Below are 57,671 nucleotides of genomic sequence, written 5' to 3'. Positions count from 1 at the left end.
GAATCTGGACACAAAGCTGGAACCAAATATTGTGAATCTTCCACTCTTAGGATATAGTCATCTTTAAGATGATTGATGAGCAGGAAAGGAAGGGATGGATATGAAGAAAAGGCTAAACAAGTTATAACGCTTATGTAAGGCATATCGGCCCGGTTATCATTCCCGAGCGCCTCCTGATTGGGCTGCATGTATGTTTGAAAACTATAATTGGGAGGTTGTTACGAAATGAGAACCGAAAAAGAAATGATGGATTTGATACTAACCACCGCCACACAAGATGAGCGAATCCGCGCTGTCATTATGAACGGATCACGAACCAATCCAAATGTAAAGAAAGACTGTTTTCAAGATTATGATATCGTATATGTCGTCGAAGCCATCGAATCATTTACATCGGATCATAGCTGGGTTAATCGGTTTGGCGACAGAATGATCATGCAAATGCCCGAGGATATTTCTCTTGTTCCAGCGGAAGAGAATGGATGTTTCCCTTATCTTATGCAGTTCACAGACGGCAATCGGATAGACCTTACTCTAGTGCCTATAGAGATGTCGGATGAACTCGTAGGGCGTGACAGCTTGAGTATCCTCCTTCTGGATAAAGATCAAATAATCGAACCGTTTCCTCAGGCGAGTGATGAAGACTACCTTATCGGGCAACCGACTGCGAAGCTATTCTCGGATTGCTGCAATGAGTTTTGGTGGTGCAGCGCAAATGTCGCAAAAGGGCTGTGGCGAGAAGAGCTGCCATATGCAAAGGCGATGCTTGAAGATCCTGTGAGAAGCATGCTCAACAGCATGCTTGAATGGCATATTGGCATAGCCACAAATTTCACTGTGAGCGCAGGTAAGTTCGGCAAATACTTCGAAAAATATCTTGAGGATCATCTCTGGAATGAGTTGGTAAATACTTATTCTGACGCTGATTACGAGAATATATGGCAATCGCTTTTTGCGATGTGCAACTTGTTCAGAAGCGTCGCTGTAAAAGTCGCAGACCATTTTGGTTATCAATATCCTCATTGTGACGACGAAAGAGTTACCGCACATATTCATCATGTTAAATCCTTGCCTAGAGACGCTGCCGAGATGTACTGAATTAGATGGGCATAACCCCCATCGTGGGTCCTGCCGCTATGAGGGAACTGTGCCATTTTGACTGCATGAAATCCAACGGGGAATGAGTATTAACTCTAATAAAGAGTGCAAGAACCATTAAGCCACGGCTTAATGGTTCTTTTTATAACCGCTTTACTTCTGTTTCTCTGCTGGCTGTTGGTCTGAAAACGAGGACGGCACATCTCAGTACCTCAGCCGCGTCGAGCCTAGCGCATAAGCTGCCTCGGGATATCGATTCGCACCATGGAGAGCGCTTCATCGCTCACTCTGGCTCTCCTTTGTAAATTTTACTAGACAGAGAAAAAACACCCCTTCTTATCAGACATTGAGGTTAGCGCTCAATAGCAGTGATTAGAAAGGGTGCCGTTACAGCATGATACCGTATTCAGTTACTTGATTGACTTGCAGCCAATCCATATGAATGATGTCATGCCACTGTTCATTATTTACTGTAAAGTCCGCTTTCGTCTCTTGCTGTTCTTTGTCCTTGATAGAGCAAATGGAGAGCACATTGCCCCGGATTCAAAAGACTCGAACAGCGCTGCTATGTCCTCCATTCTCTAGCTGTTCCCGACGTATTATACCTTTTTCATATCTGGCGGCTTCTTGTTTTTTATGATTTCAAGCATTACAGCTTGCCCGCCTTGTTATTAGATGCATTAGAGATGAAAAAGGTTTGTTTTTTTTAGAATTTTTTTAAGCGAATGTTCGCAAGGGTAACGTTCCAGCATTGGCGCCCCCATTTGTCTCAGGCCTCCATTGAATATGGTGCAATGGAAACAACATATATCCCGTCGGCAAGCAATCATTAATCATTGCACTTGCTTGGCAAGCGTTCGCTTGGCCTTGGCTACGATTCTTCTCGTCTCTTTCGTGTCCGATGCCCGCAGCCAATCATCACATACTTGCAGGACCCAGTCCGGCTTCGCCTTGCTCGCATCGTTCAGCCAATTGCCTGCTGAATCTTGAACATACTTAGCCGGGTCGGAGTTGACACATTCTAATAGCGGCAGCGCCAATTCCGGTTCGAGCTTTAACTGTTCAATATGCTTGCACCAGACTCCCCTCGGTCTTGTCGATTCAATGGCGAATCTTCGGACATTGGCATCCGAATCCGTCACCCAGCTCCGATAGAGGGAGATCGCTGCCGGAAGCTCACGAATAATCGATTCGCGGACGGCCATCCAACCGATTTCTCTTACACCGAAGTGCTTGTCGGCTGCAAATGGCTTCATCTGCACCAGCTTCTCCTCTAAGGAAAGCTCCTCGTTCAAGCCGATCATATAAGTTGCCCAGCAACGTACGCTATCGGACCGATGAGCGGACAGAAAATTAATAGCAGCAGTGAAATCCTGAGGATTGCGCTCCTGCAGTTCCACTCGTATTGCTTCGGCAATGAACGGGATGATCTTCATCGTGCTATTCTGTTTCAGTTGGTTAATCTTCAGCTCTAACGGCTGCACTAACTTATAAAGCCCAACTTCAGGCAGGACATGCCGCAGCAGAATCACATGATCGACAGCCAACCATTCCGTCAAATTGACGCTTTCAAGCGCACCCTGATGCAATAACTCAAGCACCTCTTCCGGGATATCCGCAGCCTTGCTTGCCCCCTTACGGGCCAGCACCTTGTCCGAAACATGCCATGGCTGATGCTGTTGCTCCATACCTAAGCCCCTCCTCGCCCATATTGTCACAGCCATTCCGGCAAAAAAACAAACATATGTTCTCAATTAATTCCAGTATACACCATATCTCGTCCGTTATACAACAGATTGTTCGGGCATCACTCTTTTTTTGTCACAATATAATAGGAACGTATTGAACATGAAGCATATTAACTGCTTTTAATAGTTGTTACTTATTGTAAATACCATCGCTGTTCAGTACAATATGATACACAGCAAGAGCATTATAACGTACGACAGCAGTAAGCCAGGCGAGGAAGGGAGGTACTATTCGGGGAACTATGCGGCTCCCGCATTCGCTGCTGTTCATCATTTCTCACAGAGCAATCCCCCTCTCATCCCAGCAAGCGCCATTACAGGGAGAGAACACACATCCCCATGCAGCAGGCGTATACTCCATGACAATGAATATGGATACAAAGGAGTGTATCATTGGCATGAAAACGAATACGAAAATGGTTATGATCTCCACAATCTGCTCCATGGCACTGGCAATTTCCTTGTTCTCGACTTCTATATTTGCAGGGCCGGCAGTTGCACCATCATCCGAGAAATCCGAGCCGTCGCCCAACCCCAAAATTGTAACCGCTTCCTTTACGCAGCGCGACCTGAATCTGTTAAGCCGGGATACGACAGGCATACCGCTTAACGGCGATTCCTATAACGGCGGCGTCGCAGCCATAGGCCAGAATGCCTTCGCCGTGGCGGCCAGCCCGAAATCGACGCCCATCATGGCAGCGGCACGTTACGGACAAGGCCGGGTTGTCACGGTCGGAAGCGAATCGTATTTCAAATTGAGCGAACCCGCTCAATCGAACAGCAAAGCGACGATTGCGCGCAATATTCTATTGTGGGCGACAGAAGATTTGGCGACGAGTTATGAGGACGCACTTGCCGGCAAAGGACGCATCGCCATCCTCACGAAGACAGAAGACTTCAAGGCGCGTTCCGATCTGCCAGTCGATATTACGCTTATCGATAGTTGGCAAGCGGCCGATAAGAGCGGCAAGCCAATGCTCGATCCTAGCAAGTTCCCTGTCGCCTTCATCGACTATAAGTTCGTCAGTAAAGACGAAGTGCCGGCGCTGCTTGATTACATACACAAAGGAGGGAGGCTGGTCGTCGCGCTCAAAGGATGGGTATTGGAGCAATTCCCTTATGTATCCTTGGACACCAATCAGTCTTCGGCATCCCTCGGAACGGATTATCCGCTTCAGCTGCTGCTCAACTCGGTCGGCTTGAGCTTGATGAACAATCAGGCAACGACGTGGGATGGTACGGCGCCGTTTCTGAATGTCAATCAAGCGGCCACCTACGAAATCGGGAATTTGATGACCGAAGCCAAATCAGTGGAAGCCGGCAGCAAAACCATCGATGAAGTTCAAATCGGCTTCCCAGACTCGAATGCTGAACAGAAAACGGCCATATTAACTTCTGCGTTAAGCTCAACACTCGGCGCCCTTACTCCGTCCAGTTCGATTTATAATCAAGTCCAATCCGATTCCGATCAATTAACCCATGTGGCGATCCCGGTCGATCCGAAAAAGAAGCCTTATAGCGCTTCCCTGCTTCCGGTCGTTATGGACCGCATTTACCAGAATCCGTCCGGAACGAAGTCGCCGTTCGCCGACGCCTTCCCGGGCAAGGTGCCCGCTGAAGCCCCTATCATCAACGACAAAGTTGTCGAAGTCGATTTCAATTACTCCACTTATGATTACCTGCGCCAAGGAACCGTTCCGAAAAATTGGATCAGCACCGGATTGTACGCGGAAGCGGGCAAGACGATTACCATCACTGTGCCAGAGGGAACGGCCGACCTGGATGTGCAGATCGGCGCTCATACCGATAATCTGAGCGGCCTGCCGATCGACAAGTGGTCACGCGCACCGCTCGTAACGACACGGATGACGTTGAAGCCGGGCGCCAATACGGTAACGAGCCCATACGGCGGATTGGTCTATTTGATTCCGACGAAGCCGTATTCAGGCAAGAAGGCTGCGGTTCATCTGAGCGGAGCCGTCAATGCTCCGTACTATGTGATGGGAACGACTGACAAGGAGGTATGGAAGAACTCCGTACGCAACTATGCGGCTCCTTGGGCAGAGCTGCAATCAACACGCGTCATTATCACCGTTCCATCCGAATTGGTGCGCAATCTGGATAACCCGGATGAGTTCCTGAAATTATGGGATGTCATGCTCGATCAGTACGATAAACTGGTGGGCGTCGCGCCGAACAAGCCAGAGCCGCACCGCAGTATTACACTTCCGTACCGTTATGTCGGTGATACCCAGATTAGCGCCGGCTTCATGCATGCCGGTTATCCGATCATGTTCTTCAACGATCCGTCGGCTATCGATGCGGTCACCGTGAACGGCATCAAGACGCTCGACGGCTGGGGCTGGTGGCATGAGACAGGCCACGAATACCAGCAGTACGCTTGGACATGGGGCGCGGTCGGTGAGGCGACGGTCAATATATACTCCCTGTTCATTCAAGATCATTTTGGCAACCATTCCCGTCTTCTTACCAAGAAGACTGCAGACGGCAAAACATATTATGACGTCGCCTTCGAATATTTGAACAGCAACCATCCGAATAAAAACTTCAACGACGACGAGCAGAACGACGTCTGGACGCGTCTGATCATGTTCCGCCAGCTGCAGCTCGCTTACGGCTGGAATCTGTATACGAAGTTGCACTCTTCTGTCCGCGACATGCCGCAAGCGCAGCTGCCGCAGAACGATCAGGCTCGAATCGATCTGTTCGTGGTGAAGGCATCGGAGTTAAGCGGCAACAATCTGCTTGAGTTTTTTGATAGATGGGGCTTGAAATATTCGGATGCGGCCAAAGCCAAGGTGCTCAACTTGAAGCTGCCGAAGCCGGCCACCGCTATTTGGATGTTGAAGGACAGTACGGTTCCGTACGAAGGAGGACAGGATTAGCTGGAGCTTCACCTGCTGCTGAGGCTGGCCACAACCGCGTTTAAAAGCAGGTCTTCGTTTCTAAAGTCGGCATGTTCCGTTCGTCCAGTCGCATCTCATGTTCAGACTGACGGTGATTCGCTTCTGCCGCCTCTTTGCTTCATTCTCCCCTTCCATCAGGAGGACGCACGATCCATGCTCCACGCTTTCGCTTGAAAGAGAAGGGGGAACCGTCATTCTCACTTTATCGCTTCAACGAAATCCTTAAGGCGAGAAAGAGGAGAAGTCTCCCCTCTTTCTCGTTTTGTTCATCGTTGCTCTCGTCCAACCCTTCATCGCTGTGCTGGCGGATCGCCTCAAGATCGGTCATAATGATGGATATACGGAATGTTGATCAACCTTACATGGGAGGGCGGATACGATGATTCGAGCGGTTCTGTTTGACTTTGACGGGACGTTGGCGGATACGCTGCCGCTATCTTTGCATGCGTTTACATCGGTATTCAAACGATACGATAACCGTATCGTCACGAACAAAGAGATTGTCGCCATGTTCGGACCGACAGAGGAAGGCATCCTCACAGCCAACCTTCGGCATGCCGGATTGTTGCCACAGGCAATCGAAGAATACTTCGAGCTGTACCGCAACTGGCATCCGAGCTTCGTGCGCTCGTCGGCTGACATTCGCAGCTTGCTGCAAGCCTTGAAAGAGAGAGGCATAGCGGTCGGCGTCGTAACCGGCAAAGGCCGTAGAGCCTACGATATTTCAGTCGGCATGCTCGGTCTGGCCCCATTCATTGACGTGGCCATTACGGGAGACGACGTGAAGCGATCGAAGCCTGACCCGGAAGGAATTGCAGCAGCGCTTCACGCCCTGCAAGCAGTTCCCGCTGAAGCCGTATGGATCGGGGATAGCGAAGCTGACATTGCCGCGGGTATTGCTGCCGGAGTCTATACCGCAGGAGCAAAGTGGTTCGACACCGTGCAGTCCGATCATTTCGCAACGGCACCAAATGCAATTTTCACGCGAACAAAGGAACTGTTGGATCTAATCGACTGCCACGATACGGGGAGTACGAACGACCTTAAGTGGCTTCAATGGGCAAAGCGGCTGCAAGCGCTGGCCCAAACCGGACTCACTTACACGAAGGATGTATATGACCGGGAACGGTATGAGGAATTGCGGGAAATGAGCGTAGACATGATGGCCAACTATTCCAAAGTGAACAAGGAACAGATCGAGCTCGCTTTTGCGGCCGAGGATGGTTATGCGACACCTAAGGTCGATGTTCGCGGCGTAGTATTCAAGGACAATCGAATTTTGCTCGTCCGGGAAAAAGCCGACGGCGCATGGTCATTGCCCGGTGGATGGGCGGATATCGGATACTCACCTGCAGAAATAGCCGTAAAGGAAATTAATGAGGAGTCAGGCTATGAGGCGGAAGCGGTCAGACTGCTGGCGGTCATGGATAAGCGGCTTCACCATCATCCTCCGGAGCCGTACCATGTGTATAAGCTGTTCATTCAATGCAGGGTGGTTGGCGGAGAAGCGTTAAGCGGCGTAGAAACGAGCGCCGTCCGTTTCTTTCGCGAAGATGAGCTTCCCGAGCTTTCTGTCGAGCGTAATACGGAACGGCAAATTCGGACGATGTTCGAATTTTTGAAGCAGCCTGACAAACCGGTCATTCTCGATTAATTCATTCGGGTGTGCTATTATAAACTTCGTTATTTCAGCAAAGAACGGAGTTGCATAAGTTTGGCACAGTTATACTTTCGATATGGAGCGATGAACAGCGGAAAATCCATCGAAATCTTAAAGGTCGCACACAACTATCAGGAGCAGAACAAGTCTGTCCTTATCTTCACTTCTGCGGTGGATGACCGGGACGAAGTTGGCTATGTGTCTTCCCGCATCGGATTAAGACGTGAGGCGATACCGATTCATCCGCATACAGATGTATTCGAGATTGTGCGCCGCCATACCGGGTCGATTTCTTGCGTGCTTGTGGATGAGGTGCAGTTCCTGAAAAAGGAGCAGATTATGCAGCTCACCTCCATCGTGGATGAGCTCAATATTCCGGTAATGGGGTTCGGACTTAAAAATGATTTCCGCAACGAATTGTTCGAAGGAAGCCGATATATGCTGCTGTATGCAGACAAGCTGGAGGAAATGAAGACGATCTGCTGGTTCTGCGAGCGGAAAGCGACGATGAACCTGCGGGTAGACGGCAACGGAAATCCTATATATACGGGCGATCAAATTGTGATTGGCGGCAACGACCGCTACTATCCGGTATGCCGGAAGTGTCATAAGAATCCGCCGCTATAACGACAAGACAAAGGTGCTCAGCTTATCCGAAAGTAAAATCGGGGCCAAGCACCTTTGTCGTATTTACAGATTACGTTCCCCATTACTCCATGTTCTTCAAGTACAAATCCAACAGATATGTGCATTCATCGATATCATCGTTCAGTCTATTCTTTACTTCCTCCTTCACCCCAACGTCATCCTTAACAGATTCCCTTATGTTTTCGAGTATGCTCCTCACGGAACTGGCGGCATTGTCATCGCGTCTGTCGCTGGAATGACCAGTATCTCTATTTTAGCTAGAATAAATAACGCAGTATCATCATTGAAATGATGCCTACCGCCACCGTCCCCATCAGACTTCGGGTCAGGATGGCAATGAGCACCGTTGGCAATGCGGCCCATAATCGAATGTAGCCCGAATCGGCCGACGTCAACAGCAATTCCTGAGACAGCAATGCAGCCATAATCGCGATCGGAATATAATGAAGCCAGCGCATCGCCCATTCAGGCAGCTTCATCTTGCTTAACACCACAAGTGGAAATACTCGCGGTATCATCGTCACGACCGCGCCTCCTACTATAATGAGCATGATCTCCCATCTTACTTCCACTTCTCTATCACCATCCCTATCGCAGCCGCTAGCATCGTCGCGGCAATGACATCAATTCCAGACGGCAGCACCGTGTTCAAGGCAATGGTCAGCAGCACGGCACAAGCTACCACCGTCAGATCGGTTCGCCGTCCAGGGCGATCCGCCATTTGCAGAGCGAGAAGACCAATGAACATAGCCGGCAAGGCATAATCGAGGCCGAACGCTTCTGGCTGGCCGATCCATTGCCCGAAAATTCCGCCGGCTACATTAGCGAGCAGCCAATTCAAATAGGCCGTTATATTTAAGCCGAGCATCCATCCGTTATCGGCATAACCTACTCGCGAGAGCCGATTCGTCGCAACTGCAAACGTCTCATCGGTCAACAGAAAGCCGTGAATCGTATTCTTCCAAGCAGGCAAATGCCGAAAATAAGGTGCCAGCGCTGCGCTCAGCAGCAAATAACGCAAATTGGCGATAAATATGGTTGCGATAATGGACGTTATCGGGGCCCCCACCGCAAACATGCCCACCGCGATAAATTGCGCAGAACCAGCATAAAGCACCACGGACATGAGCGCAATTTCCGCAATGCTCAATCCCGCCGTCCGTTCCACGACACCGGCAGCAAAGCCGATGCTTAAATATCCGAGCACCGTCGGCAGGCAATCTTTCACGCCTAGCCAAAAAAGGCGTTCCTGTGTCGCCGCATTCTCCTTCATCCCCAAGCCCCTTCTTCTTAGATGTTATTACTCTAACGACTATGATTTGTCCAAAAAAAATGGCTCAATCTGCATTATTCCGCATTGAACCGAAGTCCTGTAACGACATGTACCAGATCAGGCTTCGTGCGCCAGAGCCGATCCAATCGTTCCGGACCGTATTCTCTTGTCACCTCTTCGACCATGATGTCGTGACGTATGTACTCAGTGGCGACCAGTACCAAGGCAGGATCACATGTCTTGACCGCCCAAGCCGGAGCGTGATCGGAGAAGCTGGCGATGAGAACTTCCTCCCCGTCGCGCGATACGATCGTCAAATGTCCTCCCATCCGTTGTTCCACAACATCGGGAGTCATGTAATTATGATGATAGGTATTGCCAAGTTCGATCTCCGGGGCACCGAATACAATCGAGAACACGCTCACCCCTGCCTGAACGCGCTGCTGAATGGCCGATTGAATCGGCGGAACTTGCGGTTCCCATACCGAAAGCCACAACTCCTCCTTCGCGTTCTCAATCATGTCAATCATCTCGTCAATCACGCGCTGATCGCTGCGGACATGCCAGATGACATCCACTTCGCGCTCGCTTTCCATACCTGATAGCGCATGCTCCAAATAATCGAATGACTGTTCATACGACTTGCGCAAACGATTCATTAATTCCGCAGCAGGCACCGGCGCATACTTCACCGGTTCGGACGGCACCGTATAGATCGCCCCTTTATCCAACAGCTTGCCAAGCACTTCATAGATCATTGACCTTGGCACGCCAGATCGCTTGCTTATCTCGTATCCGGTAATTGGAGAGGTCTTCAAGAGGCCGACATAGGCCTTAGCTTCGTATTGAGAGAATCCCAGCTTATGCAGTTCCGCAACAATCTCATCCATAAATGGCACGCTTCCTTTAGTAGTTATAGTAATACTTACTATAATCAAATATTTTTATTTGTCAAACCATTCACATGAATGTATACGAACATTAAAATAGCTGTCGAGAAATTCTCGACAGCTAGAGCTAGATTAGCGATCCTAATTATCTTTTTTGTGGCATTTACAGCGGTCTTTGTCGTGGTCTTTACCGCGATCTTTGTCTTTGCAGCGGTCTTTGTCGTGGTCTTTGTCTTTGCAGCGGTCTTTGTCGTGGTCTTTGTCGTGGTCTTTGTCGTGGTCTTTGTCTTTGCAGCGGTCTTTGTCATGGTCTTTGTCGTGGTCTTTGCAATCATCGTCGTCTTTATGTCCCCATGGCAATGGAACTTGCTGCTTTTGCAGTACTTTTACAGTTACATGCATAACGATTTTTTCACGCAATTTGCGGAACGTCTTCTCTTTGCGAGGCAGATCATCATCGAAGTCGAAGTCTTCGCCCATATCGAGCTCATGGAATCTGACTTTGACCAGTTCGCAGAAAGGCTGTTCGTTAAAGAATACTTCGTGGCTGAACAATGTTTTTTCAAGTTGAGGAGACATTTCGTCTTGACCCAAGAACTCGAACTCTTCTACTTTTTCGGAAGAAAGCTCTGGCTTCACTTTACCGAATCTGATTTCTGTGACGCATTGGAAAGGCACGTGTGCTGTCGTATGAAGAATTCTTCCGCAAACGGCGGAGTTCGTTGGGGATGTGTCGGCTGTAGCATATTCAATATTTTTGCGGATAAACCCTCTGAGGTACAATTTTGCTTTCTTTACCCATTTACCATGGAAATCGACTGGAACCAATTTGCACTGCTCCAAAAATACTTTCTTCTTGATTCGTTTAATTTCCAACGCAGGTTCATCTAAACTAATCAGAGCCTCAACATTTACTTGTACTTCACGCTCTGCTAATACTAACGGAACTTTAATTGTTGGCCAATGTGGATCGTGTTTCTCGTTCTCGCATTCACCCAGTGTCGTTGACTCGACAACGCGGCAATCCCCATCATGACAAGACATCTCTTCATCCTCCTCGTGATAGCTGCTCAATCTTGTTGTGCAATACTATACTATTACGGAGAGGAAGAATTGCTTCGGCGCTTGTCTTGGAGAATCTGCCCCTTTTCATCCATTTTTACTTACGCCAAGGGATAAGCTGCTTCCGGAACCACCACACCCGACCCGATACGTGAATCATCCCTTCAGACACTCGGGCGTCAGCTTGATCCGGCTCCAACACGACTTTTACATGCCAATCGCCAGCCTCCGCCCGAATGCTTGCATGATATGGAGGGAGTTCATCGCAGTGCTCTGGAGTTGAAAGCCGTGTCTCGGATAGAGGACGAAGCACCGTACTGGAAAAGGGTATATATGTCATTTGATGCCGCAAAGCAGGACTATTATGTGTTGTCCCTATAGCGGTTATCCTGATGTGGCCTGTAACCCAAAGGAATGCAGACTCAGCCTCGTCGATACGGACGTCCTGAATCATAAGCTTTGTCTCATAGCGCACGTCTGTCCATTCATGCTCCCATCGCACTTGAACGAGTTGGTCCCAGCCAACGTCCCAAATAGCTTCCAATAAGGATACTTCCGTGAAGGAGGCCTCCTGATCTTCATTGCGGAATAAAATGCAGGCTTGGGTCACAATCGGCTCCATTTTACTATCCTGACCGTGCTCTTCCATACCAGTTGACTGCTTAGGCTGTGGAGTATCCATTTCTTCCAGCGGCTCTGTATCTGACTGTATAGGAATTGGCTCGTCAATCGAGATGTTCTGCTCGGGCACCGGCTGTGCTTCCATTGCTGTCGAAGGCGCTTGCGCAATCGGTTCCTCAACCGTCGGCATTACCTTCTCGATCGATTCCGTTCCTGCGGGCGGATCAATGTGGTGGAAGAACAACTCTGGAGCGGCAGTCGTTTGCTTCGCGGGACGCTTCTCATATGCATAGTAGATTCTCTTGCGCCGCCGAGTAGGCCGCTTCGCTGGAGATTTCCGCTTCGTATAACGCTTCGGCGGCTCAATGGATACAGCCTTGAGACGGATATGCTGTGGAGTACGTATCGCAGCACTGGAGGAAATCTTCTTCTTCCTGCGCGTTGCCCGTTGGCCTAACCGCTTATGTTGTTGGAGTGACAACTTCCATACAATTCGTTGCGCAGAGTGATGTGGTCTCCGATGGGAACCTCTATGTTTGCGGGCACGTATCACTGTTTGGACCGTGACAGACCGGTAGCAGGCCAGCTTATAACATTGAAGAACGGCCAGATTCTGATTAATCCAGGGGCCAAGCAGTTTACGAACACGTCTATTACTTACGATGATTCTCTTCATGATTAGCGGCACCTCGCCAATGTTCCTTCCAACCCTTTTACATATACTAAGCTACAATACTAAAGTATGTCATCGCCTGTAGACGAGTGTTAAGGCAGCCGCCCCTTTTTTCATTGAGCCGTTACTAGGGTAATTTCCCGAGGGCTCTCGATAGCCTGCTGCCTATTTATTGATATAATAGTCACCTGTCTATCTCGGCTTGGTCATCCGTCCAACCTGTTTTTGTGCAGACGCCGTAGTATATAGTAAATTATGGGGAGGTGTCTCTGACTTGGGCCGCATTACTAAAATAAGAAGAAGACGCTGCCATAAGAAAACGATTATCGTCTGCCGGTGGAGAAGAAAACGGAGCAAATGCTTGCGAAAAAAAACAGGAAAAGACCGATGTTCTTGCAAAAAAACCAAGTTGATTCGCCGCACCAAGCCCCGCGTGTGTCACTGTGCTTCCGGGCCTCCAGGGCCGCAAGGTGCCAGGGGACCCGCAGGACGAAAAGGACCGATAGGACCGCAAGGGATTCCAGGCGTGCAAGGTATTCCGGGGCCGGCAGGGCCGGCAGGACCTCCAGGACCCGCAGGACCTCTTGGATGGCAGTGTGAACAGGGACCGCAAGGACCGATGGGAACGATAGGACCACAAGGTATTTCAGGCGTGCAGGGGATTACGGGGCTGCAAGGGCCGGCAGGACCTTCAGGACAGCAGGGAGAACAAGGACCTCAAGGCGATATGGGGCCGCAAGGACCTTCAGGACAGCAGGGAGAACAGGGACCTCAAGGGCAACAAGGACTGCCGGGATCGTCTTCAGATTGCTGTATCCCGCCGATGCAGTACGTCCTATCTCAACTGGAAGGCGTCCAGGTTACATTGGGAACGACAAGCAACCCGCCCGGCAATTTTATTAACTCAACCATTGTCAGTGTAAGCAATTCTTTAGTGACCGTGCAAAGAGATACGAGAATGTTCGTCATTCCGATCAGTGAAGTGGTTGGCGTCGCGTCTCCTCAAGTTGCAGACGTTGCGCTGTTGGAGCCGCCGTCACCTCCAAGCGACTGCATTGAAGCTCCGCTGCGTGAATTCCTTGACGCCAACATCGACAGGGCAGTCGATATGACCACCGTCGGCTTCGGATTGTTCGCCAATATTCAGAACGCCATCGTATCCAGAACTGGCGAGGGGATCGTCATCTTGGATGTTACGAAAGCAGTCGATTTCGCAGCGGTATCTCTCTGCAAAATCACTTCCCTCTTATCATGCTAAAGTCGCTTAGACGCTTGATGCGCATCGTGTGAGCGAGTCAATTCAATTAAATAAACCGAGAGAATAACGGGAATTCATCCCGCTCCTCCCGGTTTTTTTCCATTCATCAAGGCAGCCGCTGTGATGGATGAATCGTGTCGATGAACAGCAAGCCGTCATACTGGATCGCTTCACTTCTGTTCACCTTCCCGGCTTGTCTTGTTGTATGCTATCGATACCATCGTATCAGGTGAACGTTAAGATTAGGGGCCTCCCAGTTTAATATTAGGTTAGGTTTCGTTTAAGAATCGGACCAGGGCGGGGGAAGTCGCCCCGCCCTATCGGCTATAGCGGGCTCAAATGCTCGTGCACGAGCTTCCACTCACCGTCTGCCCGCTTGAATACATTCGTGGCGCGGCCGCAGCCTTCTCTGTGCTCGCCTTTGTAGTACCCTTCCCATTTATACGTATATGTGCATACGGCAACGTCTTCTTCAGCTGCGATCCATGTTACGTCCACTGCGCTGTAGACTTCCTCCTGGATCGTCTGCCATGCCTGTTCGAAATAGTTTTTTATCTCTTCCAGCGACGTGCAGGTCTTGTCTGTAAACCAATACACGGCAGCGGGATCGAGCAGTTGTTGGATATTGGAAAAATCATGCGTGTTCGTCGCATTGATGTACTGGGCAAGTGCATCTCTATAATCCAAAATGAATTCCTCCTAGTGTATCATCCGTTTCCAAATATTATAGCAAAATCAGCCCGCCGCACGCACTCTTTCATGCCCCGTCACCAGCACGATCAATCCGCACAGGAGCGTGAGCGACGCGAACACAAGCGCACCATCGTAGCTGCCCGTGTTCACCATCAATACACCAGTCACGATCGGCCCGATGATCTGTCCGGCCCCGTATACTGCCGTTGCATAGCCGATAATGGTGCTGCTCTCCTGCGGAAACATGCCCCGGGCCAACGACATGGTCAGCATCGTAATCCCCATGAACGTCGCTCCGAATAAAAACGCGCCTGTCAACACACCAATTGCATTCGGAAAAAGGACAGGAAGAATGACTCCGAAAATTTGAGTGCAAAAGGCCGCGTACAGTGCCGACATGCTGCCTTTCTTTTTCTCTATCCAGCTCCATATCCAACAGGAGGGAGCCGCCGCCACACCGACGAATACCCAGCTCAAAGCGGAAAATTCGCGAACCTCCGGCATTTGCTCCACGATGGCAACTAAAAATGTGGCGCTAACAATATAGCCCATGCCTTCGCAGCCGTATGCGACAATAAGCCGCATCAGCATGCCCCGGTTGCCTGTGCTGTCCTGATGATCCCGCTCGATCGGCGCATTTTTGCTGGACGCAGTCTGTGGTTCCTTAAGAAACAGCAACGGGAATGCCCCCAGTAGTATCGATACGCTGCCCAGCCCGCCCCACGCCCATTTCCATCCTCCGAAATCGTTCAACGCCGGTACGAGCCATCCGCTCAAAACAATGCCCAGCCCGACGCCGCTGTAGAGCCAACCAGACCAGGACGAGCGCCCGCGCAGGGCCAACCCATCCAATACGATGCCCGTAGCGAATACGAACACAAGCCCACTGCTGAAGCCTGACACGAAGCGCAGGACAGACCATAACGCGAACCCGCTCACTGCGCCCATCAGCGCCGTCGTCAGCACGTTGACAAGTAAATTCAGCTTTAAGTAAAACACCTTGCCTCTGCGCCACGGCAGCATGCCCGCAGCTAAGGATCCGAACAGATAGCCAATATAATTATACGATGACAGATAACCAGCCGCCGCCTCGGACAGTCCCGCGCTATGTGTCATCAGAGGCAGGATCGGAGTATAGGCGAATCTGCCGATGCCCATCACAATAACAAGAGAAAGCATACCCCCTGCAAGAAGATAGGCTGGATAATTTCTGTCAAGCCGATTCCCCATCGTTAAACATCACCTTCATCTAAAATTTCTCCTATCTCCTCATCATAAGGATGGTAAAATAGTTAGTAAAATGATATATTTTCATATTTCATATCAATATTTTTGATACCACAGTTGTGAGGAGAACGCGATGAACATTGAGGATTTATATACGTTTCACGTCGTCGCCTAGGAACAAAGCATTTCCAAAGCGGCGGAAACACTCAACTTCGTGCAATCGAATATTACCGCCAGAATCAAGCGGCTCGAGCACGAGTACGAGACGCAGCTCTTTTACCGCCACCGGCACGGTGTCACGCTGACATCAACTGGAAAAGCGCTTATGGCCTATACGGAACAAATTCTTCAGCTCATCGAAGAATCCAAAAAAGCAATTATCCACTCGAAATCCCCGACCGGACCGCTAGCTATCGGTGCGATGGAAACGGCGGCTGCTGTGCGACTGCCTCCGCTGCTCGCCGCTTACGGCAAAAGATATCCCGAGGTGGAGCTGCTCCTGCATACGGACAGTACGAGTGAGCTTGTCAAGATGGTATTGAACCGCGAGATCGAGGGCGCATTTATTGCCGGGGAAGCGAATCACCCCTACTTATGTGAATTTCCCGTTTTTGAAGAGAAATTGGTGTTCGTCGTGCAAAGGAACCTGACATCCCGCCTCGTCAAGGACGATTTGGAGCAATATAACATGATCGTATTCAAGTCCGGCTGCTTCTACCGCACAACGATGGAGGATTGGCTGCGTGCCGGGGGCATCGTTCCGAAAAGAACGATGGAGTTGAACACGCTCGAAGGAATTATCGGCTGTGTCAAAGCCGGGTTGGGCATGTCCATGCTGACCGAATCCGTAGTCGATCAGCTTGATCGGAACCATGACCTGGCCCGGTACCCGCTGCCCGGAACAGCCGGGAGCGTCTCGACCCGATTCATCTATCATAAAGACATCGTAAAGACCGCTGCATTCAACATGTTCGTCACGATGTGCCAAGATGAGCAGCCATGAGCCAGCCTTTGCCGTTGGCCATCAAAGCTGAACGTCCGCGCTATAGCAATATTTTGCGTTCGCTTGACTGCAAACGTTTTGTGCCATGCTATACTTAAATGGATTGGATTGCTCGGGCTATGAACACGAACAATTCTTCACGACAACGGAATAAGGAGTGCACAATAATGAATTGGATGGCTGAAGTTACTGCAAGACAAGACGAGCTGTTGAATGATTTGAAAGGGCTGCTCCGCTTTGAAAGCGTTAAGGACAACAGCACCAGCGGACCAGGACAGCCGATGGGCCAGGAGATCGCCCGGGCGCTCGATTATATGCTCGAACTGTCCCGCCGCGAGCAGTTCCGCGTCAACAATCTGGACGGCTACATCGGGTATGCTGAATACGGGGATTCCGACAGCGACGAGTATATCGGCGTGCTGTGCCATTTGGACGTCGTTCCGGCAACTGGCCAATGGACTACGCCGCCTTTCCAGCCAGATGTCCGTAACGGCAAGCTGTACGCACGCGGTGCGATCGATGACAAGGGCCCTACGCTCGCAGCCTTTTATGGTCTGAAAATCGTAAAAGAGCTTGGACTGCCGTTAAAGCATAACGTGCGGATTATATTCGGCACCGACGAAGAGAGCGGCATGGAATGCATGAAGACGTATACGAAGCGCGAGAAGATGCCGATGGCTGGCTTCGCGCCAGATGCCGACTTCCCGATTACCCATGCGGAGAAGGGGCAAATTAACAACAAATTTTTCCTTAAACGGAATGGTGGTTCTTCTAAAGAAGCAGCACCAGTGGATGGGGCTCGATTCGAACTGAAGGCCTTCCATGGCGGCGGCATTGCGAACATGGTTCCAGAGTCGGCAACAGCGACCATAACCGGGGAAGCGTCTGCAATTGCGGACATGGCGGAACAGTTCCAGGCCTATTGCGCCGAACAGCAGTTGAACGGCACCGCCGAGGTTAAGGCAGGCCAGCTAGAGCTCGGGATGAAAGGCAAGTCTGCGCACGGTATGGAACCACATGTAGGCGTCAATGCCGCATTGAAGCTCATCCGTTTCCTGCGGGAATACCGCTTCCAGCCAGATGCCGATCGGTACATAAGCTTCATCGGCAAGCATCTGGTCGACGACCATCTGGGTACGGCGCTTGGCATCCAATACGAGGATGACATTACCGGTCCGCTCACTGTGAATGCAGGCATTTTCGAATTCTCGGAGCAGGCAGACTCGTTCTTCCACTTGAACATCCGCTTCCCGGTTACGCAGCAATGTGATGACATCCTCGCAACGCTGCAAGCGAAAATGGCGCCCTACGATATCGTGATCGATGACGAACTCGATTTGAAGCAGCCCCATCATGTGGATCAGAACCATCCCATGATCAAGATTTTGCAAAATATATACGCAGAAGAGACGAAGCTGGAACCGACCCTGCTCACGACTGGCGGCGGCACGTACGCGGCCTTCATGGATAATGGTGTTGCATTCGGCGCCCTCTTCCCAGGCAGAGAAGAGACGGCGCATCAAGTGGATGAGCACATTGAGATCGACGATTTGTTGAAAGCGACCGCCATCTATGCCAGAGCGATCTACGAATTGGCCAACTTAGATTCATAATGCATTCTGTAACATAAGACAAGCTTGCGAGGCTGCTCCTTGCGTCAGCGTATGACGAGGGGCAGCCTCGCCGTCTTTACTGAGTGGAACATATGTTCAGGCAAAACATACCTCAATCATTACGAAGCATCCTTTTTATAATTCTCTTGTGGAAGCGAGAGAAGAATCGGGATCTCGTTATTTAAGAACTTTATGATATTACTTATGAAATTAGTGATTTGTATATAAATAACAGAAGGTGGGGGCAATCGTGGTTTTTAAGCTGAATTTTATCCTGATGGCAATTATCGCTGTTGCGATTTGGCTCCTTTGCCGATATAGAGCCCGCAGCAGACAGTCCAGTACAAGGTATCGCGAATGGTTGTTGTACGTATTGTTTATTTACCTGCTGGGTGTTTCTTACTTTACACTCAAGCCATTTCATTTCATCATTCCTATCCCGGGACTGTACCCGAGACAGTTCTCGGTTGACTTTTATTTGTTTGCAGAGCTTAGACGGATGACGGACATCAAACTGCAACTGTACTACTCGGTGGCCAACATAGCGATGACAGTCCCATTCGGTTTGCTAATTCCGATGTTATACCCATTCGCGCGGAAAATATACATAACCGGACTGTTGGGATTGAGCTTCTCCCTGATCATCGAACTGGCACAAGTTCTGTTTACAACGACACGCACGGCTACAGTAGATGACCTGTTTTTCAATACGGTAGGCGCGATTATGGGATACTGCTGTTTCTATTTAGGGAATAGGAGCATCCGCAACCACCTTAGCAATAAAAAATGAACTTGAGCCGAGAAAAAATTTTTCTTCCGTTAGCATGTGTTCAACTCAACAATCTCAAAAAACCGAAATATTGGAAAGATCCACGGGTATACTACAAATATAAGTTGACTGTAATGTATCCAGCGGACCTGGCTGTGTTGCAGCGCTTGCTGCGGAAATGAGCGCCAAAGCATTCATTCCAATGAAGCCTGCCGTAAAGAGAAATACGCGCTCGGTTCGTTGCATAGAATCCAATGCAGGATGAGACTAGGAGGGATAACGCATGAGTGACTTGTTGAAAAAAGCCGTCTCGCTCGGATGGGGCCTGACAATGGCCAGCAAAGAAAAGGTGGAGAACCTCGTGGATGAACTGGTGAAGCGGGGAGAGCTCGCGCCTGCGGAATCCAAAGAATGGATCAACCGGCTCATCGAAAAAGGCGAGAAAGAACAAGCTGAATTCAAAACGATGATTCAAGAGCAAGTCAAACGCAAGCTACAAGAAATGGACGTTCCGGTGAAGTCCGAACTGGCCGCATTGGAAGCGCGCATCGCCGCATTGGAGGCGCGTCTCGCTCGATCGGAAGCAGAGCCGGAGCAGGAACGTGTGGATTAGACATACCCGCCGCTACCGGGAAATCGCCATGGCGCTCATGCGTCATGGCTTTGGCTATATGGTCGAGGAGATCGGGCTGTTCCACGTGCTGTCGCTCCCCCGCCGTATGATTACGCGTAAAGCACCGGAGACGAAGACGGTGGGAGAGCGGATTCGGTTGGTATTGGAAGAGCTCGGTCCGGCCTTCATCAAGCTGGGCCAGCTGCTCAGCACTCGCTCCGACTTGTTCCCAGACTCCGTTATCCGGGAACTGATCAAGCTGCAGGATCAGGTGCCCCCTTTCCCGGCACACGAGGCACGCCGCATTATTGAAGCGGAGCTCAGTATGTCCATTGGAGACATCTTCAGCTCCTTCGAAGATGTACCCGTAGCGGCGGCTTCAATCGGTCAGGTTCATCTGGCCAAGCTCCACAGCGGGGAAGCGGTAGCGATCAAAGTTCAGCGGCCGGGCATCCATCCTGTCATCGAACGCGATATGGAGATTGTTAAAGGCTTGATCGCCATCGCCGAAAAACGCTGGACATGGGTGGCAGAGTATCAGATTCCGCAAATGATTGAGGAGTTCTCAAAATCGATGAAAGCGGAGCTCGACTACAGTCACGAAGGCCGCAATACTGAGAAGATCGCGCGGCAGTTCCTGCATTCGGCTGACATACATATCCCCCGGATTTATTGGCAGCACACCTCCTCCCACGTGTTAACGATGGAATATGTGCAAGGCGTGAAATTAAACCGGCACGAGGACATCGTTGCACATGGGCATGATTTGAAGGCGATAGCCGAACGGTTCGTTCATGCGATGCTCCACCAAATGTTCATCGAGGGCTTGTTCCATGCCGATCCGCATCCCGGCAATTTGCTTGTATTGGATGACGGCAGACTGGCTTTCCTCGACTTCGGCATGGTCGGCCGCTTGAGCAGTGATATGAAGGAGCATCTATCAGATCTCATCATCTCATTGATGCGACAGCGGACGGATGGGATCATCCGGGCGATTGCAGGGCTCGGCGTCGTCCCCGACCGTACCGATATGACGCGGCTAAAGCGGGATCTGGATCGGCTGCGCGCGCAGTATTACGACATTCCTTTTACCGACATCAGTCTGGGGCAGTCGCTGCACGATCTGTTTGCTGTCGCCCAGCGGCACCGGATTACGCTCCCTCCCGATCTTATTATGCTGGCGAAGGCGCTCATTACAATGGAAGGCGTCGTAGAGGAGTTGGATCCGACTCTAAGCATTTTGGATATGGCGGAGCCATTCGGGCGCAAATTGCTGTTGGAAAAATACAGTCCCCGTCGTGTCCGGAAAAAGCTGCTCGGCGGAGCTTCCGATTTTCTGCAGGCGCTGACCGATCTGCCGAAGCAGGCCAATCAGCTTGCCCGCATCCTGAGCAGCGGCAAAGTTAAGGTCGAGGTCGAATTGCCGGATCTGGAATATACGCTGCACAAGTTCGATCAGATCAGCAACCGGCTCTCCTTCAGCATCGTGCTGCTCGCCTTCAGCATCATTATGGTCGGGCTTATTGTCGGTTCCTCGCTCAGCAGAAAGCCGACGTTGCTGTGGGATGTTCCAGCGATCGAGATCGGGTTCATCGTCGCTGCCTTTATGTTTCTATGGCTGCTGTACGCGATCTTCAAATCCGGCAGATTTTAAGCGGTGCTAGTATGGAAAAGATCCATTACAATCGGATTGAGGGTGGCTTCCACTAACGAAGACGCCCTTTTTTTATTTTGCTGTTGACTCTCACGTTACGTGATGGATTACGATAAAGACAAGGAGGTGAGCGGATGGCTTACAGAGTGAAGGAAGTGGCCAATTTAGTCGGAATTAGCGTGCGCTCGCTCCACCACTATGATGAGATTGGGCTTCTGAAGCCGGACACCGTCACCCCGGCAGGATACAGGCTGTATTCGGACGACAATTTAGCGACGCTGCAGCAAGTTTTGTTCTTCAAAGAAATCGGCTTCTCGTTGGAAGATATTAAACAAATTTTGGGCCAGCCGAATTTTGATCGGAAGCATGCCCTGCAGGTGCACCGGGAATTGCTGCTCAAGAAGAAGGAGCGGATCGAAGACATTATTCGCACGGTTGACCGTACGATTACATCCCTAGAAGGAGGCATAGTTATGAAAAAGAAAGAGATGTTCGAAGGCTTCGATATGGCGGAAATCGAGGCGCACCAGAGGAAATATGCCGAGGAAGCGCGCGAGAAATATGGTCGGGATGTCGTCGATTGCACGATGGAACGGACGTCCAAATATGCGAATGACGATTGGGCTGCAATTATGGCAAGCCAAGCAGCCATTTATAACAAGCTCATCGCTGCGATGGAACAAGGGCCCGCGGATCCGCAGGTCCAGGCGGCAGTCGGCGAATGGAGACGGCATATTACGAATAACTTCTACGATTGCACGCTCGACATCTTCCGCGGTCTCGGCGATTTGTATATCGCTGACGACCGCTTCACGAAGAGCATCGATCAATATCAGTCGGGCTTAGCCCAATTCATGCGGGAAGCGATGCACATTTATTGTGATAACGAAGAGAAGTCAAATTGTGCCGATAAATCAAATCTATAAACCTAGAGCACACGAGCCTTAGAATCGATTCTAAAGCTCGTGTGCGAGTCCGCTCACTAGATTCCCCTAGTTAACTAAAATGTGAAGTGGCCCAAATCACTTCTCTGGATTTTTTTTAGCCTTCATGCGTTTAAACACGACATCGTACATATCATTTCCGTGATGCAGGGATCGCTTCACACGAGAGATCGTTGCTGTGCTTGCGCAGGCCACCTCTTCAATCTCACTGTAAGTATTATGATTATATAACATTTTGGCTACTTGAAATCTTTGAAACATGGTCTTGATTTCATTTACAGTACATAAGTCATCAAAAAAAGAATAACACTCTTCGACTGTTTCTAGTGTCAAAATCCCTTGAAAAAATTCATCTAAAGCTTGTCCTTGCAGTTCATCTATTAGCATGTGTCTACCTCCTAGAGTGATTGCTGCATCATACCATTCTCACTTCATCTTGAGATATATGATCTGAAGGCCGTTAACAACAGCATTTATTCTGTCACCTAAAGATATTATCTCCTTAGAAAGCCATTTATTAGAGCAACCAGTACACAATCAGCAAACTATGTGATTAATTTCACCGATATATACAACATTATTTAACTATCAATATTAAAATTAGGCAAAACTATTATATCATTATTTTTCCGAGCGTAATTCATCCATATATTACAAAAACCATGAGTTTGGATATATTATCAAATCATTTCCCGCTGTAATCGTTAACAAAAAAATGGATTTACTAGTTCGTGGACGCTTCAGCCAATGAAGCCCGTTCCGTCCAAAAATCCATTTATTACAAGTTTCTTTCACAACGGAATCGTTGCTGCTGTTGCTCTATCTTGCATCGGTTTAGACTTTCACAGAAAAAAGCCGGATATATAAGTGGAACTAATTTTTTTTTACTTGGCGGTTGAAGTAAGCTACATTGGAATATATACAGTAAAATGTACGGTTTGGCGGCTAAACGGCATGTCACTGTACATAGTCCAATGTAAGATGAGACAAGGGGATACGATCAAGCTGCTCTAGATGATTTTTTTTCTGTTCTTCTAATAAAACCCCACAAAATATTTAACACGGGAGCGACAATACAAAATATTGCGAATGGAAAATATTCCAATGTAGAAACACCTAAGGTACCCGTAATGAATACGCCACTAACTCCCCAGGGAATAAGCGCATTGAAGGCTGCACCGGCATTGGCCAATATTGCCGAAAGCTGCTTTGGATGCAGATTGATTTCTTCGAATTGAAATTTGAAAGCTTCACCCGGCAAAATAATGGATAAATATTGTTCACCGAGAAGAATGTTAATTCCCATGGCACACAACGCAGTCATTAAAATTAATTTTCCTTTTGTACTTACGAATGCCGAAATACTTGATATTAAGGTTTTGATGATCTTGAGCTCTACTAACAGTCCTCCCAGAGATAACGCAAGCAGGATAAGAGAAACAGACCACATCATACTTTGAATTCCACCGCGAGTAAGCAGGACATCTACACTCTCCACTCCTGTATGCGAAACAAATCCATCTTGCATCAGATTGGAAATTTCAACAAAGCTAGTGTGTGGATGATAGATATAGCTGATACAGATCGTAAAAGCAATGCTCAATAGCAAAGTCGGAATGGCAGGTATCTTTCTCCAAGCACAAATGAATAATACCAATACTGGAATTAATGTAACAACCGATATGGGGAAAGAGGAATACAATGTATTAACTAATTCATCAATTTGAGCCCCTGTTGACAAGACTTTTGAGTGACCCACTATCGCGAAGAAGATGAGTGAAATAACGAACGACGGAATCATTGTCCGCATCATGTTTCGTATATGATCGAATAAGTCCACCTCTGCTATAGCAGATGCTAAGTTAGTTGTATCAGATAAAGGGGATATATTATTACCTAAGAAGGCTCCTGAAATGATGGCTCCTGTGGTTAGTGCCGAATGGTATCCCATGATTTGCCCCATCCCAAAGAAGGCGATACCAACTGTCGAAATCGTTGTGAATGAGCTTCCTACGGTTACCCCCACAAGCGCACAAATAACAAAGACGGAAGGTAAAAAGAATTTTGCCGATAAAATTCCGAATCCATAAACCATAATCGTAGGAATTGTTCCTGCAGCAATCCAGACGCTTATCAAAGCGCCAATAAGCATAAATATAAGGATGGGAATCAAGCCCGGCATAATGCCGTGTTGAATGCCCTTGTGGATGACATCCCAAGAAACGCCTTTCATCTTCGCGAATAAGATAACAGCACCTAACGAAATCAAAATAGGAACTTGAGGAGATAAGCCTAAGCCTATAATACAAGTTCCTATGATCGCCAATAGAACAACTAAAAGAAACATACTTTCTTTTAGCGTAACATCTTTTTTCATATGATAGACTCCTTATCATTTAATGACCATCTATTTAATCATGCAGTCATCAAAAATTGGGATATAGATAGGACATAAACAATAATTTGAGCTTATTGATGCAAGCGCTGATCCGCCTTATTGTATGCTCCGTGCCATACGGGTCCAACGAAACGATTAAAAGCAAAGCCAGACCTGATGCCTTCGGCAGTGAATGCTTTTGCTTTCGCTACTGCCTCTTTCACAGATAGCCCCTTGGCAAGTCCTGCTGTTATAGCCGCGGCAAAGGTGCATCCTGCGCCGTGATTGTGATTCGTATGAATCTTCTCTGAGTCATACAATGTAAATTCCGAGCCATCATACAGCAAGTCAATCGCTTTATTATCCTCTAGCGATTTCCCCCCTTTAATTACGACATGTTTCGTGCCAAGCTCTATAATTTTTTGCGCGGCTTCCTTCATGTCAGCTACCGTGCTTACCTTGGCCATGCCGGATAATTGACCTGCTTCGAATAAATTAGGCGTTACAATCGTTGCTCTTGGCAAAAGATACTCGCGTATAGCCTGTCCATTTTCTGGCTGTACCAGTTCATTTTCCCCTTTGCATACCATCACCGGATCAATTACTACACTTTTCACATCGTATTTGTCAATGACGTTGCTCACGAGCTTAATGGTGTCGACCGATCCGAGCATTCCCGTTTTCATGGCATCCAATGAACCGCCGGAGAATATCGTTGTCAATTGCTCATGCACAAGCTCTGAGTCCATTGGATGTACATGATGATGCCAATGATTGTCAGCATCCATGGTGACGATAGCCGTGATGGCAGTCAAACCAAAAGTTCCATATTCTTCGAACGTTTTGAGATCCGCCTGCAGTCCTGCTCCCCCGCTTGAATCAGAACCGGCAACGGTTAAGACTTTTTTGATAGTCATTTCAAGCACTCCCTGTCTTGTAAGAGATTGTATAAAGGGTGAATGCGTAACAACATTCCTATCGTTACGCATTCATGTTTCATTATTACGAATTCATTTCGTTGTTGTAAATCGATTCAAGTTTGTCTTGCATAGCTTTTTCAATCTTGGCAGCATATTCATCGAAGACCGCTTTATCATGAGCATATGGAGATAATCCACAAGCACGCAGTACGGTAACTTTGCCCTCGCGATCCCACTCTTTCTCGCTGAATCCAAGACTTTCAACAAATGGAAGCGGGCTATTGCCGTAGTCAGGAATAGCAAAATCTGTATGGGAAGTAATGAATTCGTTGTTGTATAATCCACCTTTAACGTAAGAAGCATAGTCGAAGAAATCATGGTTCAATTTATTCATTTTTTCCAAGTCCGTATTGCCTGCTTCGTTGAATACATAGTCCACCATGTTGAAGTCAGGTTTTGTTAGCGGATAAACGTTGATTGTTTTATCGCCAACTTTAAATTCTTTATTTTTCAAGAAATCGTAGAACCGATAAGATCCCTCGATACTTGCACCGATTAATTTCCCATAACCAGTTACGTTTAATGGCAATACTTTATGAGCTGTCCAGACTGCTGCTGCAGTTGCGCCTGCTTTTGATCCTTCAAGAATATAAGCGCCCAGCAATGCAGGAATGTCCGCACCTTTTTCGAATACATAGGTTGCGAAGTAGGAGATGGCGTCACGCATTCTGCTATCTTTAATAACAATTGCACCAGCGGAATAAGGAATATATCCCATTTTGTGCGGATCAATTGTAATGGTTTCAGCTTGATTCATGGCTTTGAAGGAACTGTAAATATCTTTGGTGAGCCATTCATTTTTCTCTGTGAAAATGTTGTATTTTTCATAAACTTCATCAATTTTGTCGTAATCGATAAATTCATTGTTTTCGTCCAAGAAGATAGCACGAGCATACCCGCCATAAGCAGCATCCACATGAATGTAGAAATAAATTCCTTCTTTCGCCAATTTCTCGCGAAGCTCTACCATTTTGTCGATCCGATCCACTTGACCTTCTTCAGTTGTGCCAATTACACCAACTACACCGAGAACCGGAATTTCTTGTGCAGCTAATTCACGAATTTTAGCTTCTAATTTGTCAATGTCCATGCGGTATTGATTATCAACATCGATAGCTTCTACACAATCCAACCCAGTTCCGATAATGTCAGCAGCTTTCAACCAAGAATAATGTTTCGTTTGTGGAATCAGCCATTTGCCTAATTTATTGAGGTTTTTACCACTACGAGCAGAGCGAGCTTTCACTTCATCAAGTTTGTCAGGAATTTGATCCATGATGTCGAGAATTTCCTCTGTAGACATATTTAATAATTCCCACTCTGATTTCCCTTCCACATATTCAGGCGCTACTTCTTTAATAGCAAGCGGAAGTGACTTCATGTTTCTTGCGTACCATAGACCTTCTAAGTTCGCGATTGAACCGTCGGCACAAATATGTCCCCAGCCTTTGTCTTTTTGGTAGCTCATAAGTGTAGCGAATTCATGTCCGACTTCTTCTTCCATTTGAGAAGTGCCCGGTGAAGATTCATAAGCTACGTTATTGCCGTTCCATAACATAGCAGCTGTATAAGCAATAATAGAAGGCATCAACGTTTCAGAATTCATATGTCCCCAGAAACGGCCTGCTGTGTGCCAAGGCAACGATTCTGTCCGAAGCTTGGAAGATAACTCATTAAATACACTACGTACATGGTCAGCAGTTTCTTGGAAGCTCTTCGAACTTCTATCATGCGGCGTAATAACCGGTAAATCTTGAGGTTGATAGTTTTGACGCCAGCCCACATGCTCATCCACGACTTTAAGTAACAATTCTTTGAATAAGTCAACATTTTCACCTTTGTCACCTAGGAATAGTGCTTTTAAATTGATATCTGGCATTTGGTAATTCATTGTTTGTTCCTCCAATATGTTCAATTAGTATGTTAACGGAATATATGAAACTTGATATTCAGTAGCTCGCTAGTGATTACTCACTTTTTTTCCACTCCGGTTTTTTACATTTGTAAATAATCAGAGCGATACCAACCATAACGATAGTAGCTCCCACTTGATAGATAATGTATCCTGTGTATTGGCTAGGCTTCAGAATCGATGGTGGAATGATACTGACTGTAATCGTGATAGCAACACTTAACATGGATAGGATGGAGACAAACCACATTAATCCGTTACCCTTGCTGCCTAATCTAAAAGGTCTTTCAACCTCAGGCATTTTGTATCGTAAGCGAATAGCTGAGATAGCAATTAATGCATATACAACGCAATACAGAATGGTCGTTGTTATCGTGATAATCAGAAACGCGCTGTTGACATCCGGTACGACCACGTACAAGACAGCTACTAATGAAATAACAATCGCTTGTATCATAACAAAGGTGATTGGAATATCCCTTTTCGTTCTTTTTTGGAAGAACTTAGGCAAGTTCCCTTCATCCGCAACTTTAATCATGGATTTACTTGGTCCCAATACCCATGCGCTTAATTGAACTAATACCCCAATTAAAATCATGGCTGAGATCATATTTACAACGATTGATGGTATGCCTAAATTTTCACAAAATATAAGATAAGGTTGCGTAATATTGGCAAGTTCTAATTGCCCTCTTGGTACTGCGTTGGATACCGTTAAACCAGCAACAAGGTTAAAAATAACCAATAAAATAACGGAAGCAATAACGGCTATCGGATAGTTGCGTTTCGGATTCTCGATATTGTTCGCATGCACGGACGATATTTCAACACCTGCGAAGATAAAGATAATCCCCGACAAATAAGATAAGCTCCCCAATTCTGAAAAGTTCGGCACTAAATCTTTAACTTCAAAATTCCCCAAATAGCTGTTCGGCTGGATTCCGTTTTTGAACAAGTACATTACACCTAAAATGACAAGAATCACAAATGGAATGTAGACCCCTATAACCGATCCCAAATTACCGCAAATTTTAACCATATCAAATTTAAGATTTAATAACGTTACCCCCCAGTAAGAAATGAGGATAACCGCAAAAATAAAGTAATTGTTTGAAGATAGTTCTGGTACGTTAATGACATATCCGAACAACACGCCTACTGTGGAAGATACCATTACCATACCGAAAAACATTTGAACCCATAATAACCAAGAGGTTACGAACCCCCATTTTTCACCCAAAGCTTTCTTCACCCAAACTTGAGGCCCTCCCTCTTCAGGGAATCCGGTAGAAAGCTCAGCTGACATCAATGCGATAGGCAGTGCAAATAACACCGCTGCAACAAGCATGTAGAAGATTTGGGTCCAGCCTGTTATGGAGAGCGTCGGTACACTGCGTACAGTACCAAAGAACGCCATCGTAATACCGATTAACCCGAAAAGTGTTAATCTTTTTGATTTGCCCATAAATCTGTCCTTCTTTCTGCTATTCAATTCTTTATTTCAAACTCTCTTAAAAATTTAGAGAAATAATTCACATACATAAAAAGATGTATAACGAATGTGGTGGTTTATTTCTCATCTTCACCTCTCGTTATGAAAATGTTTGTCTATAATTGTTAATCGATTAACTGGAACAACGCCAGTTTACGCCTCATTTTTTGTTATGTCAATAACCTATAACTCTCTGTTGTATAAGGCTTTTTGTTGTTTTTCCAAAATCTAATTACTTGTGCCTTTAAAGCTTTTACTACTTTATTGATAAAGGCTTTAAACGATGCGCGCTTTTAAGGGTAAAAGCGGCTATGAACTGAATTTCAGATTTATAATTCATATTTATGCATAATTATTCTATGTGTTCTTTTTGTAAGGAAGGAATCATTGAGATATGAAGTATGGGAAGTAACCTTATACGGAATCACTGCAGATCACTTTGGCTCGGAAGGCATACTTATGCAGAATGAAGAAATGTCTCATTTGGCAGTCTGGGGCTAAGATAATAGTGGAATTACCCTTTTTTTCTTTAATTTATCAATCAAATTTTAATGGTTTAAAATTGTTCAAATCTTAAGGGAAGGGATTATTATCCAAAATTTTTTTTGCGATAAACAAGATTCTTCAGGGGGATTGTACTGACACTGACTCTTATCGGGAACGAAATGTTCCGTTAATGGAATGGCACATTCAGACTGACGGGGATCTGCTTCATCCGCCCCTTTGCTTCATTCTCCCCATCCTTCAGAAAACAGTATGACCAAGGGAGTCTCTGGGTCTCTGGGGAAATGACTGAGCGAATAATTGGAAAGGGACTATTCCGCAGCCACTTCCATGGCTTTTGGGACAGTCCCTCTTTAGAAAGATCATAAATGATAGATACCCTGTTTTTTTAAATGTTACTAGAAGAGAAAAAAGGGTTGTTTTGTTCTTCCCTTAAACCTGGATGCCACTCTAACATACTTTCAAATGCACAATTTGCAATTGAATCTTCTGTATATAATGTATCCATGTCTAGATCAAAGCTGTTATCGATTTCGAATTGGTCCATCACATCTTTTAATAGTCTGCTATATCCTATTAGTCTTCGTGATGCAATATGGGTATTTTTTTCAGCTGAAAGCTTACTCTCCGCAGCTTCATCGAACAATGATAACCCTTTTTTCATTTTCATAATAATAGCACGGTCATCACCCTTGGAATTAACGGCTTTCACCTTCACAAATAAGTTGTTTTCAATATCCAATGCCTTACTCCACAGGGATGCCCAGTTATCATATTTAATATAATATCTGCCTTGAAAATAACTTTTTATTGTTGGGAGCAAGATATGGATTCTGGGATAATAACTATCCCCTGATTTCACAATATCCAGCATTCGAAAATAACCAAGAGTAGCTTCCTTTATGCTCTTATACTTAAACAAACGATTAAATCCAATTAACATATTATTTAGCTCTTGATTGATATGTTCTTCTGTCACATTATCTAAACCTAACTCCACTATCAACCAATTGACTTGTTTCTCTTTGTTAACTTTTGTTATCATGTAGTGATTAAAATATGCTAATTGTAACGAGCGTTTCCACGATACAAGCATGATTAATCCCCGCTTTTACTCCATGATGATAGCTGAATTAAGGTAAATTACCCCAATTTTACTAGACTGTAGTTCTTTTTGCCTTTGCGAATAATAATAAATCTGCCATCGAATGAGTTTTCCATGGTTACATCCATGCTTACATCAGTTACTCGTTCACCATTCATGGAAATTGCTCCGTTCGTGATATCTTCTCGAGCCTGACGCTTAGACGGTTCAATGCCTAGATCGACTAACCACTCCACAATATTTTTTGTTTCTTTTGAAGCATGGAAGGTAGGCATATCTTTAAATCCTTGCTCAATTTCATCTGCGGTTAATGATTTAATATCTCCGCTGAATAATGCTTCTGTTATTTTTTTCGCTTGATTCAACAATTCATCACTGTGCACAAATCTTGTCATTTCTTCCGCCAATACTTTTTGTGCTTCACGTTTATGCGGTTCTGTTTTCACCTTGACTTCTAATGCGTCGATCGCCTCTTTATCTAAGAAGGTGAAGAATTTCAAGTATCTAATGACATCACGGTCATCTGTGTTAGCCCAGAACTGGTAGAATTCAAATGGCGTTGTTTTGTTAGCATCTAACCATATTGCCCCGCCAGCTGTTTTACCGAACTTGGTGCCGTCCGCTTTTAACATTAATGGAATCGTTAATCCGAATACTTTGGCGCTTGAACCTTCTTTTTTACGAATCAAGTCCAGACCACTTGTGATGTTCCCCCATTGGTCGGCACCACCAATTTGCAATTGAACATCTTCTTCTTTGAATAGATGATGGAAGTCCATTGACTGAAGAATCTGGTATGAGAATTCCGTGAATGAAATACCACTATCTAGACGACTTGCTACAATGTCTTTTGCCAGCATCGTATTGACACTGAAATTTTTCCCGTAGTCACGCAAGAAGTCTATTATGTTTATTTTATGTGTCCAGTCATAGTTGTTTACCATTTTCAGTTCATTGCTGCCGCCTGTATCAAAGAGCTTTTTCATTTGTGCAGTCAGAGCTTCAACATTCTCTTGCACTTGCTCTAATGTTTGCAATTGACGTTCTGTTTGACGTCCGCTTGGGTCACCAATTGTTCCGGTCGCTCCACCAATTAAGATAACAGGACGGTGTCCAGCTAACTGGAAGCGTTTCATCATCATAAATGGAATTAAATGTCCAATGTGCATACTATCACCCGTTGGATCGACACCACAGTACAGGGAAATCTTCTTTTCATTTACCAATTCGCGTAATCCTTCTGCATCTGTCTGTTGGTTGATCGCATCGCGCCATTCGAGTTCTTCGATAATATTCATGGTTGTCCAACTCCTTTTATTTTTAAATCTCCTATACGTATGACAAACGCTGATATAAAAAAAATCGCCCTTATGTCTATAGTAGACATAGGGACGATTTATTAACCGTGTTACCACCCAAATTGTATTAATAGCGCTGCAGTCACTATTAATACCACTCTCAGCAATAGTATCGATTGCTAATCCGCTTAGCATTACCTAAGATACTCCAGAGTGTAATTCACAGGTTTGTTTGTACTAGGTTGCATCAACCCCTAGCTTTCTGGAAACAGTGACAAACATGCTACTAGGCTCTTTCAACGTATATCATATATAAGATTACAGAACAGTATAGTGAATAAAAGAATACTTGTCAATAAACTTTTAGACTAATATCGATTATCTCACCCACCTTAAGACGGAGAAGCCTTTCACTAGGCCGTAAATTGATGCACAATGAAGGAGGATAACAGCTTTCGCGTTGATCCTGCCCCCACTTTGTTCCTGATCTTTTCAATGTGGTTTTTTACCGTTTTCTCACTAATCATGCAATGACTAGCAAGTTCTTTGTTACTGTATCCGTACACAACCATGAGATTCATAATCTCACTCTCCCGCTTGGTCAAATGATAATGATCGGCGAAGGAGTGAATCACTTGATCCATGGTCGTCATCGGAACGGGTTGCTCGTCGTATTCTGTATTCATGCTCTGTACCTCTTGTGAACGTTAAATTTCCGCTTTCAGCAGCTCTAATTCATGTGCAACTTCTTCGATCATCGTAACCGTAGACGCGATCTGCCCCGCTGTTGCCCCTTGTTCATCGGAGTAAACCGTCATACTTTGCGACCCTTTTTGAACGCTTTCAAGAACTCTGAAAATCACTTTTAGCTTTCCTTCGATTTTGTTCAGCGCTCCCTTGGAATTGCCCGCCAATTTCCGGACTTCATCTGCCACGATACTAAATCCTCTGCCATGCTTTCCTGCTCTCGCCGCTTCAATAGCCGCGTTCAAGCCAAGGAGATGACTTTGTTCCGAAATGCCCCTCATGACATTACCCATATTATGAATGTCGGAAACCTCCTTGTTCAATTCCATCACTTTGCAGTGGGTCTGCTGCTGTTTCTTTTAATCGTTCGCTCGTACTATGTTTAGTAATGAGCTCAAGACGTTCGGGCTGAGATACAAACTGTTGGTACAATTCATCTACAAGCTGATTGGTCACACTGGCAAACTCCGCTTTCTTACTTTTTAAGAGGGATAAATCTCTGTCTGTAATCCCAATAAATTCAAGCTGGATTCTTCGTTCCGCCTGCAAAGTAATCATCGATTACTTCTCCTTATTAACCATAAATAATGTGAAGTCGAGCCTAACTATTATACAACCGAAATTGGGGATGTCCAACAATTATCAGTATGAAGCATGACAGCAATATTTAAAATATTAATGAATATTGGGATGAAATCGGATGGGAGGGAACGTCATGGACTTCAAAATTGTTGTGGCTGACGATGAGCAAGCGATTGCTAGTGCGATCGCCTATGCATTGAGACGGGAAGGATATACGGTTGAGACGGCCGCAGATGGCGAAGAAGCGCTGAGCAAGACGGAATCGTTCCAACCTCATGTGTTGGTGTTGGACGTCATGATGCCGAAGATGAGCGGCTTCGACGTATGCCTCAAGCTGAAGCATCCGGACACGAAGACGGCCCAACTCGTCACCGCGTACTTGGATATTCTCAAACAGAACGGAGATGTCATCTAAAATCCAGGTACAGATAGTATCTTTGGGGCACCGAAGGAGAACGTTCTTCCGTTCTGGGATGGCATAGATGGACAGGTCAAGCGCATGTTCGACGGTGAATCAGGTAAATAGACGCACAAAAAAAGTGCATGGAAGCAGGCCCGTTATACGCCTGTTTTCATGCACTTTGATAGTTAAGTCTTACTTCGTGCCTGCCTCTATTTCCTTCACCATTTCTGCAACGGAGAGCAGTCCGCCACCGGACAGATACCAGAAGCTCGGATCCAGATAGACGATATTGCCGTCTTTAAATGCTTTTGTATTTTTGACCAGCTCATTCTCCACTACTTGCTTCGCAGACGATTCGCCGCCTATTGCCGCGCTTCTGTCAACGACGAACAGGTAGTCCGGGTCTTTTTCCACAATATATTCAAAGGAAATGCCTTTACCGTGCGTGGAAACCTCAATATCTTTATCTACTGGAGTGTAGCCGAATACGTCATGGATTATGCCGAATCGGGAACCTGCTCCGTATGCGCTGATTTTACCGTCGTTCGCCAAAATGATGAGCGCGTTTTTGTTGTTTGCCGTCACTTTTTCATTTAACTTTTTAATCGATTCATCGATGTTGGCCAGTTCTGTTTTCACTTCGTCTTCTTTGCCGAAAATTTGCCCGATAGTCGTTGCATTCTCTTTGAAGGAATCCATGTAACGCGCCGTATCGACACCCAAGTAAATCGTTGGGGCAATTTTCGTAAATTCTTCATACATGTCAGATTGTCTGCCGGAAATGATAATTAAATCCGGAGCAAGCTCATTGATTTTCTCGAAATCCGGCTCTTTCAAGCTGCCGACATTCGTATATTTGTCGTCTTCGAATTTGGAAAGATACGGCGGCAAGTTGCCTTTCGGCATCGCAGCTACTTCGATCCCTAATTTATCCAATGAATCCAATGCGCCAAAGTCAAACACGACGATCTTCGAAGGATTTTTCTTTACCTTCGTTTCCCCTAATTTATGCTTGATCGTAAGCTCTTCAGCCGGTTGGTTTGTTGCCGCTGCGTTGGACGCATCGCCTTTTGATTCCTTTTGCCCGCAAGCCGCTACTACCGTGACCAACATGGCAATTATGAGAAGCATAACTGTCTTTTTCATTTTTCCACCTCGATAATTTTTTATTGATGCTGTTCGCACCGTGACCCTTTTGAAAATGCATGTATATCATTTCAATGAAACCAGACGGAATCATTGAAAGCTGTAACCCGCGTTAAGCGAAATAGACACAAATCTTGTTGTCATTGATATCTTCGATCTGAATGTCCATATCATATATTTCCTGCAATACGGACGGGACGATAATCTCCTTGGTGGTGCCTTCTCTGACGACTCTGCCGTTCTTGAGCGCGACGATATAATCCGAATAACAGGAAGCGAAATTAATATCATGGATGACGATAACGATCGTCTTGCCAAGCTCATCCACCAGTCTCCGTAAAATTTTCATAATTTGCACGGAATGCTTCATATCCAAATTGTTAAGAGGCTCATCCAGAAGGATATACTCCGTATTTTGGGCGATGACCATGGCGATGTAGGCCCGCTGCTTCTGGCCTCCGCTTAGTTGGTCCAAATATTTATGCTCTATATCCTTGAGATCCATATATTCAATCGCTTCATCGACATATTTCCAATCCTCTGTCGTCAGCCTGCCTTGCGAATAGGGAAAGCGTCCGAAGGATACGAGCTCCCGAATCGTCAACCGGAGATTGATATGATTGGACTGCTTCAGAATCGATATTTTTTTCGCCAAATCATTGCTCTTGCATTGACTGATATCTTGCTCGTCGATGTAAATGTCTCCTGCGTCTTTCGAAATCAGACGGCTGATCATTGACAGCAGCGTGCTCTTCCCTGCCCCGTTCGGACCGATAAAGGAGGTGATCTTGCCCTTCTCTATCGTAACGGACACCTGTTCCACCACGTTTTTGTTCCCATATTGCTTTGAGACATTTTTTACTTCTACCACGATTTATTCTCCTTTAATAGAAGATAGATGAAGTAACCCCCGCCGACGAAATTGATAATGACGCTTAAGGTAGTGGAGAACGTAAATACTCTTTCCACAATCAACTGTCCCCCGACTAACGCGATGATGCTGATGAGGACGGAGCCTAAAATCAAAAACTTATGCTGGTACGTCTTCAAGAACTCATACGTCACGTTCACGACGAGCAGCCCCAGGAACGTGATAGGGCCAACCAGCGCCGTTGAGATGGAAATGAGTATCGCGACGACGATCAGCAGCCGCTTGACCACATAATCATAATCGACGCCCAGGTTAATGGCCTGCTCTCTTCCCAACGACAGCACATCCAAGTACTTGGTGAATCGCATGAAATACAACGACACGAGCAGCACCGAGATGCTGGCGATAATAAGCAGATCGGTTTTGATATTGTTGAAGCTCGCGAACATCTTATCCTGCACGATGGCGAACTCATTCGGATCGATGAGCACCTGCATGAACGTGGACAGACTTCCGAACAAGGTGCCGAATATCAATCCGATTAACAATAAAAAATAAATATTTTGATCTTCGCGCTTGAAAATGACTTTGTATAAAATACTTGAAAACAGAACCATAAGGCCAACGGAAATAATAAAGTTGATATTGCTGTTCGTTATCGTCGCGTTCATCGAGCCGAATACGAAGATGACGAACGTCTGGATTAACATATATAGCGAATCCAAGCCTAAAATGCTCGGCGTCAATATGCGGTTGTTCGTTATCGTCTGGAATACGGTCGTCGCAAAGGCGATACAGCCCCCAGTCAATATAATTGCAAATACCTTCATGCCTCTTCGTGGAAGGACATAGCCCCAGTTGTTTCCGATTTTGATAAATACAAATACGGCAATCAACGCGACGGCAATGGTGGCGAGAACTCCTAGTTTTCCTTTATAGCCCATGTGCCCTTCTCCTCATCAGTAAGTAAACGAAAATAGCACTTCCTATGACACCGACGGTCAAGCTAATCGAAATCTCATACGGATAAATAATGATTCGACCGAGTATGTCACAGAACAAGACGAATACGGCCCCAAGCAGAGCGGTATGAGAAAGGCTGTTCTTCAAATGATCGCCTTGGTATATGGACACGATGTTCGGCACAATCAAGCCCAGAAACGGTATCGTCCCTACCGTTAGCACGACCGAGGAAGTCACCAGAGCCACAATTACTAAGCCGATATTAACGACCCGTTTGTAATTCAACCCTAAGTTCTTGGAGAAATCCTCGCCCATTCCGGCAACCGTAAATTTATTGGCATACAGGTAAGCAATGACGATGAGCGGAATGCTGATATACATCAGCTCGTACCGCCCCTTAAGAATCATGGAGAAATCGCCCTGCAGCCATGAGGACATATTCTGAATCAAATCATACTTATATGCGAAAAAGGTAGAAATCGAACTGATAATGTTGCCGAACATCAACCCGACAAGCGGAATGAAGATCGCATCTTTGAATTTGATCTTGTCTAGAATCTTCATAAATACAAAAGTTCCGAGCAAGGCAAAGACAAAGGCGACAATCATCTTAAGCAGCGGACTGGCGCTAGTAAACAACATCAAAGATACGAGAATGCCGAGCCGGGCTGAGTCCAACGTCCCCGCCGTCGTCGGCGACACGAACTTATTGCGGCTTAACTGCTGCATAATCAAGCCGCAGATGCTCATGCTGACGCCTGCAATAATAATGCTGATAAGGCGCGGCAGCCTGCTGACGAGCAAAATTTGTGCTTGGTCATCCGACAAATGAAATAAATCCAGCGGCGTTATATCCTTGACCCCGATAAAAACCGAGGCAAATGAAAAAATAATGAGGGCGATAACCAAGTATCTTTTCTTCATGACTCTTCCTTTTTGCAGAGTGTGATTTTTTATTTATGTATAAAACGAAATGATGGATAAATATAGGCAGTAATGATATTCATTATCAATAAACTCAAGGAGTATTGTAGCCTACCTTAAAATGAGTGTCAAGATTAATGATAATAATTATCATTGGAAAATGATAAAATCATCACTGACGTGTTGTCAATGGTCGTTAGCTTACCTTTATTTATCTGATAGTGAGAGCTTCACAATTAATGACCACTTGGCTTTCTTTAATTGCCCGGGGGTAAAATCTATCGTCTTGATCTAGTTTTCAATCCGCAGCATTGATCCCCTATACAGCCGCCTGCTCCAGCGCGGCCTGATAGCTTCATCATATCATTGCTCGATTGTGTGCGGTCCGCTTAGCTCTCCTTTTTTTCATAGTGAATTCCAATTCCATTTTCTGCTATAATACACGTAATCGTTTTCAGTTAATCGACATCAACCCATATTATTCGACCACCACGATTTTCTGGACAAGCTTGCCGGCAAGCTTGACATGCAGCAAGGTCTAGGCGAATGCACACAGCCACGATGGGAATCAGATATGAATTCATAAGCTACCTATATTATGGGAGGCGGTATTTATGCAAAATAAGGCGGCAGGCAGCAAACCGAATATCGTGTTAGTGTTAACGGACGATCAAGGGGCATGGGCCATGGGATGCGCCGGAAATCATGAAATTCACACGCCCAACCTCGACCAGCTTGCGGCACAGGGAATCCGGTTCGCCAACTTCTTCTGCACCTCTCCCGTCTGTTCGCCGGCGCGGGCATCCCTGTTCACCGGGCGCATTCCATCGCAGCATGGCGTTCACGACTGGATCCGGGAAGGAAACATAGGACCAGACGCGATTCCGTATTTGGCTGGTCAGACTGCCTTCACCGAAATTTTGGCGGAGAACGGTTATGTGTGCGGCATCAGCGGGAAGTGGCATCTTGGTGACAGCATGACACCGCAAAAAGGCTTCACCCACTGGTTCGTTCATCAGACCGGAGGGAGTCCCTATTACAATGCGCCGATGGTGCGGGAAGGCGAACTCGTCTGTGAAAAAGGCTACATTACCGATGTCATTACGGATGATGCACTGCAGTTCCTGGAATGGCAGGACAGTTCACGACCTTTTTATTTGAGTGTTCACTATACGGCGCCGCACAGTCCTTGGATTGGGAACCATCCGCAAGCCTTCACCGACCTGTACGCTGACTGTCCATTCGAGACGTGTCCGCAAGAACCCGCACACCCTTGGCGCATTCCTACCGCTCCCGGACCAGAAAATCCGCGGGACAATGCAATCGGCTATTACGCCGCCATTACGGCGCTGGATGCCAACGTTGGCCGGATTCTCCACAAGCTGGATAAGAAGGGCTTGCGCGATAATACGCTCGTCATCTTCTTGAGCGACAACGGGTTCAACACGGGGCATCACGGCATATGGGGCAAAGGCAACGCCACGTTCCCGCAAAATATGTACGACACCTCTGTCAAAGTTCCCGCGCTATTCAGTCATGGCGGAAGGATCCCGCACGGCATCGTATGCGAGCAGTTGGTGAGCGGGTATGATTTCATGCCCACGCTGCTCGATTATGTCGGCTTGACACACGACGAAGCTGAGCATCTCCCCGGGAGCAGCTTCCTCCCGCTTCTGCTCGGGGAAGAGATGCAGGAGCGGGACAATATCGTCATCTATGACGAATATGGTCCGGTCCGTATGATTCGGAGCAAGGAATGGAAGTATGTTCATCGCTATCCTTACGGCCCGCACGAGCTGTATCATCTGGCAGCCGATCCGGGAGAACGCAGCAACTTGATTGATCATCCAGACTATCGTCGTCAAGCTGCCACGATGAAGGCGCAGCTGGAAGCATGGTTCCACCGTTATGTCGACCCTGCCTTGGACGGGACGAAAGAGGCCGTCTACGGTTCCGGTCAGCTGCGTCTTGCCGGTCTCGCCAGCCGCGGTGAGAAGGTGTACGAGGAGCAATGAAATTGGACCCTGGATTTCCGTCTAAGGAATTCAGGGTCTATCTATTCGTTGCTCCGCTTCCGTAATGACAGGCAAGCTGATTGTAAACGTGGTCCCTTGCTGCGGCAAGCTATCCACCGATATGCTTCCTCCATGATTGTCAATAATATTGTAGCTGACCATTAAGCCAAGGCCCGTTCCTGTATCCTTCGTCGTATAGAAAGGCTGTCCGAGCATCTCCAGCTTGTCCGGAGGAATGCCGCATCCTTCGTCTTGAATCGTAATATATACGGATTCCTCCCTTAACAAAACATCGATGTAAATATGTCCGCCTTCCGGCATCGCTTCAATCGCATTTTTAATTAAATTAATGAACACCTGCTTGATTTGATTCGGCTCACAATATAACCATATCGTTCCATGCAAATAACTGGATATAATTGTGCTATTCTTCATGGTCGCCTGTACGCTCATCAAAGCGATGATTTGTTCGAGCAGCAGCACAATATCCGTTTTTCTAATCGTCATGACATTCGGCTTCGCCAATATAAGTAATTCGTTACAAATGATTTCAATGCTTTTCAATTCGGATTCTACGATGTCATAGTATTGTTCCTTCTCTCCCTTTAATGTCCGCATCAGTTTAATAAATCCGTTGATCGAGGTGAGCGGGTTACGAATTTCATGTGCAATCCCTGCCGCCAGTTGGCCGACAATTGACAGCTTCTCCGAATGAAGCATCCGCTCTTCTTCTTTCTTCCGTTCCGTGACGTCCTGGAATACCCCGATTACCGCTCGTTCTCCGCAATAGGTAGCTGGAATCGAGATCCCTTCCACATACTTCAACTCTCCGTTATAACACGTAATCTTATATTTGGCGTTCCCTATCTTCTCCCCTTGACGGTATTTGCGCCTTCTCTCTTCCAACTTATCGTGATTGCTCGGATCTACGATATCGTTCGTGGACGTTCCCAGTACATCCTCTGCGCTCTCGGCCCCAATTAAATTGAGCGCGGCGCGATTGACATACTGACATACACCGCTTTGAGTGATGAGCACGGCTAACGGCAGCTCTTCCAACAGGTTGCGGAAGGACTCTTCCTTTTCCCTTAACACGTCTTCCGTCTGCTTTTGTACAATTTCGGTCAGCTTTTTTGCCGTAATGTCATGGAACTGCGAGAATAAAAAGACAGGCACTCCCTTCTCGTTATATACAACCGATGCGATAACCATGCACCATACCGTTTGACCCAGCCTATGAATATAGCGTTTCTCCATATGATACGCTTCTATTTTCTGGTTCAATAGCTGATTGACATACTCCAGATTTTCTTCCAAATCATCCTGATGGGTAATCGACTGAAAATTCATTGACAGTAATTCTCGTTCATTGTAGCCGACCATGTCGCATAGTGCCCGATTAACTTGTATGAAGCAGCCTTCTAATGACACGATTGCCATCCCAATAGACGCATTGTTGAAAGCGAAATCGAACAAGTCAATTTGCTTCAAATGCATGAGAGTATCCCCTTTCAATCGCCACATCCCCAATAAATGAATTACGCACGGAATGATGTATGTCTTAATATAAGGAACGGCAAATACCAAAATATTGATTTTATGTGTTTTGTACGGAATAATTCGCTACAGGAATGGAATATCCTCGTTCACGAATCAACTTTTTTCCATAAACGGTGTATTGTATCCTTTGTCTTTCAAGGCACACGTAATACATGACAGGCTCTGTTGGAAGGGGAAAATGAGCGCAGATTGGCATAGCAACATTGCGGTACTGACCCATACTTACGGTGAAAGTGCCTCTGCCCCCCAACAGCGGAAGACGATTATGACGATGATGGGATTCGTTCGTTAAGGTTGGGAGTGATTGGAGGACTTCTATTGACGGCTGCCGCAATCTATGCAAATGTAGGTAACGAAGGACGATATCCATGCAATCATTCAGGGGTGAAATGATGATAGAGATGCATACTTCGCTTACCGTCATGTCGTACAACATTCAGCATGGCCGTGGAATGGATGACCGGTACGATCTGGTCCGGATTGCGAATGTCATTCGTGATTCCGAGGCGGATATTATCGCTCTGCAGGAGGTCGATCGCTGCTTCGCGGACCGAAGCAACTACGAGGATACGATTGCCGTATTGGCTGCGCAGTTGGAGATGAATTACGCCTATGGCGCCAACTTGGATTGGGCCCCCGAGCCGGGACGCAGCGAGCGGCGGCAATACGGAATAGCCGTGTTAAGCAAATACCCGATCGTGAAGCAGCGCCATTACCTGCTGAACAGCTTCGGCAGCGAACAGCGCGGACTGTTGGAGACGGAAATTGACGTGAATGGTGCCCGGCTGTTTTTCTATGCGGCCCACCTCGGCTTGGAAGAGAAAGAACGGATGGCGCAAACAGAGGAAATTCTCGAAATTGCCGCAGCACGAGCAGGTTCTGCCGTTGTTGCGGGCGACTTCAACGCCTATCCGGATGGTCCGGAAATTGCGCACATGACGCAAGCTTTTTGCAATGTGTTTGCTGATATGCCTATGGCATATACGTATCCTGCTGGGGAGGCAAATGAAACGATCGACTACATCCTCGTTGGCGGTGAGGTTATCTTCGGAGAGCGGCGCGAGGTTATCCAGACGCTAGCGTCGGATCATTACCCTATCGTGGCAAGATTGTCGTTAACGCGGGAACGGTAATGCGCACAGGGGCGCCAGAAACTCTATAAGCGGGAATCAATCCCCGATTCGAGGGGAGATCGATTTCACTTTAAGAATCCCGGCGCTCCATTTTCCGACTGCCATTCCACAAAAGTCAGCCAAGCATGCACACGACCATCATTCTCCGCGTCATAATAAAGGCATTATATAGATAACAGGCTCTTCATAAGGATGGACGCGTTTAATAATGCTCCTTACTTCCTCTATTTTGCTGTACCCTAAGCATGTGCCTGCCCGGACGTCTCCTTCACCTTCGGCTTAACCAACGCGAATGCCATTCCGCCGAAAATCAACACAATGCCTGCCATCTGCATGCCGGTCGGCCGGAATCCCGTAAACACTGTATCCAGCAGAATGGCTACGGCCGGATCGAGAAATACGAGTGCTGAAATAATGCGCGTCGGCAAATAACGCAAGCTGTCAAAAAACAAATAATAGACAAATCCGGTATGAATGAATCCCGTAGCTACAATGGCGGACCAATTGCTTGCAGTCACACCTTCAAAAGCACTGAAATCGACAAACGGCAGCAAAATGAAGATGCCGAGCGTTGTCTGCAATACAGTCATGGCATAGGCGCTCATATTCGCAACGCCCTTGCCCAGCAATGTCGTAAACGCATAAAACAGAGCAGCCAGCAGCGCCCATATTACGCCCGAAGACAGTAATTCATCAAGTGATGTGCCGCCATTGAGGCCAATGACGAGCAAGGTGCCAATGAAGCAGATGACGATAGACATAAACGCCAGCAGCGTCAATCTTTCTTTAAATACGATACTTCCGATCAGAATGACGATCACCGGAGCCAGATGATAGATAGAAATGGCTATCGTAATGGACATCAGCTCAAAAGCTTTGAATAGAAACACCCAATTGAATACGAGAAAAACGCCGCAGGCCAAAATTTGAGCGACTTCTTTCTTGTGCCACCGTTCTTGTCTATATTGTCCAGACAGAACCCAGCATAGACTCAAAAACAATGTCGCACAAATACAACGCACAAAAACCAATTCGAGTGACGGCAGACCCGTATGTTCGGAGAAGAAGCCGATCGAACCGAATATACACATCGAAATAATCATTTTAACCATAGGCAGTGATAATGACTTCATACTAGAATCAACCCCAGATGTTATAGCAATAACTACTAGTATATTATTTTTTTTGTATACAGCCAACCTTTAATTACCAAGAAGCCTATATATCTTTCTCGATCGATAGTCATTTTTGCTTAGCAAACATAGCTATATACAAACCTGACAATACGATAATCATGCCGAGAAGTTGCTGCCACTCTACCGTTGAGCCATACAGTACTACCGAAGCCAGCGTCGCAACGATGGGAACCAGATTTAAGTACATGCTCGCTTTCATTGCCCCGATTTGTTCGACTCCTTTGTTAAAAATGATATATCCAACCAGTGTTCCGCACACAACCATATAAAGCATCTCCTGCCATCCTTGCCAAGACATATGGGGAACCCGCTCCCACCCTCCTTCCAGCAAAGAACTAACCGCGAGCAGCAGAGAGCCGAATAAAGTCGTCAACGTAGTTGTGAATAACGGCGACACATCCTTCATTACCGCCTTCCCTGCCAAACCATATAGCACTCCGCATATCAATGCTGCCACAAACATCAAATCTCCGATATTCAATGACGAGGATAAAAGCGCGTCCAGCGAACCTTCCGTTATGACCACAAGCACGCCTATCGATGTAAGAATGAGGCCAAGCCCTGTTCTGCCGCTCCATGATTCCTTCAGAAATAGCACAGCTCCCAGTGCTGTGAACACGGGCATTGTCGCGATAATCAAGGAACCATTAATGACCGAGGTATAATGCAAGCCGACGAAGAACAACGCATTATAGCCGAATATACCTGTCACAGCTATAAACAGCAAGCCTTTCCACCGCACCTTCAGCACATCCATTTTCCATACGGATTGGATGGTGACGATCAAGGCCAATATCATTCCTGCCATGCCGAAGCGAATCGTGGCAGCCACTAGCGGAGGAATCTCGGTCACGACATGCTTCGCCGTTGCGAACGATCCTCCCCAAAATAAAGGAACGAGCAGCATCCATACGTACATTGAGCTCCATTGCGTTTTATCCTGCTTTGCCATGTTTCCATTCATTTTGTTATCTCCTTCTCCATTATAATAATTATATGTTTAAACATATAAACATATAATTCAAAAAAAATTAGTAGTTTGTCTCAATCGCTGCAATCAGCTCTTTAATTTGAGTCATGAATTCACTGGCGCGCAACGAATAATACTTCTCCGTTCCGTTTCTATCAAACGAAATCAGATCGGCTTGACGCAATATTTTTAAATGATGCGATACAGTAGGTCTGGAAATTCCCATTTTTTCCGTAATTTGATTAACATTCAAGCTGCCTTGCTCCAGAAGCAGCATAATGATCTGTTGGCGGTTCTCGTCTCCCAGCGCTTGAAAAATGGGAGTCGCTTCTTTGAATTTGTCCAATACCAGTTCTTTATTTCTGCATTCGAACGGTTCCATCCAACTTGCGCCCCCTTATGTTGATATTTTTAAACATATTCATTTTATGCCATCGCTTATCGTTTTTCAAGCGCCCGTTATACGAAAGAGCCCTCCTTCACTTGTAGGAAAGCTCTTCTGCTTCATGCCTAATTAAGGTGAGGTATGTTAAGCCTCCGGCGTGCATCTTTTAATTATGCTAGTTTCCGATGCAAATGCTGCACATAACCCAGTTTTGCCATCTCTGCTCTTTCGCTAACGCTTCCAGGCACCAGAATGACTTCCTTGTCAGCAAGCTGCGTTTCAGATTCGTATCCGAGCGTTGCCGCCATCTGGTTATAATCGGACAGCTTCACGGCAGTATGGCGGGGCGACATGCCGTGAGCCATTAGAATGCCGAATTCTCGCTTGCGTGTCTTCCAGAACGTGCTGACCGAATATAGGCAGAAGAAGAACGAGAACATGAAAATCAAATATTGCGTTATTTTCATGCCCATCGTTTCCAAGCGGGAATGTCTGCTATAACCTGGCCATGGAGCCGCTTTGTTTCTATCAGTCCTTTGCTTCATTCTCCCCTTCATTCAGAAGACAGCACACCGATAGATGTCTTCAGGTGACTGTCACCGTCCATCGGCCGTTTCATGCCATGCAATCCGAAACCTCATGTGCTTGATTTGGGCGATATCCTCCTGACTGCATGGGAGAATGGACACCTCTACGAGTTCCCTGCTGACCGAATGGGAGAATGGGCATATGGGCCATTATTAGACTGGCCGCTCGTGTGAAGGGAAAGGGAGCGATCCGTCTAGCATTGACGCAAAAAAAAAAGAAACCCTACCTCAAGAAGACAGGGTTTCTCCGCAAGGGAGCAGCACTAATTGGAATCCGGGTCCAGCACTGTATAGCTCCAGAATCCGCCTTTCGCATCAATATTGGCGCTGAGGGTCGGCTGGCCTTTCTTCATAAACGTATAATTATCCTTCTTGATGGCGACATCATAACCGGCCAAGTCGATATCGAACAGCTTCTTCACCATCGGCTTGGCTGCGGCGATGGCCTGATTCTTCGCATAGAACGGCTTTTTGTCTTTTTTGGCGGCTTTACCCGTCTTGTTGACACCCCCATAAGCTGATGTTTGTTACCTTGCCCGTCTGCGACTCAATATCCACGACATAATTGGCAAAGGTGTCATAGAACTTCCAACCATCATACTTTTCACCGGCGTAGTGGATTGCTGCATCCAACTGCACGGCTTTGCCGCCGTTCATCGTCTTCAGCGCGTTCAGCCCGGCATTTAGCGCCTTCTTATCTGTCGCCTGGTCGAACGGGTAACTAATCGCAGCATCTTTCACTTTGAGTGTATCCGCATCAAGCGTTATTATGATATCTTTTCCCAAAGTGAGCATATCGGAGCCATGCTTTACAACCATGTCTTTCCCCGTCATAACCCACTCATGCACCGTGCCGTCGCTCAGGAACTTCTTCTCCCGGCTGACGGACTCTGCTGCGAACGTTTTGTTCGGATCAAGCTTGCGAATCACCTGCGTCGCCGCATCCTTGACTGATTCGTTCAGTTCACTCCACTTATAGTCGGGCTTTCTTACACTCACGCAAAAAAAAGACTGCCCGGCACAATTGCCGGCAGCCTCTTCTTCTATTGGATGTATTTCATGATACGGCTCACATTATTTCAACGTTTCCGTCAATACAGGCACGATTTGCGATTTGCGCGATACAACGCCTTTGAGAACGGCTTTATTATCAACCAACGACACGTTGTATGCTTTCTCGACAGCATCTGCTGCGCGGCCAAGGGCCAATGCAACGGAGTCATTATTTAAAATATCCGTTACAACGAAGACAAACAAGTCTAATCCCTTTTCAGAAATAATAGTAGACAGGGCCGCTTCCACTTCAGCTTGGCGTGCCAGAACATCGTTGACATCCACGGCATTGACTTGTGCGATTTCCACCTTGGCGCTGCCCATTTGGAACTCCTTGGAGTCAAGCGAGACGAGCTGCGCAATCGTCTTGTCACTCAGATCCGCACCGGCTTTCAACATATCCAAGCCATAGCTTTCTGCATCCACGCCGGCGATGTCCGCCAATTCACGGGCTGCCGCCACGTCTTCTTTCGTGCAGGTCGGGGATTTAAACAACAGAGAATCGGAAATAATTGCGGATAACATCAATCCCGCAATTTCTTTGCGGATGGAGATGCCGTGTTCCTTGTACATTTTCTTAAGAATCGTCGCGGTGCAGCCGACAGGCTCGGCCCGGTAATACAGAGGACCGCTCGTTTCGAAATTGGCGATGCGATGGTGATCGATGACCTCTAACACCTGAACTTGATCGATGTCGTTGGCGCTTTGCTGGCGTTCGTTATGATCGACCAAAATAACGCCCTTCACTTCGTTCGCTACCGTGTCAACAAGGCGAGGCGCATCGAATTTAAAATGATCCAATGCAAATTGCGTCTCCCCGCTAACGCTGCCGAGGCGGACAGGCTCCACATTGAAGCCCAGCTGGGATTTTAAATCAGCGTATGCAATTGCGGAACAAATCGTATCGGTGTCAGGGTTTTTATGTCCGAAAATCAGAATTTTCTCCATCATCTTACTCCTTTTTTCATATATTCTGCTGAGCAAAATTATACACCAGAACTCTTTCATAATAAAGGCGTTCTGATAAAAGCAAGCTAGATATGTACAGCGACCCTCGAACGGTTTCAAACATTTTTTAAAATTGAGAAAATCAGTTGAAGGGGAATAGGGAATTTCCACAGTCTTACAGGATGATATTGGAATTTCCAATTCATTCATCCGGTCATTCGGATAAGGAGGAATCGAAATGAAAACACGACAACGATATACCCGACAATCAGGTAAAAGGGGACTGCTCTGCACACTCGCGCTGACGATGGCCTTGTCGCTGTGCGGTCCAGTCTACGCGGCGGAAGGCCCAGGCGCTGCCAAGCCTGCCTCGTCCTCCACAGCCGCGCCAACCGTGCAAACACCGTCAGCAACTGCAGGGCCGACGGATTCGAAGGAAGTGGAGGCGTTCGCCGACAAGCTGTTCACGTCCCCGCAGCTGAAGAACGTCCCCGGCGCCGTCTTCGTGGTCGTGAAGGACGGCAAGGTAATTTTGAGCAAGGGGTATGGCTACTCTGATGTAGCGGCAAAGAAGCCGATGGATCCCGAGAATACGGTCATGCGCGTAGCATCCGTCACGAAGCCGTTCACCTCCGCAGCACTGTTGCAGTTGGCCGAACAGGGCAAAATAGACTTGAAGGAGGATGTCGAAGCCTATATGGGCGGCATCAAAATTCCGAGAAAGATCGATGGTCCGCTGACGGCGGAGCACCTGATGACCTATACAAGCGGTTTTGATTTTTCTGATACCCCGAGCAACACCAACATTAACAACACGTCCGATTTCCTGCGCCAATTCATGCCGACCGTTGTACGCAAGCCCGGGGAGACCTATATGTATGACAACTTCGGCTTCATGCTGCAGGGGTATATCGTGGAGCAAGTTGCCGGCATCCCGTTCAATCAATACGCTAAGCAGCATGTGCTGGATCCGCTTGCCATGAACCACAGCAGCTTCGTTATGACGCCAGAGACGAAGGCCAGCTTAGCAGTCTCTTATGAGCCTACAGGCAAGGTCCTTCCCTACTATGAGCTTATGCCTGCGGATAGTCCGGATGGCAGCCTGCTCTCGACCGGAGGCGATATGGCGAAGTTCATGATTGCGATGATAAATGAAGGAACGTATAACGGCAAGCGCATCTTAAAACCAGAGACGGTGCGCAACATGCTGGAAGTGAAGGTCTCCTCGCATTCAAAGCTGCCGAATGCGTCCTACGGTTTCGAAACGAGCTACCGCGAGGCCTTTAACGGTCAGAACGTCATCGGCAAAGGCGGAGATCTGCCGGGCTTCAGCTCATGGATGTGGCTGCTGCCTGAGCATAAGACAGGCGCGTTCGTCATTTTCAACCGGAACGATGGCATGACCGATAACTTCCGCACATACATCTTCAAGTCGTTCATGGACCACTATTACCCGGATAATCGGCCGGAGCCTGTCATCTTGAAGCCGACGCAAAAAGAGCTTAAGCCGTTCGAGGGCAGCTATCGCGACTTGCGCACAGGCTTCTATGTTCTTCGTGTGGAAGCGCAAGCGAACGGCACGCTGGAATTGGTCGATCCGTTCTCCGGGCGGCAGCGGCTGCGCCAAGTGGATCCCCTGCTCTTCATTAACGACCAAGGCAAACAAATCGGCTTCAAACGGAATGCGGACGGCAGCATCGCTTATCTAGACAAGGGAGATGTCGCCTGGTCCGAGAAGCTGCCCGCAACAGAGATCGCTTTCAAGGATATCGGCTCGGAGCATCCGTATCGCTCCTATGTGCGCGACCTAGTTATGCGGGGCGGCATTGCCGCTGAAGCAGGCGCACGCTTCTGGCCGAGGAAGGCAATAACGCGCGCCGAATTCGTCTCGATGATAATGGCCAGCATGCATTTGAAGCGATCGGCGAATCCGCCGGCCTTCTCCGACACGATCGGCCACGCGGCGGCACAAGACATCCAGACGGCAGTCGATTGGGGGGTTCTCACGGCCGCGGCCGATAAGCGTTTCGAGCCGGACCGGCCGATAACCCGTCAGGAAGCGGCCGCCCTCATCTGGCGGATCGCTTCCCTGCTCGGCGTGCCGAAGCAGGATGCGAAGGTATCTGGCGATACCGGCTCTTGGGCGCTTCCGGCCGTGAAATACATCGTTGCCGGCAAGAAGCACGGCCCGGAAGTAACGCCGAAGCCGGACGGCTCAGTCGATTACAACTCAACGCATGCCATGCTGCGCCAGGAGGCGGCCGCACTCATCAGCACGTTCCTCGCCAGCCCGATGCAGTAACGAGGCTGAAGCCTGGGGCAAACCGCAGCCCGCTAGAACCGGATACCGCAACAAGCCAGCCTCGGACGCACTTCACTAGCTTCCGAGGCTGGCTCTTTCTTTTACCGCTCCAATCGAGGCTCATGTCATGTCCGCACTCGCTTCACCAAACGCTTCGGCGCTGCCCGCAGATATGCTTCTTCAAGCAATTATCCCAGCTCACCCCATTCCAGCGGCTCGATGGCCTTGACCGAAACCCAGCCGTGATGGCCGATATACGGAGTTTTGAAAAATCGGCCTTGCTGCAGCAGGATTTCTTGGGTTTCCCGGTCCGACTTAAAAGATAAGCCAGAGCCTTCTTCATTTTCGCCCATCATAACAAATGACTTGCCATTGACTTTAAAGATCCCCCTTCTACTTTGAGTTGAAACTTATATCCCCCAATAATGGAGTGTTTTTACGTGACAATCATCTGAACCAGCTCCGCGGAGTCCTCATTGTCTCATCCCCATTGGATTTTGTGCAATCAAACAGAAGCGTATCCCTTTTTGCACTTGATTCCATTGGAATTTATACAGTCTTTTGACATGTTTCCGCTGTATATTGCTCATACCAGCCGGATCCGCTGTACAAATTCCAGTCCGCATCCGATTTAATCGCACTCTCCGCACATTTGACTGTATGTTTTCCAACGGGGACAGCTTCGAGCGTGTAAATCAATGCAACTCCGCTTCCCATCAAGCGGAGCTGGCACGTTGCCTCTGCGAAATGACTTATCGCAGAACTTTACGAAGCACAGCAGTTCCTTCCAGATCCGGTCCAAACACATCGGGAATGGTGGCAACCGGAACGAAGCCATTTTTTCCGTAGAAAGCGATGACATCATAATCCTCCGCGTATGTCATCATGAACATGCAATATGCTCCCCGGCTTCTCGCAACAGCTTCCGCATGCTTGAGGAGAATGGAGCCCATCCCTTTTCTTCTATGCTGCTTGCTCACGCCGATATCAAGGACTTCGGCTCTAGCTCCTAGCGCGTCTATTCCTGCTGGCGCTTCTTCATGCAACATGACAACAATTCCGGCCGCCCCCTCTTCATCCTGATAACCATAGAACTTGGCGCCCCGGCGAAAATGCGTGCTAATCCGTCTCCGCAGCCACTGCTCGTGCTCTGGATTGCTGCGGTTCAGGTTCACATGCTCGACCTCGGCGAGAATGTCCAAGTAGGGCTCAATATCTTCTTCTCGTATTTCTCCAACCATCTTAGTATCTCTCCTCTGCATGATGAAATAGTTATACTCCGAATTATCGGATAGCCTAATAAGCTTTTGATGTTCGAAGCCTGACTTTTCAAGCACCCTTCTTGAGGCCGCATTGAACGGCTTGACGACGGCCACGATTTCTGGAAGGGTCGAGTGATGAAATACATATGAAATCATTCCTTGCACCGCTTCTGTCGTATACCCCTTGCTTCGATAATCCTTCGATATCGCATAAGCGACTTCCCGCTCCGCTTGAGGCAGCATTTCGTTCGGAAATACCCCGCACCAGCCGATTAATTTCCGGTCTTGCCTGTGCTCGATGGCCAACAGAACTCTGACATTATCCGGATTATAGGTGTCGTAAGAGGAGATGACGAAATCCAGAAATCCCCTTATCTCCTCTTCGGACATGTTCCAGTCCGGGAGTATGTCCGTAATTTCCGTTTGACGGGTCAGTGAATATAAAGCGGGAATATCAGCCCTTGTGAATTCTCTCAATCGTAACGATTCCGTGGCAAAACCAAGCTGTTGTCTCATTTATAAAACACCTCTCAAAGTGAATGAAATTTCTGTATCCGCATTTGTCCAACAAAAAACGGAGTGCCCCAAATAGGCACTCCGCAAGTATATGCAATACTTTCGCTGAGTCCTTGTAATGGGTCAAAAGGGCACACTTCTCCCGTTGTTCAAACACGGAATTTTTGTGCTATTTGGCAACCATTACAAAGAAACTGGCATGAAGTATAAATTCCCCTTTCCAATATCTAACTCCAAATCTATCATAAATATAAAATAGCTGTAAACAAAATTTTCATATTGCGTGAACCTCCCCGCTCCACAACCGACTCTAATGTATTAGATGCAATTTAACGAGGAGGAACTAAATATGAAACCTTATAAAATATTAATTTCCGCAACGATTGCTGCAGGTCTATTTATGACGAGCCTATCCGCTCTGCCGGTGCACAACATTGCTTACGGAGCGTAACAACAGAAGCAGGGGGAGAAGATCAATAAAATAACTTTAGCCGATCTTGACCCGAAAGTGCTGGACGACGCCAAGCAAGCGTTAACAATACTTCAATTTGGACTTGAAGGGTTATGAGGTATCCGTAGAATATGATGAATATACGTTTGCCAAAAAAGGAAAGCCGACCGTCAAAGGTACGATCAATAATAAAGGGGAATTGTGGAAGGTGATCGTTTCCCCGGCCGCATCCTGAACAGCGAACGGAAATTTTGCAGTAAGTCACAAAGGAGATTATAACATTGCAGCAGCTAGAGCATGAAGTAGAGCGGGTCCGCCAAGGCGACAAGGATGCGTTCGGAACGCTCATTCGGGCTCATGAAGCCTCCCTTTACAGAATAGCCAAATCCATTGTATCTTCGGACGAGGATTGTGCGGATGCAATTCAAGAAGCGGTGCTGAAAGCGTACCGCTCTATTCATACATTGCGGGAACCGCGGTATTTCAAAACTTGGCTCGTTAGGATATTGGTGAACGAATGCCGATCAATTTTGCGGAAGCGAAAACAGACCGTACCGTTTATCGAACTTCAGCATGCGCGTGCGGAAGAAGACGATTACATGCATATTGAGACCCAAGAGATTGTCGATTCGCTGGAGGAAGACCTGCGCATTGTCGTCACTTTATTTTATATTGAAGATTTGCCTCTCAAAGAAGTGGCCGACATGCTGGATCAGCCTATCGGCACGGTCAAATCGCGCCTCTACCGAGCGCGTCAAAAACTGGCCGAACTATTGAATGTCACTAACGGCAGCGGAAAGGAGCTGACAACCTGATGGAGTCCAAAGTGGATGAAGAAATTCGTCAGCGGTTAACGGCAGGATGTGCCTCGGAGCTTCCCGAGCTGGTGAAGACGCGGCTGGAAGAGACACTTCAATCCCTTGACGCTGTGCCTGTGCGAAGAAAAACGCGTAGCCGCAAGCCATGGTTGGTCGCTGCCGCCGTCATCCTTATCATTGGCGGCACGCTGGCGTCCGGCTTCATCTCCCCTGTAATGGCGGAGACACTGAAAAAAGTGCCGTTTATCGGTCAAATTTTTGAAACGCTCGGTGATGAAGGCCTCCAAAATGCGAACCGGAAAGGATTGTCCGCGCCGGCTCATTTAAGCGCCGCCGATCAGGGCATTACCCTTACCATTACAGAGGTATTGTACGACGGCGTCCAGGTCGTGCTCGGAATCCAGGAGGAATCGGACAATGCATTACCTGCGCTTGACAACAGCTGGGACAGATATGAGATTGAATTACGTGACTATTATGCTGATGTGAGCGACATATGGACGCATAAAGCGACATGGATGATTTCAAAAACGCCAGCGCAAAATATTGGAATTTTGAAGTTCGAATCTGTCTATGGCTTGGAAGCGGAGCGTGACACCAAGCTGCCCGACGAGTTCACCGTTCCATTTTCAATCAAGCAGGTGGGAGAGGTAAGCGGGAACTGGGAGTTCAACGTCCCTGTCAAATTCAATGATTCACAAACCCTAAAAATAGTTCCGATGGAAACGAAGCAAATAAAGAATGGAAAGGGCTCTATCACCCTTCAATCCGTAATCTCGACGCCACTCGGAACAGAAGTGAGATTCAAGATTGCAGAGGATACCTCGCCGGATAAACATAAGAAAAACTGGAGTGGATGGAATAGTTCCTATATCTTAACGGATGAGAGCGGATTTATTATTCCATCGATGGGCGGTAAAGGAGGAGCGAGTGTTCAAACCGATAATAACACGGTGACCATGGAATTTGTATTTGATTACGCCCCATTGCCCGAGCATGCCAAAAAGCTCATATTCAAGCCCTATTATTCCGGAAAACGCTATGGAGACAACGCCGTTGTACTGGATCCGAATGCTTTGCCGGTAACCGTACAGCAAGGAGAAATCGGTTCGATTACGATACGAAGCATTGCGTTCAACCCGGATAAGACGGTGCTGCACTATGATGTTGAGGGCAACTCCCCGGAAGATCAAACAAACGCCATACTGCTTATACAAGACGGTGAGCGCGTCTGGTATAGAACCAAGTTATTGAAAGTAGAAAATGGGATATATTCGTACGTTATGGAATGTGATGATCAGCCACTGCAAAAAGACAAAGAAATCAAATTCTATACAAGCAAAATGAGGAAGGCCACCTTCTTCAAGGAGCTCGAATTCGAAATCCCTATACAGTAACAGCATGGCGTCATGGAAGTTGTCTGGGCCACAGATGAAAGACACCCCCTAGAATGGACATTGAGCATATCTCAGTGTCTCTAGGGGGTGTGTCGTGTTATGGCTATAATAGCGCTTCCTTGTAGTAATCAATGACATTCGTCCGGCGAAAGCCGCACGACTCATACAATCCAAGCGCGCGCTCGTTGCTGACGGCTACCTCCAGCTCGAAGCACGCGATGTTCAACTCGCGCCGCAGCCGCTCGATCGTCCCGGCAAGAGCGGCCCGTCCTAATCCATGGCCCCGCTCCTCTGGGCGCATACAGAAGCCATAGATGAACGCCGTATCTCCCTCAAGCAGCACGCCAAGCTTGCCGACGGCTCGGCCGCCGCTCTCAATGATGTACGTCAGCTCCCGCGTCGATAGCGCCGCCGTCGCCAAGTCATCCGCTTCCTGCTCCGGCAGGCCGAAGCCGACCCGGTTCAGCTCAGCCAACATGGTCACATCATCAGCCCCAGCTTCGCGCAAATGAATCTCCCGCTGCTGCCCGCTTGGCAGCGGCGCATTATCAGCATCTTTCCGCTCCATCACGTATTCGGAGAACGCATATGGCAACCCGCGCCGCTGCAGAAATGCAACGCCGGAAGCGGAATCCCGCGAGCAGATGTAAATGACTTCCTTCGGCCCCCGTCGAGATAACTGCTCAAACGCTTCTTCCACCATTCGCATAAACATCCCTTGCCGGCGATAATCGGGATGCACCATTCCGCTCAGCTCTGCTTCCGCCGGAATAATGATATAGATGCCAAGGAACGCCACCAGCTTGCCATCCTTGTAATAAAGCACATCATTCATTTGATCCGCCGGCCGTGCCTGCAGCATATCCCAATTCAGCTTCAATCGGATGCCGTCATGCTCTTCACACGCTTCAGCCAGTTCACGAATCTCCGCCTGTTCTTGTTCGTCCAGTCCTTGCTTCCATATCAACCCTTGCCGCAACCTACCACACCTTTCATCATAAGTAAAAACAATCTATTGGCTCATACTTGATTAATATATTAGACAAGTTTCCATATTAATCCTTCAAAACGTTCTTCACATATCCGAAGGACTTGATAATTTCATTAATGAAAGCGAGCTCGTCTCCCATCGGTTCAAAAAAGATGACCAAAGGTCATCAATCGAAATCAAGAAATACCGTCGCATTGTAATAACGTTTCGCTACCGCTTGCAAATAGGAGGTTTGAACGGAAAGGGCCGAGATGACAAGAATATTGCTTACCCCTTTTTGCTGGGCCTTGGATATGCCCGTCATCGACTGGGCGACTCGATCGGCGTATGCCTTCACCATATTATCTAATAGCGTATCTTGGGAATTCGCGGTCGAAGTATGCCCGACAATATCGAACATCTGGTCATTATTCGCATCCAATTCTTCGAACATGGTAGAATATGCATAATAGAACTGAACAGGCTCAATAAATTCAATAATGTCCTTTTCCCTGCCAAAAAACAAAGTATGGAATAGCCTGCGGATAGAAAGAAAATCCAAATTGCTTTTCAAATCATCAATAATAAACAATAAAGCGGCTTGATTAATGGAATATTTTCTTCCTTCCTTAATGACAAATAACTCTTTAAAGTCACGTTTGACCCAATTCTGTATGGATGTAATCGAAACATTCGAATACTCGATCAGACTCCCGAGATCTGCAATCTCTTGCAAAGAAAAACCGTTGAATTGGATACCCTGGATGACCTTCTCAATGACAGGACGCATCTCCGTCGTCAAAAAAGCAGGGAGCGAAGCGCCCTTCTGACAGGCTTGCTGGTGATTTTTAGACCACGCCGTTTGTAGAATAGTTAGTGGCGACTGTTCGTGGTTTCCTTGCAGCGAAAGCAATAAGGATGACATCTCTTTTCTCGTAAGCGTCATTGACTCCATCATGCTTCCCTCCTCACAGCATATTACAAGTTCATGTGAACCAATCATAGCACCATTAGAAATCGCTTGTAAAGAACAGTAAAACTAAGAAAATGAATGCGTTGACTCTATTTAACGGAATTAACGTGCTGGTTTAGCCTTCAATGTTTGAAGCGGTTATTTGTATATCTATTTATAAGTTCGTATAATTAGTTCAAATGAACTCCAAAATCTAATATAAAAAGGGATGAGACAAAGTAATATGGGCATAGGATTTAATCTATTCATAGTTGCCATACTCATTGTGTTGACCGCCTTTTTCGTCGCTACGGAGTTTGCTATTGTAAAGCTCCGTTCCAGTCGTGTGGATCAACTCGTGCTGGAAGGACGCAAAAATGCATTGGCCGTTCAACGCGTAACTAGCAACTTGGATGGATATTTGTCGGCATGTCAGCTGGGTATCACCATTACAGCCTTGGGACTAGGTTGGTTAGGAGAGCCTACAGTAGAAGCCATGCTGCGCCCCCTCTTTGACAAATGGCACATTCAAAGCGATATCAGCCATGTCATGTCATTCTTAATTGCGTTTATTTCGGTTACATTCCTGCATGTCGTTATCGGCGAGCTTGCTCCCAAGACAGTGGCGATTCAGAAGGCTGAAGCTATCAGCTTACTAACAGCTAAACCGATTATATATTTCTATAAAATAATGTATCCTTTCATTTGGATCCTCAACGGTTCCGCCAACCTGCTAATCCGTCTGTTCGGATTGAAGCCGGTCAAGGAGCATGAAGAAGCACATTCTCAAGAGGAAATTCAAATCATCTTGTCCGAAAGCTATCAAAGCGGAAAAATCAACAACACCGAATTTGGTTATGTGAACCGAATTTTCGCTTTTGATGAGTTGCTGGCCAAAGAAATTATGGTGCCACGCACAGACATGATCTGTTTATATACAAATCGTTCCCTGCAAGAGAATATGACCATTATTCGCAAAGAACAGTATACCCGTTTTCCGGTCGCAATCAACAGTAAAGACCATATTGTAGGTATGATCAACACGAAGCAGCTCTTCTTAGAATACGACAACAATCCGGACTTTGACTTCAAGAAGCTGGTGCATCCGATTCTCACTGTGCCCGAAGTCATTCCAATCAAATCGTTGCTAAAGCAAATGCAGCAAAAACGGGTTCATATTGCGTTGCTTGTAGATGAGTTCGGAGGAACATCTGGCTTGATTACGATCGAAGATATCCTCGAGGAGATTGTCGGAGAAATACGAGACGAATTTGACACTAATGAACGAAGAGATATCGAGAAGTTGGATGAGAACTGCTACTTGATCGATGGCAAGGTGAATCTGCACGAATTCAGCAATCTTACCGGAATTATTATCGAAAATAAAGAGGTAGACACTATCGGAGGCTGGGTATTCAGCGAGTTCCCCGATATTCAGCCGGGCGCAGAAATCCAATATGAACATGTCAAAATGATTA

Annotated in this window: 52 protein-coding genes, 1 pseudogene and 1 other annotated feature (1 of these 54 only partly in view); of the genes and pseudogenes, 18 read left to right on the top strand and 35 right to left on the bottom strand. The window is 47.1% G+C overall.

The window, feature by feature from the left end:
- The first annotated feature begins 225 nt into the window (after positions 1-225).
- Positions 226-1,098: an aminoglycoside 6-adenylyltransferase gene (locus A372_RS0124125; RefSeq protein WP_019423482.1), complete on the top strand. Its 873-nt coding sequence runs from the start codon at positions 226-228 to the stop codon at positions 1,096-1,098.
- Between the two features lie 387 nt (positions 1,099-1,485).
- On the opposite strand, the gene A372_RS37630 is transcribed toward A372_RS0124125, so the two are convergent.
- A complete protein-coding gene (locus tag A372_RS37630) occupies positions 1,486-1,629 on the bottom strand; it encodes a hypothetical protein (RefSeq protein ID WP_019423481.1) in 144 nt (47 codons plus the stop codon).
- Positions 1,630-1,931: 302 nt separating this feature from the next.
- Positions 1,932-2,786, bottom strand: a complete 855-nt coding sequence (locus A372_RS0124115) for a DNA alkylation repair protein (RefSeq protein ID WP_019423480.1) — start codon at positions 2,784-2,786, stop codon at positions 1,932-1,934.
- Positions 2,787-3,244: 458 nt separating this feature from the next.
- On the opposite strand from A372_RS0124115, the gene A372_RS0124110 reads away from it, so the two are divergent.
- The 3 genes from A372_RS0124110 (at position 3,245) to A372_RS0124100 (ending at position 8,060) form a co-directional block, all read left to right on the top strand.
- A complete protein-coding gene (locus tag A372_RS0124110) occupies positions 3,245-5,752 on the top strand; it encodes a M60 family metallopeptidase (protein ID WP_036705205.1) in 2,508 nt (835 codons plus the stop codon).
- 400 nt (positions 5,753-6,152) lie between these two features.
- Positions 6,153-7,427: an NUDIX hydrolase N-terminal domain-containing protein gene (locus tag A372_RS39330; RefSeq protein ID WP_019423478.1), complete on the top strand. Its 1,275-nt coding sequence runs from the start codon at positions 6,153-6,155 to the stop codon at positions 7,425-7,427.
- A gap of 60 nt (positions 7,428-7,487) precedes the next feature.
- Positions 7,488-8,060 (top strand): thymidine kinase, encoded by a 573-nt coding sequence (locus A372_RS0124100; protein WP_019423477.1) that lies wholly within the window; start codon positions 7,488-7,490, stop codon positions 8,058-8,060.
- Between the two features lie 278 nt (positions 8,061-8,338).
- Here the strand turns inward: A372_RS0124100 and A372_RS0124090 are convergent, their stop codons facing one another.
- From A372_RS0124090 to A372_RS0124070, 5 genes are all read right to left on the bottom strand, one after another.
- Positions 8,339-8,653, bottom strand: coding sequence for an AzlD domain-containing protein (locus tag A372_RS0124090; protein ID WP_026011265.1), 315 nt, complete (start codon positions 8,651-8,653; stop codon positions 8,339-8,341).
- Complete coding sequence (locus A372_RS0124085; protein ID WP_019423475.1) at positions 8,644-9,354, bottom strand: AzlC family ABC transporter permease; 711 nt, start codon at positions 9,352-9,354, stop codon at positions 8,644-8,646. The genes A372_RS0124090 and A372_RS0124085 overlap by 10 nt, the downstream gene beginning before the upstream one ends.
- A gap of 74 nt (positions 9,355-9,428) precedes the next feature.
- On the bottom strand, positions 9,429-10,244 hold the full coding sequence (locus tag A372_RS0124080) for a TrmB family transcriptional regulator (RefSeq protein WP_019423474.1): 816 nt from the start codon (positions 10,242-10,244) through the stop codon (positions 9,429-9,431).
- A 141-nt stretch (positions 10,245-10,385) separates the two neighbouring features.
- Positions 10,386-11,288: a CsxC family protein gene (locus A372_RS34695; RefSeq protein WP_019423473.1), complete on the bottom strand. Its 903-nt coding sequence runs from the start codon at positions 11,286-11,288 to the stop codon at positions 10,386-10,388.
- 115 nt (positions 11,289-11,403) lie between these two features.
- A complete protein-coding gene (locus A372_RS0124070; protein ID WP_157259675.1) occupies positions 11,404-12,603 on the bottom strand; it encodes a hypothetical protein in 1,200 nt (399 codons plus the stop codon).
- Positions 12,604-13,126: 523 nt separating this feature from the next.
- Between A372_RS0124070 and A372_RS34690 the strand changes: the two genes are divergently transcribed.
- Positions 13,127-13,858 (top strand): collagen-like protein, encoded by a 732-nt coding sequence (locus A372_RS34690; protein WP_019423471.1) that lies wholly within the window; start codon positions 13,127-13,129, stop codon positions 13,856-13,858.
- Between the two features lie 324 nt (positions 13,859-14,182).
- On the opposite strand, the gene A372_RS0124060 is transcribed toward A372_RS34690, so the two are convergent.
- Both A372_RS0124060 and A372_RS0124055 read right to left on the bottom strand, forming a co-directional pair.
- Positions 14,183-14,545 carry a YybH family protein gene (locus tag A372_RS0124060; RefSeq protein WP_019423470.1) on the bottom strand — a complete coding sequence of 121 codons (363 nt, stop codon included), beginning with the start codon at positions 14,543-14,545 and terminating at the stop codon, positions 14,183-14,185.
- 48 nt (positions 14,546-14,593) lie between these two features.
- Complete coding sequence (locus A372_RS0124055) at positions 14,594-15,781, bottom strand: YbfB/YjiJ family MFS transporter (protein ID WP_019423469.1); 1,188 nt, start codon at positions 15,779-15,781, stop codon at positions 14,594-14,596.
- A gap of 181 nt (positions 15,782-15,962) precedes the next feature.
- Between A372_RS0124055 and A372_RS34685 the strand changes: the two genes are divergently transcribed.
- From A372_RS34685 to A372_RS0124020, 6 genes are all read left to right on the top strand, one after another.
- Positions 15,963-16,781, top strand: a complete 819-nt coding sequence (locus A372_RS34685) for a LysR substrate-binding domain-containing protein (protein ID WP_083858928.1) — start codon at positions 15,963-15,965, stop codon at positions 16,779-16,781.
- Between the two features lie 167 nt (positions 16,782-16,948).
- Positions 16,949-18,394, top strand: coding sequence for a dipeptidase PepV (pepV, locus tag A372_RS0124045; protein ID WP_019423467.1), 1,446 nt, complete (start codon positions 16,949-16,951; stop codon positions 18,392-18,394).
- A 250-nt stretch (positions 18,395-18,644) separates the two neighbouring features.
- The gene (locus A372_RS35620) at positions 18,645-19,184 is read left to right on the top strand and encodes a VanZ family protein (protein ID WP_019423466.1); all 540 of its coding nucleotides are present in this window, start codon (positions 18,645-18,647) and stop codon (positions 19,182-19,184) included.
- 262 nt (positions 19,185-19,446) lie between these two features.
- Positions 19,447-19,776, top strand: a complete 330-nt coding sequence (locus A372_RS0124030) for a phasin family protein (protein ID WP_019423464.1) — start codon at positions 19,447-19,449, stop codon at positions 19,774-19,776.
- Positions 19,777-19,804: 28 nt separating this feature from the next.
- Positions 19,805-21,430 (top strand): ABC1 kinase family protein, encoded by a 1,626-nt coding sequence (locus tag A372_RS0124025; protein ID WP_192813633.1) that lies wholly within the window; start codon positions 19,805-19,807, stop codon positions 21,428-21,430.
- Between the two features lie 134 nt (positions 21,431-21,564).
- A complete protein-coding gene (locus A372_RS0124020; protein WP_019423462.1) occupies positions 21,565-22,356 on the top strand; it encodes a MerR family transcriptional regulator in 792 nt (263 codons plus the stop codon).
- Between the two features lie 96 nt (positions 22,357-22,452).
- Here A372_RS0124020 and A372_RS0124015 read toward each other — a convergent pair whose 3' ends face one another.
- The 10 genes from A372_RS0124015 to A372_RS37615 form a co-directional block, all read right to left on the bottom strand.
- Positions 22,453-22,761, bottom strand: a complete 309-nt coding sequence (locus tag A372_RS0124015; RefSeq protein WP_019423461.1) for a YerC/YecD family TrpR-related protein — start codon at positions 22,759-22,761, stop codon at positions 22,453-22,455.
- Between the two features lie 613 nt (positions 22,762-23,374).
- Positions 23,375-24,751, bottom strand: a complete 1,377-nt coding sequence (gene nhaC / locus A372_RS0124010) for a Na+/H+ antiporter NhaC (protein WP_019423460.1) — start codon at positions 24,749-24,751, stop codon at positions 23,375-23,377.
- 92 nt (positions 24,752-24,843) lie between these two features.
- Positions 24,844-25,668, bottom strand: coding sequence for a bifunctional hydroxymethylpyrimidine kinase/phosphomethylpyrimidine kinase (gene thiD, locus A372_RS0124005; RefSeq protein ID WP_019423459.1), 825 nt, complete (start codon positions 25,666-25,668; stop codon positions 24,844-24,846).
- Between the two features lie 85 nt (positions 25,669-25,753).
- Entirely contained in the window at positions 25,754-27,622 is a 1,869-nt protein-coding gene (gene tdc, locus A372_RS0124000; RefSeq protein WP_019423458.1) for a tyrosine decarboxylase, read from the bottom strand.
- A gap of 76 nt (positions 27,623-27,698) precedes the next feature.
- On the bottom strand, positions 27,699-29,108 hold the full coding sequence (gene tyrP / locus A372_RS0123995; protein WP_019423457.1) for a tyrosine-tyramine antiporter: 1,410 nt from the start codon (positions 29,106-29,108) through the stop codon (positions 27,699-27,701).
- A 919-nt stretch (positions 29,109-30,027) separates the two neighbouring features.
- Positions 30,028-30,735, bottom strand: coding sequence for a protein rep (locus A372_RS0123985; protein ID WP_019423455.1), 708 nt, complete (start codon positions 30,733-30,735; stop codon positions 30,028-30,030).
- A 47-nt stretch (positions 30,736-30,782) separates the two neighbouring features.
- On the bottom strand, positions 30,783-32,042 hold the full coding sequence (gene tyrS, locus A372_RS0123980) for a tyrosine--tRNA ligase (protein WP_019423454.1): 1,260 nt from the start codon (positions 32,040-32,042) through the stop codon (positions 30,783-30,785).
- Between the two features lie 86 nt (positions 32,043-32,128).
- Positions 32,129-32,351 (bottom strand) — a binding site (T-box leader).
- A gap of 104 nt (positions 32,352-32,455) precedes the next feature.
- Positions 32,456-32,728: a helix-turn-helix transcriptional regulator gene (locus A372_RS34675; protein ID WP_019423453.1), complete on the bottom strand. Its 273-nt coding sequence runs from the start codon at positions 32,726-32,728 to the stop codon at positions 32,456-32,458.
- A gap of 21 nt (positions 32,729-32,749) precedes the next feature.
- Entirely contained in the window at positions 32,750-33,082 is a 333-nt protein-coding gene (locus A372_RS37620) for a methyl-accepting chemotaxis protein (protein WP_026011264.1), read from the bottom strand.
- A gap of 1 nt (position 33,083) precedes the next feature.
- Complete coding sequence (locus A372_RS37615) at positions 33,084-33,347, bottom strand: protoglobin domain-containing protein (RefSeq protein ID WP_026011263.1); 264 nt, start codon at positions 33,345-33,347, stop codon at positions 33,084-33,086.
- A 157-nt stretch (positions 33,348-33,504) separates the two neighbouring features.
- Here A372_RS37615 and A372_RS34670 point away from each other — a divergent pair, with 157 nt between their 5' ends.
- The gene (locus A372_RS34670; protein ID WP_019423452.1) at positions 33,505-33,786 is read left to right on the top strand and encodes a response regulator; all 282 of its coding nucleotides are present in this window, start codon (positions 33,505-33,507) and stop codon (positions 33,784-33,786) included.
- A gap of 180 nt (positions 33,787-33,966) precedes the next feature.
- Here the strand turns inward: A372_RS34670 and A372_RS0123955 are convergent, their stop codons facing one another.
- The 4 genes from A372_RS0123955 to A372_RS0123940 form a co-directional block, all read right to left on the bottom strand.
- A complete protein-coding gene (locus A372_RS0123955) occupies positions 33,967-34,920 on the bottom strand; it encodes a siderophore ABC transporter substrate-binding protein (RefSeq protein ID WP_019423451.1) in 954 nt (317 codons plus the stop codon).
- 112 nt (positions 34,921-35,032) lie between these two features.
- Positions 35,033-35,791: an iron ABC transporter ATP-binding protein gene (locus tag A372_RS0123950; protein ID WP_019423450.1), complete on the bottom strand. Its 759-nt coding sequence runs from the start codon at positions 35,789-35,791 to the stop codon at positions 35,033-35,035.
- Entirely contained in the window at positions 35,785-36,735 is a 951-nt protein-coding gene (locus A372_RS0123945; protein ID WP_019423449.1) for an iron chelate uptake ABC transporter family permease subunit, read from the bottom strand. Before A372_RS0123945 ends, A372_RS0123950 begins: the two co-directional genes overlap by 7 nt.
- A complete protein-coding gene (locus A372_RS0123940) occupies positions 36,725-37,678 on the bottom strand; it encodes an ABC transporter permease (RefSeq protein ID WP_019423448.1) in 954 nt (317 codons plus the stop codon). Before A372_RS0123940 ends, A372_RS0123945 begins: the two co-directional genes overlap by 11 nt.
- Positions 37,679-38,292: 614 nt before the next feature.
- On the opposite strand from A372_RS0123940, the gene A372_RS0123935 reads away from it, so the two are divergent.
- Positions 38,293-39,693 (top strand): sulfatase-like hydrolase/transferase, encoded by a 1,401-nt coding sequence (locus A372_RS0123935; protein WP_019423447.1) that lies wholly within the window; start codon positions 38,293-38,295, stop codon positions 39,691-39,693.
- 30 nt (positions 39,694-39,723) lie between these two features.
- Here A372_RS0123935 and A372_RS0123930 read toward each other — a convergent pair whose 3' ends face one another.
- The gene (locus A372_RS0123930; RefSeq protein WP_019423446.1) at positions 39,724-41,190 is read right to left on the bottom strand and encodes a PAS domain S-box protein; all 1,467 of its coding nucleotides are present in this window, start codon (positions 41,188-41,190) and stop codon (positions 39,724-39,726) included.
- Positions 41,191-41,621: 431 nt separating this feature from the next.
- On the opposite strand from A372_RS0123930, the gene A372_RS0123925 reads away from it, so the two are divergent.
- A complete protein-coding gene (locus tag A372_RS0123925) occupies positions 41,622-42,386 on the top strand; it encodes an endonuclease/exonuclease/phosphatase family protein (RefSeq protein WP_237728588.1) in 765 nt (254 codons plus the stop codon).
- Positions 42,387-42,625: 239 nt separating this feature from the next.
- Here A372_RS0123925 and A372_RS0123920 read toward each other — a convergent pair whose 3' ends face one another.
- From A372_RS0123920 to A372_RS0123890, 7 genes and pseudogenes are all read right to left on the bottom strand, one after another.
- Positions 42,626-43,519, bottom strand: a complete 894-nt coding sequence (locus A372_RS0123920) for a DMT family transporter (protein ID WP_019423444.1) — start codon at positions 43,517-43,519, stop codon at positions 42,626-42,628.
- 109 nt (positions 43,520-43,628) lie between these two features.
- Positions 43,629-44,546, bottom strand: coding sequence for a DMT family transporter (locus A372_RS0123915; protein ID WP_019423443.1), 918 nt, complete (start codon positions 44,544-44,546; stop codon positions 43,629-43,631).
- A 67-nt stretch (positions 44,547-44,613) separates the two neighbouring features.
- Positions 44,614-44,934 (bottom strand): ArsR/SmtB family transcription factor, encoded by a 321-nt coding sequence (locus A372_RS0123910; protein WP_019423442.1) that lies wholly within the window; start codon positions 44,932-44,934, stop codon positions 44,614-44,616.
- A 344-nt stretch (positions 44,935-45,278) separates the two neighbouring features.
- Positions 45,279-45,392, bottom strand: a pseudogene (locus A372_RS38015) (FtsX-like permease family protein); the annotation flags it as partial.
- A gap of 395 nt (positions 45,393-45,787) precedes the next feature.
- Complete coding sequence (locus tag A372_RS37605; RefSeq protein WP_019423440.1) at positions 45,788-45,949, bottom strand: hypothetical protein; 162 nt, start codon at positions 45,947-45,949, stop codon at positions 45,788-45,790.
- A 64-nt stretch (positions 45,950-46,013) separates the two neighbouring features.
- On the bottom strand, positions 46,014-46,523 hold the full coding sequence (locus A372_RS0123895) for a hypothetical protein (RefSeq protein WP_157259673.1): 510 nt from the start codon (positions 46,521-46,523) through the stop codon (positions 46,014-46,016).
- 75 nt (positions 46,524-46,598) lie between these two features.
- Positions 46,599-47,525 carry a manganese-dependent inorganic pyrophosphatase gene (locus tag A372_RS0123890; RefSeq protein WP_019423438.1) on the bottom strand — a complete coding sequence of 309 codons (927 nt, stop codon included), beginning with the start codon at positions 47,523-47,525 and terminating at the stop codon, positions 46,599-46,601.
- A gap of 238 nt (positions 47,526-47,763) precedes the next feature.
- On the opposite strand from A372_RS0123890, the gene A372_RS0123885 reads away from it, so the two are divergent.
- Positions 47,764-49,827, top strand: a complete 2,064-nt coding sequence (locus A372_RS0123885; protein ID WP_019423437.1) for a serine hydrolase — start codon at positions 47,764-47,766, stop codon at positions 49,825-49,827.
- 188 nt (positions 49,828-50,015) lie between these two features.
- On the opposite strand, the gene A372_RS34665 is transcribed toward A372_RS0123885, so the two are convergent.
- Together A372_RS34665 and A372_RS0123870 are read right to left on the bottom strand one after the other, a co-directional pair.
- Entirely contained in the window at positions 50,016-50,213 is a 198-nt protein-coding gene (locus A372_RS34665) for an MmcQ/YjbR family DNA-binding protein (RefSeq protein ID WP_272943480.1), read from the bottom strand.
- Between the two features lie 366 nt (positions 50,214-50,579).
- Positions 50,580-51,605 carry a GNAT family N-acetyltransferase gene (locus A372_RS0123870; protein WP_019423434.1) on the bottom strand — a complete coding sequence of 342 codons (1,026 nt, stop codon included), beginning with the start codon at positions 51,603-51,605 and terminating at the stop codon, positions 50,580-50,582.
- 732 nt (positions 51,606-52,337) lie between these two features.
- Between A372_RS0123870 and A372_RS0123855 the strand changes: the two genes are divergently transcribed.
- Together A372_RS0123855 and A372_RS0123850 are read left to right on the top strand one after the other, a co-directional pair.
- Positions 52,338-52,871 (top strand): sigma-70 family RNA polymerase sigma factor, encoded by a 534-nt coding sequence (locus A372_RS0123855; RefSeq protein WP_019423431.1) that lies wholly within the window; start codon positions 52,338-52,340, stop codon positions 52,869-52,871.
- Positions 52,871-54,271 (top strand): DUF4179 domain-containing protein, encoded by a 1,401-nt coding sequence (locus A372_RS0123850; protein ID WP_019423430.1) that lies wholly within the window; start codon positions 52,871-52,873, stop codon positions 54,269-54,271. Before A372_RS0123855 ends, A372_RS0123850 begins: the two co-directional genes overlap by 1 nt.
- A 103-nt stretch (positions 54,272-54,374) precedes the next feature.
- Here the strand turns inward: A372_RS0123850 and A372_RS0123845 are convergent, their stop codons facing one another.
- Both A372_RS0123845 and A372_RS0123840 read right to left on the bottom strand, forming a co-directional pair.
- Positions 54,375-55,238 carry a GNAT family N-acetyltransferase gene (locus A372_RS0123845; RefSeq protein WP_051004538.1) on the bottom strand — a complete coding sequence of 288 codons (864 nt, stop codon included), beginning with the start codon at positions 55,236-55,238 and terminating at the stop codon, positions 54,375-54,377.
- Between the two features lie 190 nt (positions 55,239-55,428).
- On the bottom strand, positions 55,429-56,196 hold the full coding sequence (locus A372_RS0123840) for a DUF1836 domain-containing protein (protein WP_019423428.1): 768 nt from the start codon (positions 56,194-56,196) through the stop codon (positions 55,429-55,431).
- Positions 56,197-56,437: 241 nt separating this feature from the next.
- Between A372_RS0123840 and A372_RS0123835 the strand changes: the two genes are divergently transcribed.
- Positions 56,438-57,671: the 5' portion of a hemolysin family protein gene (locus tag A372_RS0123835; RefSeq protein ID WP_019423427.1), read on the top strand. 113 nt of this gene lie beyond the right edge of the window; the window shows 1,234 of its 1,347 coding nt (coding positions 1-1,234); the start codon lies at positions 56,438-56,440; its stop codon lies beyond the right edge, outside the window.

This window comes from Paenibacillus sp. OSY-SE, assembly GCF_000283315.1.
Taxonomy (GTDB): domain Bacteria; phylum Bacillota; class Bacilli; order Paenibacillales; family Paenibacillaceae; genus Paenibacillus_B; species Paenibacillus_B profundus.
The sequence above is the reverse complement of the archived record's forward strand: the minus strand, read 5'-3'. Positions and strand labels throughout refer to the sequence as shown.

Bases quoted from the DNA above. Each gene is read 5' to 3' on its own strand.
- A372_RS0124020 (WP_019423462.1), top strand. From the start codon at position 21,565: ATGGCTTACAGAGTGAAGGAAGTGGCCAATTTAGTCGGAATTAGCGTG.
- A372_RS0124055 (WP_019423469.1), bottom strand. From the start codon at position 15,781: ATGGGGAATCGGCTTGACAGAAATTATCCAGCCTATCTTCTTGCAGGG.
- tyrP (WP_019423457.1), bottom strand. From the start codon at position 29,108: ATGGGCAAATCAAAAAGATTAACACTTTTCGGGTTAATCGGTATTACG.
- A372_RS0124115 (WP_019423480.1), bottom strand. From the start codon at position 2,786: ATGGAGCAACAGCATCAGCCATGGCATGTTTCGGACAAGGTGCTGGCC.
- A372_RS0124110 (WP_036705205.1), top strand. From the start codon at position 3,245: ATGAAAACGAATACGAAAATGGTTATGATCTCCACAATCTGCTCCATG.
- A372_RS0123925 (WP_237728588.1), top strand. From the start codon at position 41,622: ATGCAATCATTCAGGGGTGAAATGATGATAGAGATGCATACTTCGCTT.
- A372_RS0123890 (WP_019423438.1), bottom strand. From the start codon at position 47,525: ATGGAGAAAATTCTGATTTTCGGACATAAAAACCCTGACACCGATACG.
- thiD (WP_019423459.1), bottom strand. From the start codon at position 25,668: ATGACTATCAAAAAAGTCTTAACCGTTGCCGGTTCTGATTCAAGCGGG.
- A372_RS0123910 (WP_019423442.1), bottom strand. From the start codon at position 44,934: ATGGAACCGTTCGAATGCAGAAATAAAGAACTGGTATTGGACAAATTC.
- pepV (WP_019423467.1), top strand. From the start codon at position 16,949: ATGAATTGGATGGCTGAAGTTACTGCAAGACAAGACGAGCTGTTGAAT.
- A372_RS0123915 (WP_019423443.1), bottom strand. From the start codon at position 44,546: ATGAATGGAAACATGGCAAAGCAGGATAAAACGCAATGGAGCTCAATG.
- A372_RS0123840 (WP_019423428.1), bottom strand. From the start codon at position 56,196: ATGGAGTCAATGACGCTTACGAGAAAAGAGATGTCATCCTTATTGCTT.
- A372_RS0124015 (WP_019423461.1), bottom strand. From the start codon at position 22,761: ATGCTAATAGATGAACTGCAAGGACAAGCTTTAGATGAATTTTTTCAA.
- A372_RS0123935 (WP_019423447.1), top strand. From the start codon at position 38,293: ATGCAAAATAAGGCGGCAGGCAGCAAACCGAATATCGTGTTAGTGTTA.
- A372_RS34695 (WP_019423473.1), bottom strand. From the start codon at position 11,288: ATGTCTTGTCATGATGGGGATTGCCGCGTTGTCGAGTCAACGACACTG.
- A372_RS0124025 (WP_192813633.1), top strand. From the start codon at position 19,805: ATGGCGCTCATGCGTCATGGCTTTGGCTATATGGTCGAGGAGATCGGG.
- A372_RS0124080 (WP_019423474.1), bottom strand. From the start codon at position 10,244: ATGGATGAGATTGTTGCGGAACTGCATAAGCTGGGATTCTCTCAATAC.
- A372_RS34675 (WP_019423453.1), bottom strand. From the start codon at position 32,728: ATGAATACAGAATACGACGAGCAACCCGTTCCGATGACGACCATGGAT.
- A372_RS37605 (WP_019423440.1), bottom strand. From the start codon at position 45,949: ATGGTGAAGAAGCTGTTCGATATCGACTTGGCCGGTTATGATGTCGCC.
- A372_RS0123955 (WP_019423451.1), bottom strand. From the start codon at position 34,920: ATGAAAAAGACAGTTATGCTTCTCATAATTGCCATGTTGGTCACGGTA.
- nhaC (WP_019423460.1), bottom strand. From the start codon at position 24,751: ATGAAAAAAGATGTTACGCTAAAAGAAAGTATGTTTCTTTTAGTTGTT.
- A372_RS0123930 (WP_019423446.1), bottom strand. From the start codon at position 41,190: ATGCATTTGAAGCAAATTGACTTGTTCGATTTCGCTTTCAACAATGCG.
- A372_RS0123940 (WP_019423448.1), bottom strand. From the start codon at position 37,678: ATGAAGAAAAGATACTTGGTTATCGCCCTCATTATTTTTTCATTTGCC.
- A372_RS37620 (WP_026011264.1), bottom strand. From the start codon at position 33,082: ATGGGTAATGTCATGAGGGGCATTTCGGAACAAAGTCATCTCCTTGGC.
- A372_RS37615 (WP_026011263.1), bottom strand. From the start codon at position 33,347: ATGATTACTTTGCAGGCGGAACGAAGAATCCAGCTTGAATTTATTGGG.
- A372_RS0124125 (WP_019423482.1), top strand. From the start codon at position 226: ATGAGAACCGAAAAAGAAATGATGGATTTGATACTAACCACCGCCACA.
- A372_RS0124070 (WP_157259675.1), bottom strand. From the start codon at position 12,603: ATGAAGAGAATCATCGTAAGTAATAGACGTGTTCGTAAACTGCTTGGC.
- A372_RS0123920 (WP_019423444.1), bottom strand. From the start codon at position 43,519: ATGAAGTCATTATCACTGCCTATGGTTAAAATGATTATTTCGATGTGT.
- A372_RS0123870 (WP_019423434.1), bottom strand. From the start codon at position 51,605: ATGAGACAACAGCTTGGTTTTGCCACGGAATCGTTACGATTGAGAGAA.
- A372_RS0123885 (WP_019423437.1), top strand. From the start codon at position 47,764: ATGAAAACACGACAACGATATACCCGACAATCAGGTAAAAGGGGACTG.
- A372_RS39330 (WP_019423478.1), top strand. From the start codon at position 6,153: ATGATTCGAGCGGTTCTGTTTGACTTTGACGGGACGTTGGCGGATACG.
- tdc (WP_019423458.1), bottom strand. From the start codon at position 27,622: ATGAATTACCAAATGCCAGATATCAATTTAAAAGCACTATTCCTAGGT.
- A372_RS0124030 (WP_019423464.1), top strand. From the start codon at position 19,447: ATGAGTGACTTGTTGAAAAAAGCCGTCTCGCTCGGATGGGGCCTGACA.
- A372_RS0123985 (WP_019423455.1), bottom strand. From the start codon at position 30,735: ATGCTTGTATCGTGGAAACGCTCGTTACAATTAGCATATTTTAATCAC.
- A372_RS34670 (WP_019423452.1), top strand. From the start codon at position 33,505: ATGGACTTCAAAATTGTTGTGGCTGACGATGAGCAAGCGATTGCTAGT.
- A372_RS0123945 (WP_019423449.1), bottom strand. From the start codon at position 36,735: ATGGGCTATAAAGGAAAACTAGGAGTTCTCGCCACCATTGCCGTCGCG.
- A372_RS0124085 (WP_019423475.1), bottom strand. From the start codon at position 9,354: ATGAAGGAGAATGCGGCGACACAGGAACGCCTTTTTTGGCTAGGCGTG.
- tyrS (WP_019423454.1), bottom strand. From the start codon at position 32,042: ATGAATATTATCGAAGAACTCGAATGGCGCGATGCGATCAACCAACAG.
- A372_RS0123850 (WP_019423430.1), top strand. From the start codon at position 52,871: ATGGAGTCCAAAGTGGATGAAGAAATTCGTCAGCGGTTAACGGCAGGA.